This window comes from Nocardioides sp. Arc9.136, assembly GCF_030506255.1.
Taxonomy (GTDB): Bacteria; Actinomycetota; Actinomycetes; order Propionibacteriales; family Nocardioidaceae; genus Nocardioides.
This window is the reverse complement of sequence record NZ_CP113431.1, coordinates 282,170-338,395: the sequence shown is the minus strand read 5'-3', so window position 1 is coordinate 338,395 and position 56,226 is coordinate 282,170. Positions and strand designations below refer to the sequence as shown.

The 56,226-nt window shown below is 73.1% G+C and carries 54 protein-coding genes and 1 tRNA gene (2 of these 55 only partly in view); 23 read left to right on the top strand and 32 right to left on the bottom strand.

Annotated elements, in window-relative coordinates:
- The 3 genes from OSR43_RS01625 to OSR43_RS01615 all read right to left on the bottom strand — a co-directional run.
- Positions 1-80 carry the 5' end (the start) of a recombinase family protein gene (locus OSR43_RS01625; protein ID WP_302269204.1) on the bottom strand. 1,534 nt of this gene lie to the left of the window's left edge, so the window shows 80 of its 1,614 coding nt (coding positions 1-80); the start codon lies at positions 78-80; its stop codon lies beyond the left edge, outside the window.
- On the bottom strand, positions 80-223 hold the full coding sequence (locus OSR43_RS01620) for a hypothetical protein (RefSeq protein ID WP_302269203.1): 144 nt from the start codon (positions 221-223) through the stop codon (positions 80-82). Before OSR43_RS01620 ends, OSR43_RS01625 begins: the two co-directional genes overlap by 1 nt.
- Positions 224-539: 316 nt before the next feature.
- Positions 540-773 (bottom strand): hypothetical protein, encoded by a 234-nt coding sequence (locus OSR43_RS01615; RefSeq protein WP_302269202.1) that lies wholly within the window; start codon positions 771-773, stop codon positions 540-542.
- 198 nt (positions 774-971) lie between these two features.
- Here OSR43_RS01615 and OSR43_RS01610 point away from each other — a divergent pair, with 198 nt between their 5' ends.
- The gene (locus tag OSR43_RS01610; protein ID WP_302269201.1) at positions 972-1,604 is read left to right on the top strand and encodes a hypothetical protein; all 633 of its coding nucleotides are present in this window, start codon (positions 972-974) and stop codon (positions 1,602-1,604) included.
- Between the two features lie 518 nt (positions 1,605-2,122).
- Here OSR43_RS01610 and OSR43_RS01605 read toward each other — a convergent pair.
- From OSR43_RS01605 to ssd, 7 genes are all read right to left on the bottom strand, one after another.
- Entirely contained in the window at positions 2,123-3,967 is a 1,845-nt protein-coding gene (locus OSR43_RS01605) for a bifunctional DNA primase/polymerase (protein WP_302269200.1), read from the bottom strand.
- A gap of 161 nt (positions 3,968-4,128) precedes the next feature.
- Positions 4,129-4,434, bottom strand: a complete 306-nt coding sequence (locus OSR43_RS01600; RefSeq protein WP_302269199.1) for a hypothetical protein — start codon at positions 4,432-4,434, stop codon at positions 4,129-4,131.
- Positions 4,435-5,032: 598 nt separating this feature from the next.
- The gene (locus OSR43_RS01595; protein ID WP_302269198.1) at positions 5,033-6,025 is read right to left on the bottom strand and encodes a hypothetical protein; all 993 of its coding nucleotides are present in this window, start codon (positions 6,023-6,025) and stop codon (positions 5,033-5,035) included.
- Between the two features lie 663 nt (positions 6,026-6,688).
- Positions 6,689-7,165, bottom strand: a complete 477-nt coding sequence (locus OSR43_RS01590) for a hypothetical protein (protein WP_302269197.1) — start codon at positions 7,163-7,165, stop codon at positions 6,689-6,691.
- Between the two features lie 172 nt (positions 7,166-7,337).
- Positions 7,338-7,706, bottom strand: coding sequence for a hypothetical protein (locus OSR43_RS01585; RefSeq protein ID WP_302269195.1), 369 nt, complete (start codon positions 7,704-7,706; stop codon positions 7,338-7,340).
- Positions 7,707-7,710: 4 nt separating this feature from the next.
- Positions 7,711-8,820, bottom strand: a complete 1,110-nt coding sequence (locus tag OSR43_RS01580; protein ID WP_302269194.1) for a TadA family conjugal transfer-associated ATPase — start codon at positions 8,818-8,820, stop codon at positions 7,711-7,713.
- A gap of 47 nt (positions 8,821-8,867) precedes the next feature.
- The gene (ssd, locus tag OSR43_RS01575; RefSeq protein WP_302269193.1) at positions 8,868-9,941 is read right to left on the bottom strand and encodes a septum site-determining protein Ssd; all 1,074 of its coding nucleotides are present in this window, start codon (positions 9,939-9,941) and stop codon (positions 8,868-8,870) included.
- A gap of 124 nt (positions 9,942-10,065) precedes the next feature.
- Between ssd and OSR43_RS01570 the strand changes: the two genes are divergently transcribed.
- Entirely contained in the window at positions 10,066-10,863 is a 798-nt protein-coding gene (locus tag OSR43_RS01570; RefSeq protein WP_302269192.1) for an HAD family phosphatase, read from the top strand.
- Positions 10,864-11,125: 262 nt separating this feature from the next.
- On the opposite strand, the gene OSR43_RS01565 is transcribed toward OSR43_RS01570, so the two are convergent.
- Positions 11,126-11,857, bottom strand: a complete 732-nt coding sequence (locus OSR43_RS01565; protein ID WP_302269191.1) for an oxidoreductase — start codon at positions 11,855-11,857, stop codon at positions 11,126-11,128.
- 35 nt (positions 11,858-11,892) lie between these two features.
- On the opposite strand from OSR43_RS01565, the gene OSR43_RS01560 reads away from it, so the two are divergent.
- Genes OSR43_RS01560 through OSR43_RS01540 form a run of 5 tightly spaced genes read left to right on the top strand, consistent with a single transcriptional unit; the run spans position 11,893 to position 16,593 of the window.
- Positions 11,893-12,741 carry a class I SAM-dependent methyltransferase gene (locus tag OSR43_RS01560; RefSeq protein WP_302269190.1) on the top strand — a complete coding sequence of 283 codons (849 nt, stop codon included), beginning with the start codon at positions 11,893-11,895 and terminating at the stop codon, positions 12,739-12,741.
- Positions 12,742-12,754: 13 nt separating this feature from the next.
- The gene (locus tag OSR43_RS01555) at positions 12,755-13,870 is read left to right on the top strand and encodes a sensor histidine kinase (protein WP_302269189.1); all 1,116 of its coding nucleotides are present in this window, start codon (positions 12,755-12,757) and stop codon (positions 13,868-13,870) included.
- A gap of 10 nt (positions 13,871-13,880) precedes the next feature.
- A complete protein-coding gene (locus tag OSR43_RS01550) occupies positions 13,881-14,639 on the top strand; it encodes a LytTR family DNA-binding domain-containing protein (RefSeq protein WP_302269188.1) in 759 nt (252 codons plus the stop codon).
- On the top strand, positions 14,636-15,070 hold the full coding sequence (locus tag OSR43_RS01545; RefSeq protein WP_302269187.1) for a hypothetical protein: 435 nt from the start codon (positions 14,636-14,638) through the stop codon (positions 15,068-15,070). The genes OSR43_RS01550 and OSR43_RS01545 overlap by 4 nt, the downstream gene beginning before the upstream one ends.
- Positions 15,067-16,593 carry a cation acetate symporter gene (locus OSR43_RS01540; protein ID WP_302269186.1) on the top strand — a complete coding sequence of 509 codons (1,527 nt, stop codon included), beginning with the start codon at positions 15,067-15,069 and terminating at the stop codon, positions 16,591-16,593. The genes OSR43_RS01545 and OSR43_RS01540 overlap by 4 nt, the downstream gene beginning before the upstream one ends.
- A gap of 173 nt (positions 16,594-16,766) precedes the next feature.
- Here the strand turns inward: OSR43_RS01540 and OSR43_RS01535 are convergent, their stop codons facing one another.
- From OSR43_RS01535 to OSR43_RS01505, 7 genes are read right to left on the bottom strand one after another with little or no spacing between them, the layout of a single operon-like run.
- The gene (locus OSR43_RS01535; protein ID WP_302269185.1) at positions 16,767-17,456 is read right to left on the bottom strand and encodes a sirohydrochlorin chelatase; all 690 of its coding nucleotides are present in this window, start codon (positions 17,454-17,456) and stop codon (positions 16,767-16,769) included.
- The gene (locus tag OSR43_RS01530) at positions 17,453-18,568 is read right to left on the bottom strand and encodes a uroporphyrinogen-III synthase (protein WP_302269184.1); all 1,116 of its coding nucleotides are present in this window, start codon (positions 18,566-18,568) and stop codon (positions 17,453-17,455) included. The genes OSR43_RS01535 and OSR43_RS01530 overlap by 4 nt, the downstream gene beginning before the upstream one ends.
- A gap of 35 nt (positions 18,569-18,603) precedes the next feature.
- Positions 18,604-18,954 (bottom strand): nitrite reductase small subunit NirD, encoded by a 351-nt coding sequence (nirD, locus tag OSR43_RS01525; protein WP_302269183.1) that lies wholly within the window; start codon positions 18,952-18,954, stop codon positions 18,604-18,606.
- On the bottom strand, positions 18,951-21,473 hold the full coding sequence (gene nirB, locus OSR43_RS01520; protein WP_302269182.1) for a nitrite reductase large subunit NirB: 2,523 nt from the start codon (positions 21,471-21,473) through the stop codon (positions 18,951-18,953). The genes nirD and nirB overlap by 4 nt, the downstream gene beginning before the upstream one ends.
- Entirely contained in the window at positions 21,470-22,897 is a 1,428-nt protein-coding gene (locus tag OSR43_RS01515; RefSeq protein WP_302269180.1) for an FAD-dependent oxidoreductase, read from the bottom strand. Before OSR43_RS01515 ends, nirB begins: the two co-directional genes overlap by 4 nt.
- Entirely contained in the window at positions 22,894-24,951 is a 2,058-nt protein-coding gene (locus OSR43_RS01510) for a molybdopterin oxidoreductase family protein (protein ID WP_302269179.1), read from the bottom strand. The genes OSR43_RS01515 and OSR43_RS01510 overlap by 4 nt, the downstream gene beginning before the upstream one ends.
- Positions 24,948-26,498: an MFS transporter gene (locus OSR43_RS01505; RefSeq protein WP_302269178.1), complete on the bottom strand. Its 1,551-nt coding sequence runs from the start codon at positions 26,496-26,498 to the stop codon at positions 24,948-24,950. The genes OSR43_RS01510 and OSR43_RS01505 overlap by 4 nt, the downstream gene beginning before the upstream one ends.
- Positions 26,499-26,778: 280 nt before the next feature.
- On the opposite strand from OSR43_RS01505, the gene OSR43_RS01500 reads away from it, so the two are divergent.
- The 5 genes from OSR43_RS01500 (at position 26,779) to OSR43_RS01480 (ending at position 32,808) form a co-directional block, all read left to right on the top strand.
- Positions 26,779-27,168: a DUF485 domain-containing protein gene (locus tag OSR43_RS01500; protein WP_302269176.1), complete on the top strand. Its 390-nt coding sequence runs from the start codon at positions 26,779-26,781 to the stop codon at positions 27,166-27,168.
- Complete coding sequence (locus tag OSR43_RS01495) at positions 27,168-28,802, top strand: cation acetate symporter (RefSeq protein ID WP_302269175.1); 1,635 nt, start codon at positions 27,168-27,170, stop codon at positions 28,800-28,802. Before OSR43_RS01500 ends, OSR43_RS01495 begins: the two co-directional genes overlap by 1 nt.
- 111 nt (positions 28,803-28,913) lie before the next feature.
- Positions 28,914-30,899 (top strand): acetate--CoA ligase, encoded by a 1,986-nt coding sequence (gene acs / locus OSR43_RS01490; protein ID WP_302269174.1) that lies wholly within the window; start codon positions 28,914-28,916, stop codon positions 30,897-30,899.
- A gap of 131 nt (positions 30,900-31,030) precedes the next feature.
- The gene (nhaA, locus tag OSR43_RS01485) at positions 31,031-32,326 is read left to right on the top strand and encodes a Na+/H+ antiporter NhaA (RefSeq protein WP_302269173.1); all 1,296 of its coding nucleotides are present in this window, start codon (positions 31,031-31,033) and stop codon (positions 32,324-32,326) included.
- 71 nt (positions 32,327-32,397) lie between these two features.
- Complete coding sequence (locus OSR43_RS01480) at positions 32,398-32,808, top strand: phage holin family protein (RefSeq protein ID WP_302269172.1); 411 nt, start codon at positions 32,398-32,400, stop codon at positions 32,806-32,808.
- Positions 32,809-32,928: 120 nt separating this feature from the next.
- On the opposite strand, the gene OSR43_RS01475 is transcribed toward OSR43_RS01480, so the two are convergent.
- From OSR43_RS01475 to nth, 3 genes are read right to left on the bottom strand one after another with little or no spacing between them, the layout of a single operon-like run.
- Positions 32,929-34,104: a MarP family serine protease gene (locus OSR43_RS01475; protein WP_302269171.1), complete on the bottom strand. Its 1,176-nt coding sequence runs from the start codon at positions 34,102-34,104 to the stop codon at positions 32,929-32,931.
- A complete protein-coding gene (locus tag OSR43_RS01470; RefSeq protein ID WP_302269170.1) occupies positions 34,101-34,829 on the bottom strand; it encodes a CoA pyrophosphatase in 729 nt (242 codons plus the stop codon). The genes OSR43_RS01475 and OSR43_RS01470 overlap by 4 nt, the downstream gene beginning before the upstream one ends.
- On the bottom strand, positions 34,826-35,530 hold the full coding sequence (gene nth / locus OSR43_RS01465; protein WP_302269169.1) for an endonuclease III: 705 nt from the start codon (positions 35,528-35,530) through the stop codon (positions 34,826-34,828). Before nth ends, OSR43_RS01470 begins: the two co-directional genes overlap by 4 nt.
- Positions 35,531-35,693: 163 nt before the next feature.
- Between nth and OSR43_RS01460 the strand changes: the two genes are divergently transcribed.
- Positions 35,694-36,371 carry a Crp/Fnr family transcriptional regulator gene (locus tag OSR43_RS01460; protein WP_300950859.1) on the top strand — a complete coding sequence of 226 codons (678 nt, stop codon included), beginning with the start codon at positions 35,694-35,696 and terminating at the stop codon, positions 36,369-36,371.
- Between the two features lie 58 nt (positions 36,372-36,429).
- On the opposite strand, the gene OSR43_RS01455 is transcribed toward OSR43_RS01460, so the two are convergent.
- Genes OSR43_RS01455 through OSR43_RS01440 form a run of 4 tightly spaced genes read right to left on the bottom strand, consistent with a single transcriptional unit; the run spans position 36,430 to position 38,731 of the window.
- Positions 36,430-37,233 carry an MBL fold metallo-hydrolase gene (locus tag OSR43_RS01455; RefSeq protein ID WP_367891508.1) on the bottom strand — a complete coding sequence of 268 codons (804 nt, stop codon included), beginning with the start codon at positions 37,231-37,233 and terminating at the stop codon, positions 36,430-36,432.
- Complete coding sequence (locus OSR43_RS01450; RefSeq protein WP_302269167.1) at positions 37,230-38,099, bottom strand: NUDIX hydrolase; 870 nt, start codon at positions 38,097-38,099, stop codon at positions 37,230-37,232. The genes OSR43_RS01455 and OSR43_RS01450 overlap by 4 nt, the downstream gene beginning before the upstream one ends.
- On the bottom strand, positions 38,096-38,569 hold the full coding sequence (locus OSR43_RS01445) for a RidA family protein (protein WP_302269166.1): 474 nt from the start codon (positions 38,567-38,569) through the stop codon (positions 38,096-38,098). Before OSR43_RS01445 ends, OSR43_RS01450 begins: the two co-directional genes overlap by 4 nt.
- A 3-nt stretch (positions 38,570-38,572) precedes the next feature.
- Entirely contained in the window at positions 38,573-38,731 is a 159-nt protein-coding gene (locus tag OSR43_RS01440) for a hypothetical protein (RefSeq protein ID WP_302269165.1), read from the bottom strand.
- 98 nt (positions 38,732-38,829) lie between these two features.
- Here OSR43_RS01440 and OSR43_RS01435 point away from each other — a divergent pair, with 98 nt between their 5' ends.
- From OSR43_RS01435 to OSR43_RS01420, 4 genes are all read left to right on the top strand, one after another.
- Positions 38,830-40,017, top strand: coding sequence for a sensor histidine kinase (locus OSR43_RS01435; RefSeq protein ID WP_302269164.1), 1,188 nt, complete (start codon positions 38,830-38,832; stop codon positions 40,015-40,017).
- A complete protein-coding gene (locus OSR43_RS01430; protein WP_302269162.1) occupies positions 40,014-40,709 on the top strand; it encodes a response regulator transcription factor in 696 nt (231 codons plus the stop codon). Before OSR43_RS01435 ends, OSR43_RS01430 begins: the two co-directional genes overlap by 4 nt.
- Positions 40,710-40,774: 65 nt before the next feature.
- Positions 40,775-41,545: an ABC transporter ATP-binding protein gene (locus OSR43_RS01425; RefSeq protein WP_302269161.1), complete on the top strand. Its 771-nt coding sequence runs from the start codon at positions 40,775-40,777 to the stop codon at positions 41,543-41,545.
- Positions 41,542-43,941 carry an ABC transporter permease gene (locus tag OSR43_RS01420; RefSeq protein WP_302269160.1) on the top strand — a complete coding sequence of 800 codons (2,400 nt, stop codon included), beginning with the start codon at positions 41,542-41,544 and terminating at the stop codon, positions 43,939-43,941. The genes OSR43_RS01425 and OSR43_RS01420 overlap by 4 nt, the downstream gene beginning before the upstream one ends.
- A gap of 4 nt (positions 43,942-43,945) precedes the next feature.
- On the opposite strand, the gene OSR43_RS01415 is transcribed toward OSR43_RS01420, so the two are convergent.
- Together OSR43_RS01415 and OSR43_RS01410 are read right to left on the bottom strand one after the other, a co-directional pair.
- On the bottom strand, positions 43,946-44,545 hold the full coding sequence (locus OSR43_RS01415; RefSeq protein ID WP_302269158.1) for a YdeI family protein: 600 nt from the start codon (positions 44,543-44,545) through the stop codon (positions 43,946-43,948).
- A gap of 3 nt (positions 44,546-44,548) precedes the next feature.
- Complete coding sequence (locus OSR43_RS01410) at positions 44,549-45,886, bottom strand: Nramp family divalent metal transporter (RefSeq protein WP_302269157.1); 1,338 nt, start codon at positions 45,884-45,886, stop codon at positions 44,549-44,551.
- 47 nt (positions 45,887-45,933) lie between these two features.
- Between OSR43_RS01410 and OSR43_RS01405 the strand changes: the two genes are divergently transcribed.
- Positions 45,934-46,935 carry an ArsA-related P-loop ATPase gene (locus tag OSR43_RS01405; RefSeq protein WP_302269156.1) on the top strand — a complete coding sequence of 334 codons (1,002 nt, stop codon included), beginning with the start codon at positions 45,934-45,936 and terminating at the stop codon, positions 46,933-46,935.
- Positions 46,932-48,098: an ArsA-related P-loop ATPase gene (locus OSR43_RS01400; protein ID WP_302269155.1), complete on the top strand. Its 1,167-nt coding sequence runs from the start codon at positions 46,932-46,934 to the stop codon at positions 48,096-48,098. Before OSR43_RS01405 ends, OSR43_RS01400 begins: the two co-directional genes overlap by 4 nt.
- 118 nt (positions 48,099-48,216) lie before the next feature.
- On the opposite strand, the gene OSR43_RS01395 is transcribed toward OSR43_RS01400, so the two are convergent.
- Positions 48,217-48,519, bottom strand: a complete 303-nt coding sequence (locus tag OSR43_RS01395) for a WhiB family transcriptional regulator (RefSeq protein ID WP_364866847.1) — start codon at positions 48,517-48,519, stop codon at positions 48,217-48,219.
- Positions 48,520-48,711: 192 nt separating this feature from the next.
- On the opposite strand from OSR43_RS01395, the gene OSR43_RS01390 reads away from it, so the two are divergent.
- Positions 48,712-50,847 (top strand): transglycosylase domain-containing protein, encoded by a 2,136-nt coding sequence (locus OSR43_RS01390; protein ID WP_302269153.1) that lies wholly within the window; start codon positions 48,712-48,714, stop codon positions 50,845-50,847.
- 16 nt (positions 50,848-50,863) lie between these two features.
- Here the strand turns inward: OSR43_RS01390 and OSR43_RS01385 are convergent, their stop codons facing one another.
- Complete coding sequence (locus OSR43_RS01385; RefSeq protein ID WP_302269152.1) at positions 50,864-51,322, bottom strand: GatB/YqeY domain-containing protein; 459 nt, start codon at positions 51,320-51,322, stop codon at positions 50,864-50,866.
- A 26-nt stretch (positions 51,323-51,348) separates the two neighbouring features.
- Between OSR43_RS01385 and OSR43_RS01380 the strand changes: the two genes are divergently transcribed.
- The 3 genes from OSR43_RS01380 to OSR43_RS01370 all read left to right on the top strand — a co-directional run bounded on the left by OSR43_RS01380 (position 51,349) and on the right by OSR43_RS01370 (position 53,484).
- Complete coding sequence (locus tag OSR43_RS01380) at positions 51,349-52,302, top strand: metallophosphoesterase (protein WP_302269151.1); 954 nt, start codon at positions 51,349-51,351, stop codon at positions 52,300-52,302.
- A 114-nt stretch (positions 52,303-52,416) separates the two neighbouring features.
- Positions 52,417-52,490, top strand: a tRNA-Pro gene (locus OSR43_RS01375).
- Between the two features lie 85 nt (positions 52,491-52,575).
- Entirely contained in the window at positions 52,576-53,484 is a 909-nt protein-coding gene (locus OSR43_RS01370; protein WP_302269150.1) for a hypothetical protein, read from the top strand.
- Positions 53,485-53,575: 91 nt separating this feature from the next.
- Here OSR43_RS01370 and OSR43_RS01365 read toward each other — a convergent pair whose 3' ends face one another.
- The 3 genes in view from OSR43_RS01365 to OSR43_RS01355 are tightly spaced (at most 40 nt apart) and all read right to left on the bottom strand, a layout consistent with a single transcriptional unit that may run on beyond the window.
- The gene (locus tag OSR43_RS01365) at positions 53,576-54,616 is read right to left on the bottom strand and encodes an aspartate-semialdehyde dehydrogenase (protein ID WP_302269149.1); all 1,041 of its coding nucleotides are present in this window, start codon (positions 54,614-54,616) and stop codon (positions 53,576-53,578) included.
- On the bottom strand, positions 54,613-55,887 hold the full coding sequence (locus OSR43_RS01360) for an aspartate kinase (protein WP_302269147.1): 1,275 nt from the start codon (positions 55,885-55,887) through the stop codon (positions 54,613-54,615). The genes OSR43_RS01365 and OSR43_RS01360 overlap by 4 nt, the downstream gene beginning before the upstream one ends.
- A 40-nt stretch (positions 55,888-55,927) precedes the next feature.
- On the bottom strand, positions 55,928-56,226 hold the end of the coding sequence (locus OSR43_RS01355) for a DUF5063 domain-containing protein (protein ID WP_302269145.1). The gene runs 448 nt beyond the window's last position; only the last 299 of its 747 coding nucleotides appear in the window; the start codon falls outside the window, past its right edge; the stop codon is at positions 55,928-55,930.

Sequence of the window (56,226 nt, the reverse complement as noted above, 5' to 3'; positions counted from 1 at the left end):
CAGCGCCGCTCCTGCTCCCCCAGGCTGGTGCCGTCGACCTGGTCCGCGGTCGAGACCCGGCAGTAGATCGCTGCGCGCATCACTCGCCACGCTCGAACATGTCTGCGGCGAGGTTGGCGACATGCGCCGCCCAGTCGTCCGAGCGCTCGACCAGCAGCACCTCGGGGGCGACCCATTCCAGCCACTTCTCGCCGAGCAACTTCGCCGCTTCCGGGGCGGCCATGAGAATTGCGCCTGTGACTGGCTGCAATACCTCTACACGTTGGCCCCTGATATTCGCCCGCGCCAGTTGTCCTCGGAGGCGCTGGTTGTGACCCTGTGCGAAATGGCCAGGAACTTTCTTCCCGCAACCACATGTGCAATTGCCGGGACGCAAGTCGACCGTTGTTCTTGACTCGCTGTCAAGCCAATAAGGGTCCCGGTCCGGAACGCCGTTCGCGGGCCATTCCCGGCGCGGCGAGCGCTCAGAAGCGTCGGAACTGGGGGGTGTCATGGGTGGCTCCTTGCTGGCCGGGCCCCATGGGGCCCGGCCGTGGTTGTCAGGAAAGAAGCAGGCCAGCGGCGGTGGCGGGGCTGTCGACGGCCGCCGCGGCCACGCCGTCGAGGAACGCGTGGTCCTCGTCGCCGAATGCGTCGTAGAGCGCCAAACGCAGGCCGTCCGCGCCGTCCGTGGCGTCGCGGAGCGCTGCGAGCGCGGCGGCCGCATCGTCCTGCGTCTCGGCGTCGATCAGGCCGTCGAAGGCGGCGTTGAAAGCGATCTGCTTGGCGTCCATGACGTGGCTCCTTCGGAAGAAAAAAACTCAATCAAATCATCCAAAATCGCCATTTCACAATTATTCGTCTTATCCTTTGGACGCCCCTTTTTGGTTACCCGTCCGGGGCGCCTGGGTGCCCCGGGTGACCCGATATTCGGACCGCCGCAGAAATGCAGAAACGCCGTTTTCCGACGACCCGTGCGGCATGATGCGCGGGTGAGCACCGCGCCGACGCCCGCCCCTCGGGATGACGATCAGGATGACGGCGGCCAGGGCGGTCCACCCCCCGCCGCTCAGCCGCTGCTGCCTGGAGGGACGCGAATCGCCGCAGCCGTCCTCTCTCTCGGCGGCCTTGGCGCTGGCGGCGCTGCCGTGTTCGAGACAGACAACGAGATTGGCTCGACCGCTCTCCTCGCCGTAGGTCTGTTCCTCGGTATCGTGGCTGCGATCGGCCGGATCCCCAGGATCAAACTCGGCGACAACGAGATTGATCCATCCGTCGTCTATGCGGCAGGCGCCCACTACGGAGCCGATGCCGTCGCTGACGCTGCGGCTGCAGCCGCCCTCGAAACGAGCGATCCGAAAGCGGTGGCGGCTGCTGCCCGCGAAACCGAGGAAGCCGTGCATGTGCGATCGCTCTACTTGCGGCCGCGCACCCAGCTCGAAAAAGGGTCGTACGAAGCAGACTTGATGAAGGCGATAGCCCGGGCGAACGGCGAGCTCATCAATCGCTCCTGGATGAGGGCGGCCGCTCGCAAGGGAGCGGCCGAGGCGAGCGACGGCAACGGCAACGGCAACGGCAACGGCAACGGCAACGGACTGGACCTTGGGCCGGTTAATCACGGTTGACCCAGGGTCGGGGTCGGGGTCGACTGACCGCCTCTCGACGGCCCACCCGACTGCCGGGTCTCTGCCGCTCGACGCGACCGCCGCTTCTGTTCCAGATACCGCGCCCGGTAGCCGGGATCGAACAACTGCCGCGCCGCCGTGTAGTGCGGAGTGCACAGACCCAGCGCCTGCTTCGGCCTGGCGCACGCCTCCACGGCGCAGACTCGGACCGGCGTCCGGACCGGCGGCAGCGCCACGATCTCGTCCCAGTGTTCCTCAAGCCACGACATCGAGTGCCTCCCTCGCGTGCGCGTTTCGTGTGACGCGCTTGTTCTCCGCGCCCCTGCGGGCGGGCGCGCTCTTTCCCGGGTGCGCCCCTGCACCCGCCCGCCCCGTTGCGCGACGCCCGTGGTGGGGCGTGGGGCACACGCCATACGTGGCGGCGTGGCGGCCCTCCGGGGCCGCCGCCACACCCGCCACGTATGTGGCGCATGTGGCGGCCACGTGGCGGCCACATCCGCCACGTGTGATGGTGGTGATCATTGCTGCACCCCCTTTTCAGATCCGTCGAGCGTCATGCCCGGAATGGCCGGCTCGTTCAGGAAGTGCTTGCGCGGTGCGCCGCCGTGGCCAGCGCTGTCGACCCGGATCTCGCCTGCTTCTCTCATCTCGTTCAAGACCCGCTCCAGAGCGTCCTTCCCCGCGATCTTGGCTTCCCGCAGGGCACGCGTGGATGCCCCGGGGTTGGCGCGCAGGAACGAGACGACATCGGTCCGAATCCCGGCGTCCTTGCCGGGGTTCGGCCCCCGGCTTGCCCTGGCACTGATCGAAGCCGCCTCCTCCGTTGTCAGGTGGGAGAACCCGAGCCGGATGCGGCTGTCGGAGGTGTCGACGTTGACGTCCCACACCGCGTTGCGCCCGAACTCCCCCAGCCGGTCCTTGGTGGAGGTAATCCGCACTCGGCCGCTGCTCACCTTCGAGAACGGCTGGACCGCCTCGACGTAGTAGGCAGCGTCGGCCTTAGCCAGCTTGGCGCCAGAACCTCGGGCGTAGCGGGTGTTGCTGACGCTCTTGGTCATGTGATCGAGCACCACCACCGACGCGTTCACGGAGTGCGCCAGTGGCAACAGGCCCCTGACGACGAACTTCGTTACGTCGGTTGCGGAGTCTTCGTTTAGGTCCGCGATCGCCAGGTGCGCTGCCGCACCGTCGACCCCCACGAAGGTGGCTCGCCGGTCGCCAACTACATCCCGCAGCGTCTCTGCCTCTCGGAGCAGGTTCCGGCCCGCCGGGGGCAGGTAGGTGAGGTGGCTCGCCAGCAGGTCTGGCGATGCGCCAAGCGCCTGCAACTTCGCAAACACGTCGCGCGGTCCGGCCTCCTCGTCCAGCAGGACCACGTTGTTGCCAAGCCGCATCTCCTCCAGAGCCCACTGGAGCATCAGGATCGACTTGCCGCTCTCGGGCTCTCCCGCGAGCCAGTGCAGCGCACCGCGATACAACATCTGCCCAGATCCGAAGCGCTGCGCTGGAGGGGGAGGCGACCGGAACCACTGCGCGAGGTCGAGCGGTTCCCACGCCCCCGCGTCTACCGGTGTTGCAGCGGGACCAGAGCGGGGGCTCGCCGCACCCGCATCGAAGCCGGACTTGATGGTCTTGCGCGACGATGCCTCGTCCAGGCCAGCCGTAAGCGCCGCGTCGAGCAGAGCCGTCTGGACCTCGTCCGGGTGCAGGGCGCCTCCGGCGGCCAACTGCCCAAGGTTGAACGCCGCCCCGTTCAACGTCTCGTTGCGTGTGCCCTCTCGCGCATTCCGCACCGACCGCACCTCATCACGGAGAGCAACCTCCGCGTAGCCGGGGGCGGCAGGCGCTGCGACCCGCTCGGCTACGCGAGCTGGTTCGGGGGTCAGCGCGTCAACGAGCCAATCAGGCATCGGGGCGACGGGCGCATCGAGGTCGTCCGGCTCGTACTTCGCTCCGGACTCGTGGACCGACCCGGGGCCGACGACGTAGCCGTTGCCTGCACGGACGTCACATCCCGACAGCGGGCCCCGACCGTTGCCGAACTGCAGGCCGTCCGGCACGCGGAAGTAGAAGTGCTTGCCTTTGCCGGTTCGGACGACGAGCGTCTTTGGCACCTCGTGTCCGGCCTGCGTCGCGAAGCGCTCGAACGCCCCGGGTTCGTCCTCGTCGACCACGAGCAGCCCAGAGCGTCCGCAGTGAACGCCGATGTTGCGGTCGCTGGCGGCGAACCACTTCGTGATCTTGGCCGAGTCGCGGCTCGCTGCGTTGGTCCAGGAGGCGCTGATCGCGGGCGTCTTACCTCCTGGCGTGAGCGGGAAGACGTGGCAGCCCCGTCCGGCGAGCCACTCTCCCCACTCCTGCACCGTCCCGGGACCGCGGGACGGGCCACTCCTGACCTTCGCGGCACCGCGTCGGGGTTGGGCCCCGGTGGATGGCCCGCCGGTTCCCGACGCGGGCTTGCCCCGCGAAGGTGTGTTGAGGGTTGTCGGGCGATCATCTGACAACTCGAAGGTGAGTGGCTCCGTCACGGGAGACCACCGGCCTCAGTCTCGCGGCCGTCGAAGGTCCCGACTAGGAACAACACCTTGATGCCGTCCCGTCGAACGAGGACGACGACGGAGTCACCAGGGTCGCCGCATACGCCACCGGTCTCATTGTCGAACTCGCCCGGGACGTACTTGCGGATGCGCTTGGTGAAGCGCGGGTGCTGGCGGAACCACTCTGCGTCGAGACCGCCAACGACGTCACGGACCTCGGTGTAGGTGCGCTCCCTGATCGCGTCGGCGAACGGGTCGTCCTCGGCGAAGTCGTAGGGGTCGAAGTCGCTCATCGTGCACTCCGGTTCACCAGACCACGGCGAGGAGACAAGGAAGGGAACCCCTCGCCGTGATCTCGGCTTGCATCGCGGGCGACATCGTGAGCACCCGCCTCCCCGCCAGTCGGCATGCCTGGCTCTGGGAAGTCGAAGAGAAGGCGCAGTAGGCGCTGGTGGTCCGAGCGAGAGAGTTCGCTCGGGATCAGGTGGACGCGGAGTTCCGGGATGGCAGAGTGCAAGGGTCAACCTCGAATGAGATTGACCCTTCGCTCACCCGACCGGGGTCATCGGATGGTCCGGGTCAGACTAATTGGCGGTCTGGAATCAGCCTTGAATGTCTTCAGGCTCCGTCCAGAAGCGGTTGCATCGCACTGCCCATTTATCCGCCGTCTGACTTCGCGACCGGTCTAGGTGCGGCCGCTGCGCCCAGTCAAGCACGGCAGGATTCAGCCGTGCAAGTGCCGCACTTTGGGACTGGAGGGTGGTGTCCCCGCCCCCCGGGACGCTGCAAGACCCCCGACCGGAGCCACCAGGTCGGGGGTCTTGTGAAGTGTCGACTCTGCCAGGAATCGCCACACTAGGAGACCACGCACCTCGCCGGATGCGCAATCCCCTACAAAGCGTCCAGTACGCCCTGGAGTAAGTGTCGAGCCTCCTGACGGAAAGCATCACGATTGGTGTCTCGCCAATCACTGTCAGCATTGTGCAGACGCTTCAACTCAGGAAGTATTTCGAATGCGACATCCTGAAGCAACTTCAATCCTTCCTCGTCGTCCGACAACGGCTCGTCATTCAAGTCGTAATCGTACTCAGTGTCACCGCGGTAGATCGAGAAAGCACCCGATGAGGTAACTTCAAGCGACACCCGCAGCGACAGCGACTCGGAGGAAACGATGATCTTTGCTGGTCCGAACTTGTTGAGCGCACCAGCGAGGAGTGCGAGCAATTCCGGACGATCAAGTTCGACGCCGCGGGTCATGCTAGTCGCCCGGAACGAGACGTCCTGGTTCGCCATCGAACGAACCCATAGGATTTCGAGATCATCGTTCAACTCGGGGTCATGCGTCGCCCGGTACAGGACCCAGCGGAAGAAGTCGTCATCACCGAATGACAGATCGTTGTCGTCGCGCTGGAGCGTGGCGGACTTGTCGACTGACCGGACTAGATCCTCCACGGCCGGAAGTACCTGCGCCCTCAGCCGGCCGTCGTTCCGTTCACCGAGGAGGCCGACGAGCTCGCCGTCCTGGCTGCTCGGCGCGAACGTCACGTCCGCCGCACGGAGCAGGCTGACAGCCGTCGAGTCTCCTTGCATGCCGATGACTTGCTCAAGCCTCTTGTCCCGCTCGTCCCAGTAGAGGCGCGCGCGCAACTGCTTCGGGTACGGATCGGGGTCGAAGACAGGTTCTGGCCGTCCGCCACTGGGACGCTCTCTCGTGACCCGCCCGATAAGAGGGTCAGTCCCGTCCTTCACCGACCCCCAGCCGCGGCTACCAGGTTTGCCGCGATACAGATCTTTCCCGATGGCATCCTGCAACGCCTCTAGCGTTGCAGTCGTGTGGATGCGGACGGGCGTGACCGAGATCTGGCCCGACGTTGTGGTGGCCATGACGCTCCGATATCTAGTCGCCGAGTTCGACGTTCTTTACGCAGGCGTCTAGGTGTACCAGGCGGCGCGCCAGCCGTCCTTGCTTCCCAACAACTTCCAGACGCCACCGCACCGAGCAACGGACGGGAAGCCCGGGACGAGCCGGCTCCCACTCAACGCGAGTCAGAGCTATCAGGCCCGACTCACCTAGATCCGGCAGGGTGTGCTTGAAGCCGTACGCCTCAGGGATGAACTGGACCGTTTCCAACGAGAGATCTTCGGTGAGGTAGAACGCCCCCTCCGGAACCACCCTGAGAGCCAGATAGGTGTGATCCCTCGACAACCTACGAAGGACCAGCCAAGAGAAGATCGAGGGCTCGGAGGCGCACACTTGGTGGCTGACCACCCGGCGCCGACGCTCGTCTCCAGCCCGGATTTCGAATGTGGGCTGGTCGACTACCTTGTCTCCGACCGCCCACACGAGGGTGAGCCGGGGCCATCGCCACAACTTTTGACTTGCTAGTCCAGATACCAGCAAGGCCGCAAGGACGGTTATTCCTTCGCCGACCAGGAAAGGAGGGTCGAATCCGACTTCACCCTTTAGCCAGCGGACTGAGAAGTAGGCCGCTAGCGCAGCGGCCGTGCGGAGGAGAGCGTCGACGGGGCCGAACCAAGTCGGCATCCTCAGCCCTCGCGGCGGAAGCCGAAAGCAAGCCCGAGATCCCCCACTACCTCAGGGAGAGTTCCCTCCCGCAGGACACGGAGTTCGCCATCGCGATTGACACTGAACTCTTTTTTCGATTTCGGCATTCGGACGGTCACTCCGACCAGTACCAACTCGTGATCGAGCAGCAAGCGCTGGCTCGCCCGGTCATCTCTCTCATTGAGGAGCCGACGAAGGAGCGAGGAAAACTCCTGGTCGATATCTTCGCTCAACTCGCTGAATTCGGAGTCCCGGATGTCGACCTCGGCGATCCGGTAGCCGGTTGATACCAGCGCGGCTGCGAGCCTGAGCAGGCCCGCGGTGCCAAGGACGGCTGGCTTTCTACCAATGCTCGGGTCGGCGTAGTCCCAAGGTCGTGTGTGAGCGCGACGGTCGACGGCATCGAGCGAGTCGCCACTCAGGCCGTGGGCCTGAACAACGAGTTGCTTGGCCGCCATTCCAGTCATCATGCCACCCGCTTCGCGAGTTCGACACGGTCTCTCGGATTCACCTGCGTTGACACCGTGCCTCGTTGGACGATCCAGAGTAGGACGACGCGCCGACATTACGGCGCGTCGCGAAGGGACACACCGAGGGTCCTGAACCAGGGCCCTCGGTGTGCCGTCTACCTCAGTCGCGCGGTGAGGCGACCCACCCACCTGTCTGCGCGTCGCGCTCCGACTTCTCGCTCTTGCCGAAGGAGACATCGCCAGTCGGGCGGGAGCCAGCGGAGCCGGACATCCCGTCCCAGGCCTCGTTCAGTTCTTCGTCGGTCGCCTTTGGCATCGACCCGAGCGGGAGCCCTTGGCGGCCCAGCAAGCCAGCCACCTCGCTCATGGCCTCTCCCGGCCGCATCCAGTTGTCACGGATGCGACCTAACAGTTGGTGCGCCTCCCGCTGCTGAGCCGTGTTGCCTTCCAACAGCGGTCGCGCCAGGTAGACGACTCGTGCGTCGACTCCCTGGTGCTCCCAGTCGCGTAGTTCCTGCTCGAACCACACGTCGTTAACCGAACCCGCCTCTCCATCCAGTCCGATGTGGTGGACGTCCTGGCCGTCGAAAGAACTGAACCGATCCTTCGTCTTCGCTTTCTTCATCTCTGTCTCCGTTGCTCGCTGTAGTGGCCGTCTTTGCTGACTTCCGAACGCTCGCGGGACCGGCCCGGGGCTCGGGCCCGCCCGCCTGCCGCCAGGTCCTCCGATGGCCCCTCCCACGTCTCCGGCGGACCATCCCGTCGCACAGCGTCACGCCGCGACCTCCAGACGGAAGCCCAGGTCGAACCCGGTGGTTACCCCTCCAACCGACGACCTCGCCCCCGCGCACCTCGCCGACCACGATCCGGTCCGGGCGCATCCGCAGCGCCTGGCGCACCAGGGTGCGGAGGGCGACCTCACCGGCCCCCTCGAGGTTGGCCGGCCGTGCCTCGAGCCCGACGACGTGGGGGTGGTCGGGTCGCAGCTCGGAGGAGTCCTCGACGACCACCAGGCGCTCGGTGGGGTCGACCAGGGCGAGGAGCGCCGCGAGCAGGGTGGTCTTGCCGGTCCCGGTGCCGCCGGTGACCAGGAAGGCGAGCCGGGCGTCGACGACGGCCCGCACCAGCCGGGCCGACTCGCTGGTGAGCGTCCCGGCGGCGACGAGCTCGTCGAGGGTGAAGGTGCGCGCGTGCGGCACGCGCAGCGAGACGGTGGTGCCCGGCCGGGCCACCGGGGCCAGCACGGCGTGCAGGCGCGTGCCGTCGCCCAGCCGCAGGTCGACGTGGGGCACGGCGTCGTCCAGGCGCCGTCCGCCGAGGCCGGCCAGGCGCTGCGCCAGCCGCCGCACCGCCGCGTCGTCGGGGAAGCGCACGTCGGTCCGCTCCAGGCCGTCGCCGCGGTCGACGTACACCGCGTCGGGGCCGTTGACGAGGACGTCGGTCACGCCGGGCAGGCGCAGCAGCGGCTCGAGCGGTCCGGCGCCCAGGACGTCGCGGCGCAGCGCGTCGTGGACCGCCAGCACCGTCGCGTCGCCGACGGGCCGACCGGCGGCCCGGAGGGCCTCGGCCACCCGGTGCGGAGTGAGGTCGCCGGGCGTCCGGGCGAGCCGCTCGCGCACCGCGTCGACGACGTCCGCTCCCACCCCCTCCGCCGCGGGACGGACAGCGTCCCCGGGCAGGACCGCCCGGCTCACGCCGCCACCCCGAGGACGGCCAGCCGGGCGAGGACCGCCTCGGCGGCACGGCCGAGGTGGCAGCGCGGTGAGCGCACCGGTCCCAGGCCGAGGTCGATCGACTCCGCGAGGCCGCGCTGGTCGGCCATCGCGGCCACGACGGGGGCTCCGCAGACGCGCGCGACCTCGCCCGGCTCGAGGCCCCGGCCGCGGACGACCAGCCGCACCCGGTCCCGGTCGGGCAGCCGGGCGCACAGCCGCGCCGCCGAGGACACCCCGGCCACGGTGGGGCGGACCACGAGGAGCACCTGGTCGCAGCGCGCGAGCACCTCGTCACCAGCCGACCCCGTCATGGCGTCGACCGAGCGCGGCAGGTCGACGACGACGGTGTCGTGGCCCCGCCGGGCCGCGGAGAGGACCTCGCGGAGGGCGCCGGGCTGCAGCGGGTCGGTCGAGCCGGCGTACCAGCCGAGCGCCCCCAGCCCGCCCCGCCGGGGCAGCGCCTCGCGCAGCGCACGCCCGCCGAGCCGGCCGCTCGTGCGGCACAGGGCGTCCCAGCGGAAGCCCTCGCACCCCTCCAGCCCGAGCACCCGGTCGACCCCCGGCCCCAGCGGGTCGGCGTCGACGACCACGGCCCGGCCCGTCCTCGCCGCCACCTGCCCGAGGGCGCAGGCGAACGTCGTGGCGCCGGCGCCCCCGGACCCGCCGACCGTCCCGAGCACGAGACCCGGCGCGGGTCCGCCCTCCCCGAGGTCGGTCAGCGCCTCGGTGAGCCGGGCCTCCGCCCCGGGCAGGCCGAGCACCGACTCGACGCCCAGCGCGACCGCGTCGCGGTAGACGTCCTCGCCCGGCGGGCCCCAGGTGACCAGGTGGACGCCGGGGCGGCGCGCCGGTCCGAGGTGGGCGAGGTCGCCGGCGACGTCGGCGCCGACCAGCACCAGCGGTGGGGCGGTCCAGCGGCGCAGCGCGGCGACCGCGTCGGGCGCGACCTCGGCCTCGATGCCGGCCGCGGCGGCGAGGCGACGCAGGTCGTCGAGCAGGGCGGGGTCGCTGGTGACCAGCAGCGGGGCGGGGGTCTGGGGTGCAGGCATGTCCGGAACCGTTCCCGGGGGCGCCGACGCCCCCGGCTCGGCCGGCGAGGCGTTGTGGACAACCCCACTCCGCGGGTTGCTGTGGACGCCTGCCGGGCTGCACCCCGCGCCCTACGATGGCGGCATGTCCCGCCCGACCGCGGCCTTCTTCGACCTCGACAAGACCATCATCGCCAAGTCGAGCACGCTGGCCTTCAGCAAGCCCTTCCAGGCGGGCGGCCTGATCTCCCGGCGGGCGGTCCTGCGCTCGGCGTACGCGCAGTTCGTCTACCTCGTCGGCGGCGCCGACCACGACCAGATGGAGAAGCTGCGGCTGTTCCTCTCCCAGCTCGTCGGCGGCTGGGACGTCGCGACGGTCCGCGAGATCGTCGGCGACACCCTGCACCACGTGGTCGACCCGCTGGTCTACGACGAGGCCGTCTCGCTCATCGAGGAGCACCGTCTCGCCGGGCGCGACGTCGTCATCGTGTCGACCTCCGGCAGCGAGGTCGTCGAGCCGATCGGCGAGATGCTCGGCGCGGACCACGTCGTCGCCACGCGCCTGGAGATCGTCGAGGGCCGCTACACCGGCGAGATCGAGTACTACGCCTACGCCGAGGAGAAGGCGAACGCGGTCCGCCAGCTCGCCGAGGAGCGCGGCTACGACCTCGACGAGTGCTTCGCCTACAGCGACTCGATCACCGACGTCCCGATGCTCGAGGCGGTCGGGCACCCCTACGCGGTCAACCCCGACCGTGACCTGCGCAAGGTGGCGACGACGAACGGCTGGCCGGTGCTGGTCTTCGTCAAGCCGGTCGCGCTGCGCAGCCGGGTGCCGCTGCCCCCGGCCGGCCCCACCATCGCCGCGCTCGCCGTCGGTGGGATCGCCGCCGTCGGCGGCGTCCTGTGGGCCAGCGCCCGCCGACGACGCGAAGGCGCCTGAGCGGCCTGCTCACCCACTCCGGGCCCCGGAAGTCAAGGGTTGATCGTCCTCGCGGACCGGCGTACAACGGAGAGCAGAACTCCACAGACGTACACGGGGACCGAGGTACCCACGCGGCGATCCACCCTTTTTCAGGGCGCTGGCACTCGGAAGACTTCCGCGGCAGCAGTAGAGATGCACGCCTGGTAGCCATGGTCAACGTGTCAGCGGTGGCACTCGAGTCGAAGTCAGGGCCCGGGTGCCACCTGCATGTCCGGGGTCCTCAGCCGGACGTGCCGTCGCGCAGGGGGCTGGCGTCGGCGCCCGCGGCGTACGCCTCCGGCGCGTAGAGCAGCCAGGAGTGCACGCCGTTGCGGGTGCCGCCGGCGTACCCGCGCAGGTTCGACTCGTATGCCGCGCGGTTGGCGAGGTGCCCGGCCTCCGGGACGACGAGCGACTTCTCGTCGACCCCGCGGGCGACCAGCACGAGGCGCTCGACGGCCCGGGCCACGATGCCGTTGTGCGAGGGGAACGGCGAGGTGGAGACCAGGTCGGCGTGCACGACCGCGGCGACCAGGAGGGCCGGGGCCGAGGTGGTGCTGGTCAGCAGCGAGGCGATGTCGCGCAGGCGCGCGGCCGACTCGGCGTCGCGCGGGCGGCCGAGCTCGTCGTCGGCGAGCGTGCCGCGGGCGGCCAGCGCGTGCAGGCGGGCGAAGGCCTGCAGCGGGGCGCGGGAGAGCAGCGGGGTGAGGCCGAGGAGCTCGGTGGAGACGCGCACCGCGTCCTGCGCGATCGGGTCGGCGTCGCCCGCGCGGACCTCCTCGATGGTCGAGGCCGACCCCTCGAGAACGGCGCTCGCGTGCGCCCCGCGCAGGAGCGACTCGGCGGTCGTCTCCGGCGAGGTCTTGCGCAGCCCGCGGTCGCGGAGCATGACGTCGATGCCGTCGCGGACGGCGGCGTACGCGGAGGGCACGCCCTCGAGGGACACCAGCCAGGCGAGGGGATCGGCGGTCACGGCGAGAAGGGTACGCAGCCGGTAGCCTCGGCCCGATGGCAGACCAGTCCCCCGCGAACGGTCCCGGGCGCTCCTTCGGCGGCGTCGCGGACGCCTACGACCGCGGCCGGCCGTCGTACCCGCGCGAGGCCGCCGCGTGGCTTGCCGGCACCGACGGGTGCACCGTGCTGGAGGTCGGCGCCGGCACCGGCAAGCTGACCAAGGTCCTGGCCGACCTCGGCCACGACGTGCACGCCACCGAGCCCGACCCGGCCCTGCTCGAGCTGCTCAAGCGCGACCTGCCCGACGTGCCGGTCACCGGTGCGCCCGCCGAGGACCTGCCGCTGCCGGACGCCTCGATCGACGTGGTGGTCTGCGCCCAGGCGTTCCACTGGTTCGACCACGAGCGGGCGCTGCCGGAGATCGCGCGCGTGCTGCGCCCCGGCGGCCGGCTCGCGCTGGTGTGGAACGTCCCCGACACGCGGATCCCCTGGGTGCGGCGGCTCGGGGAGCTGCTCGGCACCCAGGAGCAGCAGGAGGACCCGGCCGGCGCCGTGGTGACCTCGCCGCTCTTCGGGTTCGTCGACGAGGCGACGTTCAAGCACTGGCAGGTCGTCGACCGGCACTCGATCCGCGACCTCGCGCTGTCCCGGTCGAACGTCGCGACCCTCCCGGAGGCCGAGCGCGAGGCCAGGCTCGCCGAGGTGGTGGCGTTCTACGACGACTTCGGGCGCGGCATGGACGGCATGCAGCTGCCGTACCTGGCCCGCTGCTTCCGCGCGACCGTCGTCCGCGAGGAGACCGCCGGTGCCGCGGAGGAGGAGCCGGAGGGCGAGCGCGACCCGATGACCGACACCATCTCGGACGGCACCGACACCGACATGCTGCTCATCGACTTCCGCTGAGCGGGGCGACACCGTGGTCCGTGCCTGGCGCCGCACCCACCTCGGCAGCGAGACCGACCGGGCGACGTTCCGCGCCCTGCACTCGGCCTCGCTGGCCAGCCCGGCGCTGCGCGAGGGCCTGACCGCGGACTCGGCCGAGCGGAGCATCCGGCACCTGCGCGCCCTGCTGGGCACCCCCGCGCTGGCGATCACCGACACCGCCGGCCTGCTCGCCTGGGACGGCACCGGCCAGCACCACGGCCCGCAGGTGCCCGCGCTGGTCGCCGCCACGCTCGAGCGCGGCGGCACCCGCGGCTTCGACCGCACCGACCTCGCCTGCCGGGAGCAGGGCTGCCCGGTGCGGACGGCGGTGGTCTCCACGCTGGTGGTCGAGGAGCGCGTCGTCGGCACGCTGCAGGCGTTCGCGCCGTACCCCACCGCCGGCCTGGCCCGCGCCACCGACGAGGTCGCGCAGTGGGTCTCCGGCCAGCTCGAGCTCGCCGAGCTCGACGCGTCGCGGACCCGGCTGGTCGAGGCGGAGGTGCGGGCGCTGCGCGCCCAGATCAGCCCGCACTTCATCTACAACTCCCTCGGGGCCATCGCGAGCTTCGTGCGCACCGACCCCGACCGGGCGCGCGAGCTGCTGCTGGAGTTCGCCGACTTCACCCGCTACTCCTTCCGCCGGCACGGGGAGTTCACGACCCTGGCCGAGGAGCTGCGGTCGGTCGAGCGGTACCTCCTGCTCGAGCAGGCCCGGTTCGGCGACCGGCTCCAGGTGACCCTCGGGATCGCCCCCGAGGTGCTGCCGGTCGCCGTACCCTTCCTCTGCGTCCAGCCGCTCGTCGAGAACGCCGTGCGGCACGGCCTGGAGTCGGCCGAGGGCGTCGGGCACATCCGGATCACCGCGCACGACCGTGGGCAGGCGTGCGTCATCGAGGTGGAGGACGACGGCGTGGGCGAGGACCCGGAGCGAGTACGGCGCGCGCTGGCCGGTGACGCGGCGCTGGACTCCGTCGGGCTGGGGAACGTCGACGCGCGGCTGCGCAACGCGTTCGGCGACGACTACGGGCTGGTCGTCGAGACCGCGCCCGGTGCCGGCACCCGCGTGGTCGTGCGGGTGCCGAAGTTCGCACCCGGGGTGCACCCGTGAGGGGCCGGCCGTGAGGGCCCTGGTCGTCGACGACGAGCGGCCGGCGCTCGACGAGCTCTCCTGGCTCCTGGCCCGGGACGACCGGGTCCGCGAGGTGCTGACCAGCGACTCGGCGACGGAGGGCCTGCGGATGCTGCAGGAGGTCGACGTCGACGTCGTCTTCCTCGACGTGCAGATGCCGGGGCTGACCGGGCTGGAGCTGGCCCAGGTGCTCAGCCGGTTCCGGACGCCGCCGGCGATCGTCTTCGTCACCGCCCACGAGGAGCACGCGGTCGAGGCCTTCGACGTCCGGGCGGTCGACTACGTCCTCAAGCCGGTGCGGGCGGACCGGCTCGCGGAGGCGGTACGCCGCGTGGTCGAGGCGACGGCCGGCGGGCGCCAGGCGGTCCCGGAGCAGGCGCCGGCGCGCGACGACGTGCAGGTGGCGGTCGAGCGGGGCGGGGTCACCCGCTTCGTCGACCGGGTCGCGATCAGCCACGTCGAGGCGCAGGGCGACTACGCGCGGCTGCACGTGGCCGACGGCGCCGAGGGGGCGTCGGGCGGCTCCTACCTCGTGCGCACCCCGCTCTCCCAGCTCGAGGAGGAGTGGGCGGCGGCGGGGTTCGTGCGCATCCACCGCTCGCTGCTCGTCTCCCTCGCGCACGTGGCCGAGCTGCGGATGGAGGCCGGCCGCTGCTCGGTCGTGGTCACCGGCGGCACCGAGCTCGGCGTCAGCCGGCGGCACACCCGCCAGCTGCGCGACCTGCTGCTGCGCCGGTCGGGGGCATGAGCGGCCACCCGCCCGAGCGCCCGGCCCGGCCGGAGCGGGTGCGGGTCGAGCGGGTGCGGCCCGAGCGGGTCCGGGTCGAGCGGGTGCGCGTGACCGGCCCGCCCCGCCGGCGCACCCCTGCCGCGCGGACGCGCGACATCGACGCCGAGACCCGGCTGGGCGAGGTCTACATGGGCTCGTTGCTGCGCGAGCAGCTGTGGTTGGCGGTGCGGGTGCTGGCGGTGCTCGCGGTGACGCTCGGGTCGCTGCCGCTGGCCTTCCACCTCTGGCCGGGGCTGACCGGCGTCCACCTGCTCGGGGCGCCGCTGCCGTGGCTGCTGCTCGGCGTGGCGGCGTACCCGCTCCTGGTGGTGCTGGGCTGGCGCTACGTGCGTCGCGCGGAGCGCAACGAGCAGGACTTCCTGGACCTGATGAGCGAGGTCGAGGGGTGACCAGCGTCCCGGGCGTCGTCGCGATCGCCCTGGTCGCCGTCGCCACCCTCGCGATCGGGACGTGGGGCCTGCGCTTCTCGCGCACCACCAGCGACTTCCTCGTCGCCTCCCGCTCGGTCGGTCCGCGGCTCAACGCCAGCGCGATCGGCGGGGAGTACCTCTCGGCCGCGTCCTTCCTCGGCGTCGCCGGTCTCGTGCTGACCTTCGGCGCGGACATGCTGTGGTACCCGATCGGGTGGACCGCCGGGTACCTCGTCCTGCTCGTCCTGGTGGCCGCCCCGCTCCGCCGCTCGGGGGCCTACACGCTGCCGGACTTCGCCGAGGCGCGGTTCGGGTCGACCGGTGTGCGCTCGGTGTGCTCGGTGCTGGTGGTGGCGATCGGGCTGCTCTACCTCTACCCGCAGTTCCAGGGGGCGGGCCTGACCCTGCGCTCGGCGGTGGGCGCGCCGACGTGGGTCGGGCCGGTCATCGTCGGCGCCGTCGTGCTGGCCAACGTCACCTCCGGCGGGATGCGCAGCATCACCTTCGTGCAGGCCTTCCAGTACTGGCTGAAGCTCTGGGCGCTCCTGCTGCCCGCCGCCGTCCTCGCCGTCGTCTGGCTCTCCGACGGGCGGCCCGGCGCCTCGCCCGCGCTGACGGGGTCCTCGGCGGTGGGCGACTGGTCCTCCCCGCTGGCCTCCGGGGGCGGCCAGGGGCTCTACGTGACGTACTCCCTCATCCTCGCGACGTTCCTCGGCACCATGGGCCTGCCGCACGTGGTCGTCCGCTTCTACACCAACCCCGACGGCCGCGCCGCCCGCCGCACGACGCTCGTCGTGCTGGCCCTGCTCGGCGTCTTCTACCTCCTCCCGCCGGTGTACGGCGCGCTCGGGCGGGCCTACGCCGCGGAGCTGGCCGCCTCCGGCCGCTCCGACGTGCTGGTGCTGGAGCTGCCGCGGCTGATGGTCCCGGGGCTGCTCGGGGAGGTGCTGACCGGCCTGGTGACGGCCGGCGCGTTCGCGGCGTTCCTCTCGACGTCCTCGGGGCTCTCGATCGCGGTCGCCGGCGTGCTCTCGCAGGACGTCACGGGCCGGCCGTTCCGCGGCCGGCGGCTTGCCGGCGTGACGGCGTTCCGCCTCGGCGCGGTCCTGGCGGTCGTCGTCCCGATGCTGATGGCGCTCGCCGCCCCGCACGTCGGCGTGGCCCGGGCCGTGGGGCTGGCGTTCGCGGTCGCCGCCTCAACGTTCTGCCCGTTGCTGCTGCTCGGCATCTGGTGGCGCCGGCTCACCGACGCCGGCGCCGTCGCGGGCCTGGCCGTGGGCGGGCTCGGCTCCGGCGCGGCCGTGCTGCTGACCCTGACCACGGCCGCCCCCGCCGGCTGGCCGTCGGTGCTCCTCGAGCAGCCCGCCGCCTGGTCGGTGCCGCTCGCCGTCGCCACGATGGTCGGCGTCTCGCTGGCCACCCGCTCCCGCGTGCCCGCCCACACGGGCCGGTTCATGGTGCGGCTGCACACCCCCGAGGCGCTCGACCTGGACCGCGGGTAGTGGTGCGGCGGCTTGGTGGTGGGAAAGGCAGGGAAGCTTCAACATCCCAAGTGAACTTGGGATGTTGAAGCCTCCCTGCCATCGCAACACCCGCGGAGCGTCAGAGAAGGCCGCGGAGTGGTGCGGGAGTCCCCGGTGAACCGGTGACTCCTGCAAGGCGAGGCGCTCACCGCTCAGGCCGCGCGTCGCTCCCAGTGCCGGGCGGCGACGAGGGCGCGGGCGCGGGCGACGACGAGGTCCACGACGAGCGGGTGCGGGCCGACGACGTCGGCGACGACGGCGGCTCCGGCGGCGAGGCAGTCGTCCCGCAGGCGGCGGTCGAAGTAGCCGGTCGCGAGCAGGTACGGCGCCACCGCGTCCCCCGGCCGCACCACGTCGGCCGGGCGGGGGCCGAGGCCGCTGAGGGTGGCCCAGCGGACCGGTGCGCCCCAGGCCCGGCCGAGGAGGTCGGCGGACCGGTCGAGGTCGCGGACGGCGAGCGGGTCGGTCGAGCCGGCCGCCACCATCACCACCGGGGAGCCCGGGGCGGCCCCGGCGGAGACGAGCCGGGAGACCATGGCGGAGGCCAGCAGCGGGTGCGGGCCGAGCTGGCGGCCGAGCCGGAGCGCGGAGCCGCGCACCATCGCGGGCAGGTCGGAGCGCACGTGCATCCCGGTCGAGAGCAGCAGCGGCACGACCACGCCCGGCTCCCCTCGCCGGCCGGCGTCGGCCGCGACGTCGGCGAGGAGCGGCTCCGCCAGCTCGACGTACGCCGCCACGCCGGGCAGGCCGAGCCGCTCGGCCGCCGCCGTGGTCAGCGCCCGGGCGACCTCGTTCCCGGCGGCCGTGCGCGTGCCGTGGGCGACCGTGACCAGGAGGGTCACGGCGTGACCGCCAGCCGGTAGCCGCGCTTGACCACCGTCTGCACGATCCGGGTGCCCAGCGCGGCCCGCAGCCGGGCGACCGCCATCTCGACGGCGTGCTCGGAGCCGGCGGTGCCCGAGGGCAGCGCGGCGAGCAGCTCGCGCCGCGAGACCACGTGGCCGGGGTTGACCAGGAGCGCCTGGAGCAGCGCGAAGGGCGCCGGGGAGAGCCGGACCTCGGCGCCGTCGAGCAGCACCTCGTCGCCGTGCAGGAGCAGGGTGTGGCCGGCGACCTCGATGCTGACCCCGGCGCTGCGCGAGGGCAGCTCGGTCTCGAGCTGCTTGACCATCGCGGCCAGCCGGTTCCGCTCGGGGTGGATGGTGGGGACGCCCCACAGCTCGAAGGCCGCGGCGGTGACCGGTCCGACGCAGGAGGCGACCACGTCGGCCTGGAAGGCCGCGACGACGTCGTCGCGGCGACCGGTCGGGCCGGCCGCCTCCATCAGGGCGGCGACGGCGGGCGCGGAGGTGAAGGTGACCGCGTGGAGCGCCCGGTCGGCGACCAGGTCGATCATGCCGAACAGCGGCTCGAGGTCCTCGGCGGACTCGACGCGGTAGACGGTGACGACGGTGACGTCCGCGCCCTGCCGGCGCAGCGCGTGGGCCACCATGGAGAGCGACTGGCCGTGCTCCTGCACGACGATCCGCAGCCCCTCCAGCGAGCGGCCCCGCAGGTGCTCGAGCACGTCCTCGAAGCACTCCGAGGCCGGCGCCCACAGCTCGCGCAGCCCGCGCCGGCGCAGCGCGCCAACCGACTTCGGCCCCCGCGCCAGGATCTCGGCGCGGCCGATGGCGGCGACCAGCGCGTCGCCGAGCCCCCAGGAGTCCGCGGCCTCGAACCACGTCCGCATCCCGATGCCGGTGGTCGCCAGGAACATGTCCACCGGCCGCGCCAGGACCTCCTCGGTCGCCGCGCGCAGCGAGGCGTCGTCGACCTGGTTGGGCTCCAGCGACAGCGCGGGCGCCCACACCACCTCGGCCCCGCGCCGTTCGAGCAGGCCGATCTGGTCCTCGACCTTGCGGGCGGCGGTGACGCCGATGCGGTAGCCGGCCAGCGGGAGCGGTTCGCCCACGGTCCCTCCCTCCTCCTCGGCCCCGTCCGGTCCGTTCACCGGCGGGCCGGACCCACCAGGACCGTCCCGTCGCGGACGGCGACGTCGTACGTCGGTACCCGGACCGCCGCGTCGTCGAGGCACTGCCCGGTGCGCAGGTCGAAGGCCTGCTTGTGCATCGGCGAGGCGACGAACGGGACCTCCCCGCGCGTGCCGACGATGCCACGGGCCAGCACCGAGGCCCGCGAGAAGGGATCGTAGTTGTCCAGGGCGAACACCTCGTCGTCCCAGGTCCGGAAGACCGCCACCGCCCGCCCCTCGACCAGGGCGCAGACCCCGCCCTCCCGCGGGACCCGGTCGAGCCCGCACACCACCGTGTACGCCGTGGTGGGGACGCCCGCGCTCACCGCGGCGCCCCGACCGGGATCGTCGCGCCGAGGGTGACCGGGCCGGTCGGCTCCGCCGGGACCTCCTGGTCGCGCTCGGCGCGGAACGCGATGTGCGGGTCGGGCACGTCCGGGGCGTTGACGAAGGACACGAAGCGCGCGAGCTTGTCGGGGTCCTCCAGGGTGCCCCGCCACTCGTCCTGGTAGCCGTCGACGTGCCGGGCCATCGCCGCCTCGAGCTCCGAGCCGAGCCCGAGCGCGTCGTCGACCACGACCTCGCGGACCCGCTCGAGCCCGCCGTCGAGGGAGTCGATCCACGGGGCGGTGCGCTGCAGCCGGTCGGCGGTCCGGACGTAGTACATGAGGAACCGGTCGAGGTAGCGCACGAGCGTCCCGTCGTCGAGGTCCCCGGCCAGCAGCCGGGCGTGGGCGGGGGTGGCGCCGCCGTTCCCGCCGACGTAGAGGTTCCAGCCCTTCTCGGTGGCGATGATCCCGAAGTCCTTCGCGCGCGCCTCCGCGCACTCGCGGGCGCAGCCGCTGACGCCGCCCTTGAGCTTGTGCGGCGAGCGCAGCCCGCGGTAGCGCAGCTCCAGGTCGATCGCCATCCGGACCGAGTCCTGCACGCCGTACCGGCACCAGGTCGAGCCGACGCACGACTTCACCGTGCGCAGCGACTTGCCGTAGGCGTGGCCGGACTCGAAGCCGGCGTCGACCAGCCGCGACCAGATCGCCGGCAGCTCCTCCATCCGCGCGCCGAACAGGTCGATGCGCTGGCCGCCGGTGATCTTGGTGTAGAGCCCGAAGTCCCGGGCGACCTCGCCGATCACGATCAGCCCCTCGGGGGTGATCTCGCCGCCGGGGATCCGCGGGACGACCGAGTAGGTGCCGTTGCGCTGGATGTTGGCCAGGTAGGCGTCGTTGGTGTCCTGCAGCGCCGCGCTCCCCTCGTCGAGCACGTGGTGGCCGAGCTGGGAGGCGAGGATCGAGGCGACGGTGGGCTTGCAGACGTCGCAGCCGCGGCCGGTGCCGTGGCCGGCGACGACCTGGTCGAAGCCGGTGTACCCGTGGACGGCGACCACGTCGAAGAGCTCCTGGCGGGTCATCGCGAAGTGCTCGCACAGGCTGCGGTCGACCGTGCGGCCCTGCGCGGCGTAGTACTCCTCGATCACCTTCTTGACCAGCGGCTTGCACGAGCCGCAGGTGGCGCCGGCGCGCGTCGTGCCCTCGCAGGCGGCGGCCGCGACGATGTCGGCCTTGCTCACGTCGTTGCAGGAGCAGACCTGCGCGTCGTCGGGCAGGCTCACCTCGGCGCCGCCCCGGGAGGCCGGGAGGATCAGCTCCTCGGGGTTCTCGGGCAGCTCGATGCCGGAGCTGACCATCGGGCGGAGCACGCCGTACGCCGACGCGTCACCGACCAGGATCCCGCCGAGGAGCCGGCGACCGTCCTCGGAGACGACCAGCTTCTTGTAGACCCCGGCCACGGCGTCGGCCAGGACCAGCTCCAGCGCACCGGCGGTGGTCGCGAACGCGTCGCCGAAAGACGCCACGTCCACGCCCATCAGCTTGAGCTTGGTGGACATGTCGGCACCGGTGAACTCCCCCGGCCCGCCGAGCAGCGCGTCGACGACGACCTCGGCCATCGCGTAGCCCGGCGCGACCAGGCCGTACATCCGTCCCGCCGGCGCCGCGCACTCCCCGACCGCCCACACGTGCGGGTCGGAGGTGCGGCACCGCTCGTCGACCAGCACGCCCCCGCGCTCGGCCAGGTCCAGCCCGGCGGCCCGGGCCAGGGCGTCCCGCGGGCGGATGCCCGCGGAGAACACCACGACGTCGGCCTCCACGCGGCCGCCGGCCTCGCCGAGGTCGAGCCCCGCGGCACGGCCGTCGCGCTCGAGGACCGCCTTCGTCGCGACCCCGGTGTGCAGCCGCAGCCCCAGCCCCTCGACGTGGCGGGCCAGCGTCGCGCCGCCGGCGTCGTCGACCTGGACCGGCATCAGCCGGGGCGCCATCTCGACCACGTGGGTCTCCAGGCCGAGGCCGTGCAGCGCGTTGGCGGCCTCCAGCCCGAGCAGGCCACCCCCGACGACGGCACCCGTCCGCGCACCGGCGGCCGCGTCGCGGATCGCCTCGAGGTCCTCGATCGTGCGGTAGACGAAGCAGCCGGGCAGGTCGTGGCCGGGCACCGGCGGCACGAACGGCGCGGCGCCGGTCGCGAGCACGAGCTCGTCGTAGGCGACGGCGGTGCCGTCGGAGAGGCGCACGGTCCGCCCGGCCGGGTCGACCTCCACGACCGACGTGCCGAGCAGCAGCCGCACCCGCGGGTCGTCGTACTCCCCGGCCGGCAGGAACGACAGTGCGTCGGCGCCGACCTCGAAGAACGAGGTGAGCGCGACGCGGTCGTACGCGGGGCGCGGCTCCTCGCCGACCACCACGACGTCGTGGGTCTCGGTGAGGCCGCGCTCGATCGCCGCCTGCACGAAGCGGTGGCCGACCATGCCGTGGCCGACGACCACGAGGGTCTTGCGGAGGTGGGGGCTCATCGGGGGGTTCCTTCCATGCTGCTGAGGGACGGTCGTGCTGCGAGCAGGTCGCGGACGCTGGCGGCGCAGCCGCCGCAACCGGTGGTGGCGCGGGTGGTGGCGGTGACGTCGGCCAGCGAGGAGCAGGCGCGGACGCGCCCGGCGGTGACGCCGGCGCACGCGCAGACCTCGGCGTCGTCGGGCAGGGCCGCGGCGGCGCTCGGCGCGCCGGCCGCGGGCCGCTCGGGCAGGAGCAGGTCGGCCGGCTCGGTGGGGCCGAGGACGGTGCCGCGGTCGAAGTGCTGGGTGACCAGGCCGACGCGGGAGAGGTCGCCGACGAGGGTCGCGGCCACGATCCGCCCGTCGCGCACGACCAGCTTGCGGTGGGAGCCGACGACGGGGTTGGTCACCTCGACCACCTCGCCCTCGGCCCGCTCCGGCTCGCCCAGCACGGCGACGTCGAGGTCGGTGGCGCGCAGCCGGGCGACGACCCGCGACCCCTCGTAGGACCGGTCCTCGCCGCGCAGGTGCCGGGCCAGCACCTCGGCCTGCTCCCAGGCGGGAGCGACGAACCCCGTCGTGCGGTCGCCGCGCTGGGCGCAGTCGCCGATCGCGTGGACCTGCTCGTCGCTGGTGCACAGGCGGTCGTCCACGACCACCCCGCGACGTACGGCGAGGCCGGCCCGGCGGGCGAGCGCGGTGCTCGGCCGGCCGCCGGCGGTGAGCACGACCAGGTCGAGGTCCTCCAGCGCGTAGCCGTTGTCCAGGCTCAGCCGGCACGTGTCGCCCGTGGGGGTCAGCCGGACCGCGCGCGCACCGGTGCAGACGGTGGTGCCGAGGCGGCGCAGCCCGCGGGCCAGCACGGACCCGGCGGCCGGGCCGACCTGGCTGCGCAGCAGGTGCTCGCCGCCCTCGACCACCTCGGTGACCAGCCCGCGGACGCTCAGGGCTCGAGCCACCTGCAGGCCGAGCAGGCCGCCACCGACGACGACGGCGCGGCGCGCCGCCGGGACGGCCGCGTCGAGCCGGCGGCAGTCCTCGAGGCTCCGGAAGGCGTGCACCCGGTCGTCGAGGCGACCGTCGACCCGGACCAGGCCGCGGATCGGCGGCAGCGTCGGCACGCTGCCGGTGGCGAGCACGAGCCGGTCGTAGCCCACCCGGGTCCGGTCGGCCAGCTCCACCTCGCGCTCGGCCCGGTGCACCTCGACGACCCGGGTGCCCGTGCGCAGGTCCACCTCGTCGGGCAGCGGCAGCGCGAGCGACGCCGGGTCGTGGGTGCCCTCCAGCACGGCCGAGAGCAGGATCCGGTTGTACGGCGCGTGCGGCTCGTCGCCGAGCAGCACCACGTCGTGGGCGCCGCCGCCCGCGAGGTCGCCGGCCAGCCGGACCGCCGCCATCCCGGCGCCGACGACGACCACCCGCTCGAGGGTCCGCCCGCGGCTCATGCGCGCACCGCCGCCGCACAGGCCTTGAACTCCGGCATCCGCGAGGAGGGGTCGAGCGCGTCGTTGGTGAGCCGGTTCGCCCCGACCCAGTGGAACGGCACGAACACCGTGTCGGCGCGGATCGTGGCGACCACCCGCGCCGGCGCCGTGAGCTCCCCGCGCCGGGTGGTCACGACGACCGGCTCGCCGTCGCGCGCGCCGATCCGGTCGGCCAGCATCGGGTGCAGCTCCACGAAGGGCCCGTCGTCGGGCAGGTCGCGGACGCGGCGGGTCTGCGCGCCGGACTGGTACTGCGCGAGGACCCGCCCCGTCGTCAGGTGGAGGGGGTACGCCGCGTCCGGCTGCTCCGCGGCGCCGGCGTGGTCGACCACCACGAACCGCGCCCGACCGTCGGGCGTGGCGAAGCGGTCCGCGAACAGCCGCGGGGTCCCGGGGTGGTCGGCGTCCGGGCAGGGCCAGAACACCCCGTGCTCGGCCCGGATCCGCTCGTGGGTGATGCCGGCGTAGTCCGCGCGACCGCCGGCCGAGGCCCGGCCGAGCTCGGCGAACACCTCGGCCGGGTCGGCGGAGAACGGCACCGGCGACCCGAGCCGCCCGGCCAGGTCGGCCATCAGCTCGAGGTCGGTGCGCACGCCCGCGGGCGGCGAGACCGCGCGCTCGCGCAGCACCACCCGGCCCTCGAGGTTCGTCATGGTGCCGGTCTCCTCGGCCCACTGGGTCACGGGCAGCACGACGTCTGCCAGCGACGCGGTCTCGGAAAGAACGATGTCGGCGACGACGAGCAGGTCGAGGGCGGCGAGCCGCTCGGTGACGTGGGTGGCGTGGGGCGCGGAGACCACGATGTTGCTGCCCAGCACCAGCAGCGCCCGGGCGCCCTCGTCGGTGCCGAGGGAGTCCAGCAGCTCGTACGCCGACCGGCCGGGGCCCGGCAGCGAGTCCGGGTCGACGCCCCACACCCCGGCGACGTGGGCCCGGGCGGCGGGGTCGTCGATCATCCGGTAGCCCGGGAGCTGGTCGGCCTTCTGGCCGTGCTCGCGACCGCCCTGGCCGTTGCCCTGGCCGGTGAGGCAGCCGTAGCCGGCGCCGACCTTTCCCGGCATCCCGAGGGCGAGCGCCACGTTGAGCCAGGCGAGCACCGTGGCGGTGCCCTGGCTGTGCTGCTCTGCCCCGCGGGCGGTCAGCACCACCACGCGCGGGGAGCCGGCCAGCAGGTCGGCCAGCGCGCGCAGCTCCGCGGCGGGCACGCCGGTGACCCGCTCGACCCGCTCGGGCCACCAGCCGACGACCGACCTGCGGACCGCGTCGAACCCGGTCGTCCGCGTGGCGACGTACTCCTCGTCGACGGCGCCGGCCGCGTCGAGCAGGTGCAGCACGCCGAGGGCCAGCGGCAGGTCCGTGCCCGGCACCGGCTGGAGGACGAGGTCGGCCCGCTCGGCGGTCGGCGTGCGTCGCGGGTCGACCACCACGACGCGCCCGCCCCGCTCGCGGAGCCGGTCGAGGTGCCGCGCCGCCGGGGGCATCGTCTCGGCGAGGTTCGAGCCGACCAGCACGACGACGTCGGCCCGCTCCACGTCGGCCAGCGGGAACGGCAGCCCCCGGTCGATCCCGAGGGCCTGGTTGCCCGCGGAGGCGGCCGAGCTCATGCACCAGCGGCCGTTGTAGTCGACCTGGCTGGTGCCGAGCGCGACGCGCGCCAGCTTGCCGAGCTGGTAGGCCTTCTCGTTGGTCAGCCCGCCGCCGCCGAAGACCGCCACGGCGTCGCGGCCGTGCGCGGACTGCACCGCCCGGAGCCGCTCGGCGACGAGGTCGAGCGCCTCGTCCCAGCCGGCCGCCCGCAGCTCACCGGTCGCGGCGTCGCGCACCAGCGGCGTGGTCAGCCGCTCCCGGTGCCCGCGCAGCCCGGTCGCGGTCCAGCCCTTCCGGCACAGCGCGCCCTCGTTGACGGGGAACTCCGGCCAGGGCCGCACCTCCAGCGTGCGGCCGACCCGTTCGAGGGTCATGCCGCACTGCAGGCTGCAGTAGGGGCAGTGGGTCCGCGTCGAGCCCGTGGTCACTCAGATCGCCGTCCGGACCGCGCCGGCCTCCCCCGCGCGACGGCGCAGAAGACGACGTGCACGACGGCGGCACAGACGACGTAGAACGCCGTGAAGACGACGAACGCACCCTTGGTCGCCGACATCGGGTCCTCGACCCACGGCGAGCTGAACGCCAGCGGGACCAGGAAGCCGCCGACCGCGCCGACGGCCCCGATGACGCCGATCGCCGCGGAGGCCTGCTTCGTCGCGGCGTCGACCGCAGCGGTCCGCTCGGGCGTGCCCGCCGTCGTCGCGCGCTCGGCCTCGGTGCGCCAGATCGCCGGGATCATCTTGTACGTCGAGCCGTTGCCGATGCCGGTCGCGGCGAAGACGCAGAGGAAGAAGGCGAGGAACCACGGGAACCAGGAGCGGTTGTCGGTCGCGATCGCCGGGTCCTGCGTCGGGTTCGGCGTGAGCTGGGTCAGCGTCCACAGCACCGCCAGCGTGCCCACGATCATCGCGGCGAAGGCGCCGAGGGTGACCTTCGCACCGCCGACCCGGTCGGCCAGCCAGCCGCCCAGCGGCCGGGTCGCGGAGCCGACCAGGGCGCCGAGGAAGGCGTAGTAGGCGAAGTAGACGCCGGTGCCGAGGGCGCCGGGCCCGGGGACCCAGAAGTTGAGCTTGATCAGGAGCGGCATCGCCGCCGAGTAGCCGATGAACGAGCCGAACGTGCCGATGTAGAGGAACGCCATCACCCAGGTGTGGCGGTGCCGCACGACGCGCAGCTGCTCGCGCGGCCGGGAGACCGCGGTCCCGAGGTTGTCCATCCAGCGCCACGCCGCGAACGTCGCCACCACCGCCAGCCCGGCGTAGACCCAGGCGGCCCGCTCCAGGTGGACGCCGCCGTCGGAGGCCTGCACCAGCCCGAAGATCCCCGCGCCGCCGACGAGGACGGGCAGGAGGAGCTGGACCAGCGAGACACCGAGGTTGCCGCCGGCCGCGTTCAGGCCGAGCGCGGCGCCCTTCTGGGCGGCGGGGTAGAAGAAGTTGATGTTGGCCATCGAGGAGGCGAAGTTGCCGCCGCCGAAGCCGGCCGTCGCGGCGATCAGGCAGAAGGCCCAGAACGGCGTGGTCGGCTCCTGCACGGCGTAGGTGAACAGCAGCGTCGGCACCAGCAGCATCGCCGCGCTCACCATCGTCCAGTTCCGCCCGCCGAACCGCGGCACCGCGAAGGTGTAGGGCAGCCGCAGCAGCGAGCCGACCAGGTTCGGCAGCGCCACCAGCAGGAAGAGCTGCTGGGCGGTGAAGTCGAAGCCGGCCGAGACCAGGAACGCCGAGCTGACGCTCCAGATCAGCCACACCGAGAAGCCCAGGTGCTCGGCGAAGATCGACCAGGCCAGGTTGCGGCGGGCCACCGCGCGACCGGTCTGCTCCCAGAACGTCGCGTCCTCGGGCCGCCAGTCCTCGATCCACCGGCCGGTACGGCGCGCGGGTGCGGACGGCGCGGACGGTGCGGGAGGGGCGGGCGGCGCGGCGGCCGGCGTCGCGGCGGCAGCGACCTCGGTCGCGGGTGCGGTCGTCGTCATGGCTCCCAACCTCGGCGCCGGAGATGACCTCCGGCGCCGCCCGCTGGTTCGCCGACGTCAACTTGTCCTCACGGCCTCACGGACCTCACCGCCTCACGAGCCCGGCCGCGAGCCACCCGTGATCCCGGCCCCGACCCGGCGACCGTTCGTCGCGCGCGACCGACCGCTCACCGACGAGCGCTCGCCGCTGGGCGACGTACCCGCGCGGAGGCCTGCCGTCGCCCGCGCGCCCGCTCCTACGGTGACGCCGATCACACCTGTCCACGAGAGGGGCCATTCGGTGACCACACCGCCCGAGGTGCCGGAGCAGGCGGGCCGGCACGACCCGGTCTACGACCAGCTCTCCGCCGCACCGGAGTTCCACGAGCTGCGCAAGCGCTACCGGGGCTTCGTCCTGCCCGCCACGGCCGCGTTCCTGGCCTGGTACCTGCTCTACATCCTGATGTCGAACTACGCCGGTGGCTTCATGGACACCAAGGTCGTCGGCAACATCAACGTCGCGCTGGTCTTCGGCCTGCTGCAGTTCGTGACGACGTTCGGCCTGGCGTTCCTCTACGCCCGCTACTCCGAGAGCAAGCTCGACCCGCTGGCCCGCCAGCTCGACGAGCAGTACGTCGCCGAGCGCGGCGCCCACTCCCCGCGCCGCCACCACGAGGGAGGGGCCCACTGATGGACGACCAGGTGCTCACCACGATCCTGTTCCTCGCCGTCGTCGCGCTGACGGTCGGCATCACCTTCTGGGCCAGCCGGCAGACGTCCGGGACGGCCGACTTCTACGCCGGCGGCCGGTCGTTCTCGCCGGTGCAGAACGGGCTCGCGATCGGCGGCGACTACATGTCGGCGGCGTCGTTCCTCGGCATCTCGGGCGCGATCGCGCTGTCGGGCTACGACGGGTTCCTCTACTCGATCGGCTTCCTCGTGGCCTGGCTGGTCGCGCTGCTGCTCGTGGCCGAGATGCTGCGCAACTCCGGTCGCTACACGATGGCCGACCAGCTGGCGTTCCGCATGAAGCAGCGCCCGGTGCGGATGGCCGCGGCGACCTCGACGGTCGTGGTGTCGATCTTCTACCTGCTCGCGCAGATGGTCGGCGCCGGCGCGCTCGTCGCGCTGCTGCTCGGCGTCGACGACCAGGCGGTCAAGAACATCGTCATCTTCGGCGTCGGCGCGCTGATGATCTTCTACGTCACCGTCGGCGGCATGAAGGGCACCACCTGGGTGCAGATCGTCAAGGCCGTCCTGCTGATGACCGGCTCCGCGCTGATCGTCGTGCTGGTGCTCGCGAAGTTCGACTTCAACCTCTCCGAGCTGCTCGGCGCGGCGGCCAGCAACTCCGGGCAGGGCTCGGCGTTCCTCGAGCCGGGCCTGAAGTACGGCGCCACCGCGACCAGCAAGATCGACTTCATCAGCCTCGGCATCGCGCTGGTGCTCGGCACCGCCGGCCTGCCGCACATCCTCATCCGCTTCTACACCGTCCCGACCTCCCGGGACGCCCGGAAGTCGGTCCTGTGGGCGATCGGGCTGATCGGCGTCTTCTACCTCTTCACGCTGGTGCTCGGCTTCGGCGCTGCCGCGCTCCTCGACATCCCGGGCCTGCGGGAGTCCGGTGAGCTCGACGCGTCCGGCAACCTGGCCGCCCCCTTGCTGGCCGAGTCCGTCGGTGGCGGGGCCGGGTCGACCGGAGGCGCCATCCTGCTGGCACTGATCGCGGCCGTGGCGTTCGCGACGATCCTCGCGGTGGTCGCCGGCCTGACCCTGACCTCGTCGGCGTCGGTGGCCCACGACATCTACAACTCCGTGATCAAGAAGGGCACCGCGACCGAGGACCAGGAGATCAAGGTGACCCGCTTCGCGGCCGCCGGCATCGGCCTGGTCTCGATCCTGCTGGCCATCCCCGCGCAGAGCCTGAACATCGCGTTCCTCGTGGCGCTGGCCTTCGCGGTCGCCGCCTCGGCGAACCTGCCGACGATCATCTACAACATGTTCTGGCGCCGCTTCAACACCCGCGGCGCGCTGTGGAGCATCTACGGCGGCCTGATCTCGGCCGTCGGGCTGGTGATCTTCTCCCCGGTGGTCTCCGGCAAGGGGCTCGACCCGACCGGCAAGAACCTCTCGCTGCTGCCGACCAGCATCGACATCTCCTGGTTCCCGCTGGAGAACCCCGGCATCGTCTCGATCCCGCTCGGCTTCTTCTTCGGCTGGCTCGGGACGGTGACCAGCCGGGAGCCGGCGGCCGAGGACCGCTACACCGAGCTCGAGGTCCGTGCGCTCACCGGCGCCGGCGCCGAGCAGGCCGTCCAGCACTGAGGCCCACCCCCGGTCGTGTGCCCCGGGACGCGCCGCACCGCGTTCCGGGGCACACGACCCTTCACTACTGTGGCGAGGGCCACCCCTCGTCGGACGATCAGGAGCCCTGAAGTGAGCGAAGAGACCCTGTCCAACCTCCTCAAGGAGGACCGTCGGTTCGAGCCGCCGGCCGACCTCGCGGCCCAGGCCAACCTGGGGGAGGAGGCGTACGCGCGAGCGGCCGCGGACCGGGAGGCCTTCTGGGCCGAGCAGGCCGAGCGGCTCGACTGGACCCAGACGTGGGACCAAGTCCTCGACTGGACCGACCCGCCGTTCGCCAAGTGGTACGTCGGCGGCCGGCTGAACGCGGCGTACAACTGCGTCGACCGGCACGTCGAGGCCGGCCGCGGCGACAAGGTGGCCATCCACTGGGTCGGCGAGCCGGTCGAGGACAAGCGCTCGATCACCTACGCCGAGCTGCAGGCCGAGGTGAGCCAGGCCGCGAACGCCCTGACCGACCTCGGCGTCGGCCCCGGCGACCGCGTCGCGATCTACATGCCGATGATCCCCGAGGCCGTCGTGACCATGCTGGCCTGCGCCCGCATCGGCGCCCCGCACACGGTGGTCTTCGGCGGGTTCTCCTCCGACGCGCTCGCCTCCCGGCTGACCGACTGCCAGGCGAAGGTCGTGGTCACCGCCGACGGCGGTTACCGCCGCGGCGCGCCCTCCGCGCTCAAGCCGGCCGTCGACGAGGCCCGCGCGAAGGCCGCCGACCGCGACGGTCACACGGTCGAGAAGGTCCTGGTCGTCCAGCGCACCGGCCAGGAGGTCGAGTGGGACGACGCCGTCGACGTCTGGTGGCACGACTCGGTCGCGCAGGCCCCGACCGAGCACCAGTGGGAGGCCTTCGACTCCGAGCACCCGCTCTACGTCATGTACACCTCCGGGACCACCGGCAAGCCCAAGGGCATCCTGCACACCACCGGCGGCTACCTCACCGGCTGCGCCTACACGCACTGGGCGGTCTTCGACCTCAAGCCGGAGACCGACGTCTACTGGTGCACCGCCGACATCGGCTGGGTGACCGGCCACTCCTACATCGTCTACGGCCCGCTCGCGAACGGCGCGACGCAGGTGCTCTACGAGGGCACCCCCGACTCCCCGGAGAGGGGCCGCTGGTGGCAGATCATCGAGGAGTACGGCGTCACGATCTTCTACACCGCGCCGACCGCGATCCGGTCGTTCATGAAGCAGGGCCGCGAGATCCCCGACGCCCGCGACATGTCGAGCCTGCGGATCCTCGGCTCGGTCGGTGAGCCGATCAACCCCGAGGCCTACGTCTGGTACCGCGAGGTCGTCGGCGCCGGCCGTACCCCCGTCGTCGACACCTGGTGGCAGACCGAGACCGGCTCGATCATGATCAGCCCGCTCCCCGGCGTGACCCACGGCAAGCCCGGGTCGGCGATGATCCCGATCCCCGGCGTCGCCGCCGACGTCGTCACCGAGGAGGGCGAGTCGGTCCCGAACGGATCCGGCGGCTACCTCGTCCTGACCGAGCCGTGGCCCTCGATGCTGCGCACCATCTGGGGCGACGACCAGCGGTTCAAGGACACCTACTGGTCGCGGTACGCCGAGCAGGGCTGGTACTTCGCCGGCGACGGCGCCAAGAAGGACACCGACGGCGACCTGTGGGTCCTCGGCCGGGTCGACGACGTCATGAACGTCTCGGGCCACCGGCTCTCCACCACCGAGATCGAGTCCGCGCTCGTCTCCCACCCCAAGGTCGCCGAGGCGGCGGTCGTCGGCGCCAAGGACGAGGACACCGGCCAGGCGGTCTGCGCGTTCGTCATCCTGCGCGACGAGGCCGGCGACGGCGGCGAGGACATCGTCGAGGAGCTGCGCAACCACGTCCGCAAGGAGATCGGCGCGATCGCCAAGCCGCGCCAGGTGATGATCGTCCCCGAGCTGCCCAAGACCCGCTCGGGCAAGATCATGCGGCGCCTCCTGCGCGACGTCGCCGAGCAGCGCGAGGTCGGGGACGTCACGACGCTCGCCGACTCGACGGTGATGGACCTGATCTCGGGCAAGCTCAGCTCCGGCAAGGCCGCCGACGACTGACCCGTGAGGGCCGTCCGGGGGTGGGCCCCGGGCGGCCCACGGGGGCCGGACGTCACGGAACGGACGGTAGGCTCCGAGCAGGGTGTGCCGGGAAGTCTGGTCGGCGTCCGTTCCGCGACCCCTGGAGCCCCATGACCACCCCGACGCCCTCCCCCCAGCGCGGCCGCCTCTTCGTCCGCCCCTCACTGCTCGAGAACACCCGCATCGCCGAGGTGCTCCGCTCGGAGACCACCGGCGGCATGCTGCTGATCGCCGGCGCGCTCGTCGCGATCGTGTGGGCCAACACCCCCTGGGCCGACGTGTACGAGGCGGCGCGCGACTTCCGCGTCGGGCCGGAGGCCCTGCACCTCGACCTGACCATCGGCACCTGGGCCGCCGACGGCCTGCTGGCGATCTTCTTCTTCGTCGCGGGCCTCGAGCTCAAGCGCGAGTTCGTCGCCGGCGACCTCCGCGACCCGCGCCGCGCGGCCGTGCCCGTCGCGGCCGCGGTCGGCGGCATGGCCCTGCCGGCCGTCGTGTACGTCGGGTGGAACCTCCTCCACGACGGCGAGCTGGCCGGCTGGGCGATCCCCACCGCCACCGACATCGCCTTCGCCGTGGCGATCCTCGCGGTGATCAGCACCCACCTGCCCGCGGGGCTGCGCACCTTCCTGCTGACCCTGGCCGTGGTCGACGACCTGCTGGCCATCACGATCATCGCGCTCTTCTACACCGACGAGCTGCGCCTGCCGTTCCTCGCACTGGCGCTGGTGCCGCTCGCCGCGTTCGCGTTCCTCGTCCAGAAGCGGGTCCGGTCCGGCTTCCTGCTCGTGCCGCTCGCCCTGGTCACCTGGGTGCTGGTGCACGAGTCCGGCGTGCACGCGACGGTCGCCGGCGTGCTGCTCGGCTTCACCGTCCCCGTGCTGCGCCGCGACGGGGGCGACGGCCCCGGGATGGCCGAGCACCTCGAGCACGTCGTACGACCGCTCTCGGCCGGGTTCGCCGTGCCCGTCTTCGCGTTCTTCGCCGCCGGCGTCACCGTCGGCGGAGTCGACGGCTTCCTCGAGGCCCTCCGGGACCCCGTCGCGCTCGGCATCGTGCTGGGCCTGGTGGTCGGCAAGACCGTCGGCATCGCCGGCTCCACCTGGCTGCTGGCCACCTTCACCCGCGCCGACCTCGACGAGGAGCTGTCCTGGGTCGACGTGATCGGCATGGCGATGCTGGCCGGCATCGGCTTCACCGTCTCGCTGCTGATCGGCGAGCTGGCGTTCGGCCAGGGCACCCAGGACGACCACGTCAAGGTCGGGGTGCTGGTCGGCTCGCTGCTGGCCACCGTGCTGGCGGCGCTGGTGCTGCGCGCGCGCAACCGGGTCTACCGGCGGATCTGCGAGGCCGAGGAGCGCGACGCCGACGCCGACGGGGTACCGGACGTCTACCAGCAGGACTGACGACGACTGATCCCCGCCCAGAGGGGTTCTGTAGGGTCAGGGCCACATCTCGACGCAAGGGGAACGAACGAATGTCGCATCCGGTCAGGCCGCCGCAGGACGGCGACCCCACCATCGGTCGTCTCGTCGCCGACGCGAGCCGCGACATCTCGACGCTGGTCTCCAAGGAGATCCAGCTCGCGAAGTCCGAGCTCAAGGTCAGCGTCAAGGCCGGCGGCATCGGCGTCGGGCTGTTCGCCGCCGCGGGCTTCGTCGCGGTGCTGGCGATCATCATGCTCTCGGTCGCGATCGCCTACTTCATCCACTGGGACGACAAGGGCCTCGAGCTGCACTGGGCGTTCCTGATCGTCTTCGGCTTCTACCTGCTCCTCGCCGGCCTGCTCGGCTTCGTCGGCCTGAAGAAGGTCAAGCAGGTGCGTGCCCCCGAGAAGGCCATCGAGCAGGGCCGCGAGATCCCCCGCGCGCTCAAGGGCCAGGCCTGAGCCGCTGACCGGGCTGACAGTTTCCCCGGGGAACCGGGGAAACCGGCACATCTCGGCCGATGCTTCCCCTGAGAAGCGCCGGAATCCCCGGGGAACCGGGGATTCCTGCAGCCCGCCGGCTCAGCCCGCGCAGTCGCCGGTCGACACGGCCTCGGTGTTGGTGACGCCGATGCGGCGGGCGTCGGCCACCTGCTCGGCGGTCAGCGCGTAGCCGGTGTCCTTGTCGGTCACCGAGGCCGCGAACACCACGCCGACGACGTCGCCGCGCGAGGAGACGATCGGGCCGCCGGAGTTGCCGGGGCGCACCAGCCCGCGCAGCGAGAAGACCTCGCGGATCACGGTGCCGTCGCCGTAGATGTTGGGCGAGCGCAGCCGCTGCTCGGCACGGATCCGGCCCGGGTTGACGTTGTAGGGCCCGTCCTGGGGGTAGCCCAGGATCGCCACCCCGTCCCTGGGCTGGGCGTCCTCGTCGAAGTCCAGCACCGGCAGCCCGCCGTCGTCGAGCGCCAGCACCGCCACGTCGAGCTCGCTGTTGTAGTAGACGACCTGCGCCGAGACGGTGTCCTCGCCGAGCTCGACCGCCGGCTCCGCGACCCCGGCCACCACGTGGGCGTTGGTCATCAGCCGGTCGTCGGCGTAGAGGAACCCCGAGCCCTCGATCCCGCGGCCGCACCCGTTCGTCCCGCGGATCTTCAGCACGCTGGGCTGGGCGGCCTCGACGTCGGGGTCGCGCAGCAGCCGCTTCGGGCCGGGGCCCACCTCGACGATCCGCTCCGGCGCGAACGGCTCGAGGTAGCGGGGGAAGAACGTCGTCCCGACCACGTTGTTGAACGTGTCGAGCACGTTCCCGGCCGAGCCGGGCAGCGCCCCGTCGACCTTCGCGAGCACCGTCGACCCGCGGACCAGCGGGGTGACCCCGGAGATGGCCGACCCGGAGATCGCGACGCCGAGCGCCCAGGCCACCAGCAGCACGGCCGCCGCGCTGAGCGCCGCGCCGCCGACCGCGTCGATGGCCCGCACCGGCTGCCAGGTGATCCGGTCGCGGATCCGCGCGCCGGCGTACTGCAGGACCGCCTGGCCCAGCGAGGCGGTCAGGATCACGATGAACAGCGCGCCCAGCGACACGACGAGCGAGGGCGCCGCGTCACCGAGGGCGACCGGGGCCAGCCACACGCCGGCCAGACCGCCGAGGAGCAGCCCCGTGGTCGCGAACGCGCCGGTGACGAAGCCCTGCCAGTAGCCGGAGAGCGCGTACGCGAGCACCAGCAGGACCAGCAGCCAGTCCAGCGCGTTCACCGATCGGGCTCCTCGATGTCCAGCATGCCCGCGCGGGCGTTCCGCTGGGTGCGGGAGTCACCTTGCAGCATGTACGCCGGCAGGTCGCGGACCCGCGAGGTGTCCCACGCGCGCGTCCAGCCCAGGTAGTCGAAGAGCCGCGCGATGATCCCGCCGGTGAAGCCCCACAGGATGACGTCGCGCTCGGGGCCGATCAGGAAGCCCGGGCTCGTGTAGCCCACCGGGTGACGCACGGTCACGCGGTTCTCGGGGTCGACGAGGTCCTCGATCGCGGCGTGGTGGATCGCGTGCACCTCGGCCCGGCTCACCACCGAGACCTGCGCGGGCTCGCGCCACCAGCCGACCACCGGGGTGACCGCGAAGTTGCTCGGCGGCAGCCACAGCTGCGGCAGGCACCCCACGACGTCGACCGAGCCCGGCACGACGCCGACCTCCTCCTCGGCCTCCCGCAGCGCCGCCTCGACGACCGACTCCCCCGGGTCGATCGAGCCGCCGGGGAAGGAGACCTGGCCGGGGTGGCTGCGCATGTCGTGCGCGCGCTCGGTCAGCAGCACCTCGCCGCCGCGCGGACCCTCGCTGAAGAGCATCAGCACCGCACCCTCGCGGGCGTCGGAGTCCTCCGGCGGGACGAAGCGGGTCAGGTGGGTGACCTCGATGGTGGAGACGGCCTGCTCGACCGGCCGCATCCAGTCCGGCAGGCCCGGCACCGGCCGGTCGGCGCTCACGCGGGGCCCTGGGTCTTGACCAGGGCGGCCGCTGCCTCGGGGTCGGTCGGGCCCGCGCCGTACGCCGGGCACCAGCGCGCGACCGGGCAGGCGCCGCACGCCGGCTTCTTGGCGTGGCAGACCCGCCGGCCGTGCCAGATCAGGTGGTGGGACAGCATCGTCCAGTCGCGCTTGGGGAAGAGCGCCCCCACGGCGTGCTCGACCTTGACCGGGTCGGTCTCCTCGGTCCACCCGAAGCGGCGCACCAGGCGGCCGAAGTGGGTGTCGACGGTGATGCCCGGGATGTCGAAGGCGTTGCCCAGCACGACGTTGGCGGTCTTGCGGCCGACGCCGGGGAGCTTGACCAGGTCGTCCAGCCGCGGCGGCACCTCGCCGCCGTGGTCGGCCACGAGCGCCGCGCTCAGCTTCAGCAGCGACTCGGTCTTGGCGCGGAAGAAGCCCAGCGGGCCGACCAGCTGCTCGAGGTGGGCCCGGTCGGCGGCGGCCATCGCGCGGGCGTCGGGGTACGCCGCGAACAGCGCCGGCCGCGCCGCGTTGACCCGCCGGTCCGTGGTCTGCGCGCTGAGCACCGTGACGACCAGCAGCTCGAAGGGGTTGGCGAAGTCCAGCTCGCACCGGGCGTCGGGATAGGTCTCCGCGAGGACCCGGTCGATCTTGCGGGCGCGCCGGACCAGCGCGGTCGGCGACTCCTCGGCTGGCACGGCGACAAGGGTACGGACCGCCACCGACAGCGCGCCCGGAGCACCGGCAACCGCCCATCCTCGCGGGCGACCCGCCGTGCCGATGGTGCTTGTGAGGAACGGCACTGAGTAGGATTCCCGAGGACGCGACCCATGCCCGGTGGATCGCCGAGGAGGAGGACCCGTGGACAACGACGTACTTCGTCAGGCGCCGCTGTTCAGCGCGCTGGACGACGAGGCGGCGACGGCGCTGCGGGCGTCGATGTCGGAGAGCCGGCTGCGCCGCGGGGACGTGCTGTTCCACGAGGGCGACTCCGGTGACAAGCTCTACATCGTCCTCGACGGCAAGGTGAAGCTCGGCCGCACCTCCTCCGACGGCCGCGAGAACCTGCTGGCGATCCTCGGCCCCGGCCAGATGTTCGGCGAGCTCTCGCTCTTCGACCCGGGTCCGCGCTCGGCGACCGTCACCGCGGTGACCGACGCCTCGTTCGCCTCGCTCTCCCACGAGGACCTCCTGCGCTGGCTCGAGGGGCGCCCCGTGGTCGCCCGCGGCCTGCTCACCCAGCTCGCCGGCCGGCTGCGCAAGGCCAACGACGTCGTGGCCGACCTCGTCTTCTCCGACGTCCCCGGCCGCGTCGCCAAGGCCCTGCTCGACCTCGCCGACCGCTTCGGCCGCACCGCCGACGACGGGGTGCACGTCCACCACGACCTCACGCAGGAGGAGCTCGCCCAGCTGGTCGGCGCCTCCCGCGAGACGGTCAACAAGGCGCTGGCCGACTTCGCCTCCCGCGGCTGGCTCCGCCTCGAGCCGCGCTCGGTGGTCATCATGGACGTCGAGCGCCTGTCCCGCCGCGCCCGTTGAGCCGGGCCTGACCCTCGGGTCAGGACCCCTGACCGTCGAGCCGCCCCGACTCGGCTGGTCAGCGGGCGGCGAGGTGGGCGAGCTGGGCGCGGACCGAGAGCTCCGCGGCGCCCCACAGGACCGGGTCGACGTCGGCGTACACGACCTCGACCACCCGCCGCGGCAGCTCCTCGAGCGACACGTCCGCCAGTCCGGCGACGGCCGCCTCGACCTGCGCGAGCCGGTCACGCCGGTGGCCGATGTAGAAGTCCAGGGCCCCGAGCGCGTCCTCGATGACCGGGCCGTGACCGGGCCAGATCGTCCGCGCCTCGGCCCGCTCGGCCAGGGCGTGCAGCCGGTCGAGGCTGTCGAGGTAGGCGCCGAGCCGGCCGTCGGGGTGGGCGACGACGGTGGTGCCGCGACCGAGCACGGTGTCCCCGGTGAGCAGGGCACCCTCCGCGGGCAGCAGGAACGACAGCGAGTCGGCGGTGTGGCCCGGGGTCGCGACGACGTGGACCTCGAGGCCGTCGACCTCCACCACGTCGCCGTCGGCGAGGCCCTCGGACCCGAGCCGGTACGCCGGGTCGAGCGCGCGGACCCCGCAGCCCATCCGCTCGGCGAACTCCCGGGCCGCCTCGGAGTGGTCGAGGTGGTGGTGGGTCAGCAGCACCGCGCCCACCTCGCCGGCCGTCTCCGCGACCGCGTCGAGGTGCTCCAGGATCGAGGGGCCGGGGTCGACCACGATCGAGCGCCGCGCGCCCGGCTCGCGCAGCACCCAGGTGTTGGTGCCGTCCAGCGTCATCAGGTCGGGGTTGGGCGCGAGCACGCACGACCCGCGCTCGCCGAAGGACCCCCCGGCCCAGCCGGTGGCGGAGCCGCTCACGGGCGGCGGCGCTGGGCCACCAGGGGCCGCAGCCGGTCGGGCATGGACAGCGTCCAGGCGTCCCCGAGCGGCTCGACCGACGGGGTGAACATGGCCACCGCCCGCTGCTCGGCCTCGGCCAGCACCTCCGCGGTCGTGCCGTGGGTGCCCACCTCCAGGCACGTGAGGTACGTCGGCGGCAGCATCGCCAGCTCGCCACCGTCCGCCTGGTCGGCCGCGACGGCCGCCGGCAGCCAGGTGACCGAGGAGGACTCGGTCGAGACGTCGCGCGTGCGCTGCCCCTCGGGCAGGAGCGCCACGAAGAACCAGGTCCGGTAGCGCTTGGGCTCGAAGACCGGCGTGAGCCACCCGTCCCAGGTGCCGAGCAGGTCGGTGCGGAGCACCAGCCCGCGGCGGTTGAGGAAGTCGGTCATCGCGAGCTCGCGCGACTCCAGGGCGACCCGGTCGGCCTCCCAGTCCTCGCCGGTCGTGTCGGCGACCACCGTCTCCGCGGACTCCCCGGCGAGGAGCACGCCGGACTCCTCGAAGGTCTCGCGCACCGCCGCGCACACCAGCGCCCGCGCCAGCTCCTCGTCGGTGCCGAGCCGCCGGGCCCAGTCGGCCGCGTCCGGGCCGGCCCAGGCGACTGAGGCGTCGAAGTCGCGCTGGTCCACGCCGCCGCCGGGGAAGACCGCCATGCCGCCGGCGAAGTCCATCGACACCTGCCTGCGCAGAAGGTAGACCTCCGGTCCCGCGGCCGAGTCGCGCATCAGGACCACGGTCGCCGCGTCGCGCGGCTGCACCGGGACGCGCGTGCCGTCGTCGTACTCCCGGGCGACGTCGAGCAGGTGCTCGGGCAGCGGGACCGGCGGCAGCGGGATCCTCATGCGCCCGGACGGACCGCGACGACGACCTCGACCTCGACCGGCGCGTCCAGCGGCAGCACCGGCACGCCGACCGCGGACCGGGCGTGGACGCCGGCGTCGCCGAAGGCGTTGCCGAAGAGCTCCGAGGCGCCGTTCGCGACCCCCGGCTGGCCGGTGAAGTCGGGCGTGGAGGCGATGAAGGCGGTCACCTTGACGACGCGCTCGACGTTCGCCAGGTCACCGACCTGCGCCTTGATCGCGGCGATCGCGTTGAGGGCGCACTGCTGGGCGCAGGCGTAGGCCTCCTCGGCGCTGACCTCCCCGCCGACCTTGCCGGTCACCAGCAGCTCGCCCTGGCGCATCGGCAGCTGGCCCGAGGTGAAGACCTGGTCGCCGGAGCGGACGGCCGGGACGTACGCCGCCACCGGCGCCGCGACCTCCGGCACCTCCAGCCCCAGCTCGGCGAGCCGCTCCTCGGGGGTCGCGCCCACGGCTCAGCCCTCGACCGGGCGCTTGAAGTAGCCGACGAGGTTCTCCGGGCTCATCCCCGGCGCGACCTGCACGAGCTCCCAGCCATCGGCCCCGAAGTTGTCGAGGATCTGCTTGGCGGCGTGCGTCAGGATCGGCGCGGTCAGGTACTCCCACTTGGTCATGGGCCGCACCCTACTCGCGGCGCGGTGGGCCGCCGTCGCTCGCGAGTCATCCCCTGGTCGGACGCGCCGACCAGGGCCGCACGCCTAGGGTCGCGCTCGTGAGCACGTCCCTGCCCGACCAGCGGCCGCCGCGCCGTCTGGGTCCGCGGGGGCGTCGCTGGTTCGACCGGCTGCTCGTGCTCGGCCTCCTGGCCCCGCTGGCGCTGGCGGCCTTCGGCGGCGACCTGGCGTTCCTCCTGCTCAGTGCCGCCGCGATCGTCCCGCTGCTGTGGCGGCGCAGCCACCCGGTCGCCGTCTTCTGGGCCGTCACCGCGGTCCACGTGCTGCAGGTCCTCGCGGTCGACGAGCCGGTCCTCGGCCAGGTCGCGTGGCCGGTGGCGGTCTACTCCGTCGCGCGCCACGCCCCGGCTCGGCACGGCTGGGCCGCGCTGGCGGTGAGCGCGCTCGCCGCGGTGACCGCCTCGCTGGACTGGGGCGGCACCGGCACCAACGCGCAGTGGTCGACCGTCGTCGCCAACACGATGTTCCTGGGCGCCATCGCCGCGACGGCGTGGGCGCTCGGGACGCTGGGCCGCACGCGCCAGGCGTACGTCGACGCGCTGGTCGAGCGCAGCGCGCGGGTCGAGCGGGAGGCCGCCCAGCAGGTGGCGCTCGCGGCCGCGGACGAGCGCGCGCGGATCGCCCGGGAGATGCACGACGTCGTGGCCCACGGGTTGTCGGTGATCGTGGTGCAGGCCGACGGCGCCCGGTACGCCGCGCGGACCGACCCGGAGGTCGCCGCCCGCACGCTGGAGACGGTCGCCTCGACCGGCCGGGAGGCGCTGACGGAGATGCGCCGGATGCTCGGCCTGCTGCGCGCCGAGGACGACGGCGGCACCCCCGCCCTGCGGCCGCAGCCGGGGCTGGCCGACCTGGACGCCCTGGTGGCCGAGGCACGGACCGCCGGGGCCCGCGTCGAGGCCCGGCTCCCCGACCCCGCGGCCGTGGTGCCCGACGGCGTCGGCCTCACGGCGTACCGCGTGGTCCAGGAGGCGCTCACCAACGTCCGCAAGCACGCCGGCCCCGACGTCGCCGTCCGGATCGAGGTCGCGGTCACCGGCAGCGCGGGCGGGCGGGCCGTCGAGGTGCTCGTGGAGGACGACGGCCGCGGCGCGGCGGCCGCCGACGACGGCCGCGGGCTGGGCCTGCTCGGCATGCGCGAGCGGGTCGGCGCGCACGGCGGCTCGGTCGAGGCGCACGCGCGGACCGGCGGCGGCTTCTCGGTCTCTGCGAGGATCCCCGCGTGACGGCGGCGGAGCGGATCCGGGTCTTCCTGGTCGACGACCAGCAGATGGTGCGCGGCGGCTTCCGGATGCTCGTGGACAGCCAGCCCGACCTCGAGGTCGTCGGTGAGGCCGGCGACGGTGCCGAGGCGCTCGAGCGGCTGGCGGTCACCCGCGCCGACGTGGTGCTCATGGACGTGCGGATGCCCCGGCTGGACGGTGTGGAGGCCACCCGCCGCCTCGCGGAGCGCCCCGACGCGCCGCGCGTGCTGGTGCTCACGACGTTCGACCTCGACGAGTACGCCTTCGCCGCGATCCGCGCCGGCGCCGCGGCGTTCCTGCTCAAGGACGCCGCCCCCGAGGACCTGCTCGGCGCGATCCGCACCGTCCACGCCGGCGACTCGGTGGTCGCTCCGAGCACCACCCGACGGCTGCTCGAGCAGTTCGCGGCCGTCGTGCCCGACCCGCACGCGGAGCCCCGCCCGGGTCAGGGGGAGGCGCGGGACGACCGGCTCGCGCCGCTCACCGAGCGCGAGCGCGAGGTGCTGACGCTGGTCGGGCGGGGGCTGAGCAACACCGAGATCGCCGCGGAGCTGGTCGTGGCGGAGACGACCGTCAAGACCCACGTCGGTCGGTTGCTGGCCAAGACCGGCTCGCGGGACCGGGTGCAGCTGGTCGTCCTGGCGTACGAGACCGGGCTCGCGCGTACGACCTGAGTCGTACGCCGGGTCCCGCCCCGGGACTGACGACCCCGACCCCCTCCGGCGGCGAGGCTCGTGCCATGACCACGAGCACCCATCCCCCGACCGCCCCGGACCGGGTCGCGCTGGCCGCCAGCGCACGCGGCCTGACCCGCGTCCACGGCCGCGGCGACGCCGCCGTCCACGCCCTGCGCGGCGTCGACCTGGACCTGCCGGCCGGCCGGTTCACCGCCGTCATGGGCCCCTCGGGCTCCGGCAAGTCGACCCTCATGCACTGCCTGGCCGGCCTGGACGCCCCCACCTCCGGGACCGTCGAGGTGGCCGGGCGGGCGCTCGAGGCGCTGGACGACACCGCCCTGACGCTGTTCCGCCGCGACCACGTCGGGTTCGTCTTCCAGGCCTTCAACCTGCTCCCGATGCTCACCGCCGGGCAGAACATCGCGCTGCCCCTCGAGCTGGCCGGCCGCCGGCTGACCGGGGCGGCGCGCGAGCGGCACGACCTCGTCGTCGACGTGCTCGGCCTGCACGACCGCCTGGGCCACCGGCCCGCCGAGCTCTCCGGCGGCCAGCAGCAGCGGGTCGCCATCGCCCGCGCGCTGGTCACCGAGCCCGCCATCGTCTTCGCCGACGAGCCCACCGGGAACCTCGACAGCGCCGCCTCCGCGGAGGTGCTGGACTTCCTGCGCCGCTCGGTGCGTGAGCTCGGCCAGACCGTCGTGGTGGTGACCCACGAGCTCGACGCGGCGGCGTACGCCGACGACGTGGTCGTGATCGCCGACGGCGCGATCCGCGCCCACCTCGTCGAGCCGTCGGCCGACGAGCTCGTCGCCACCCTGCGGGGCGAGCGATGAGGACCGTGCTCCTGGCCTCGATGCGCACCCACGCGCGGCGCTACGTCGCCGCCGCGGTCGCGGTCGTCATCGGCGTCTCGTTCGTCGTGGTGACCAGCGCGTTGTCGGCCGCCACCAAGGACGGCCTGGTCGCCGGCGTCGGCCTGCCCTACCGGGGGTCCGACGCCGTGGTCTCCCAGATCGCCGCCGAGGACGCCGCGCTGGTGGTGCGCCGTGCCGCGGCGACCGGTGACAGCGCGGCCGTGCTCGGCTTCGTGACCCAGCCGGTGACCGCCGACGGCCGGGTCGTCGGCCAGCGCGTCGACCTCGCCCCGATCGCCGACGACGAGGCGCTGCGCTGGCAGGACCTGCGGGAGGGCCGCTGGCCCGCCGGGAGCGGCGAGGCGGTCGCCGACCTCAACGACGCCAAGTCCAACGGGCTCGCGATCGGCGACCGGGTCCGCGTGGGCGCCGGCAGCCGCGCGCTCGAGGCGGAGGTCGTCGGTCTCGTCGACAGCCCCTCGGCGTCGGCCGGCGCAGCGCTCTACCTCCCCTGGGCCGACCTCGAGCCCTGGACGTCGAGCCTTTACGTCGACGGCGTGGCGTACGCCGGAGACGGCGCCCGGGCGGCCGCGCGCGGCACCTCGGCCACCGTGCAGCCGACCGACGAGTTCGTGCAGGAGCGGCAGGCCGAGATCACCCAGGAGGTGGACGTGATCGCGATCGTGCTGCTGGTGTTCGCGGCCATCGCGCTGTTCGTCTCGGTGCTGGTCATCGCCAACACCTTCTCCATCCTCTTCGCCCAGCGGCAGCGCGACCTCGCGCTCCTGCGCTGCGTCGGCGCGACCCGCCGCCAGCTCCTGCGCTCGGTCCGCCTCGAGGCCGCGGCGCTCGGCGTGCTGTCGGCCGGCCTCGGTCTCGTCGTCGGCACGCTGCTGGGCCGGGCCCTCGTCGCGGTCGCCCGGGGACGGCTCCCCGACGGCACGATGGGCGAGGCCACCGTCTCGCCGCAGTGGTACGCCGGGGCGTTCGCCGTCGGCCTGCTCGTCACCGTGGTCGCCGCCTGGCTCCCGACGCGCGCGGTCGTCCGGGTCAGCCCGCTGACCGCGCTGCGCCCCGACACCGGCGTCGACCTCCGCACCGGCGCCGGCCGGTTCCGCACCGCGGCGGGCGTGGTGGCCGTCGTGGCCGGCGCCGCCCTCCTGCTCGTCGCGATCGCCGGTCACTCCGTGGGCGTCATGGTCGCCGGCGGCACCCTCGCCTTCACCGGCGTGCTGGTGCTGGGCCCGCTCGTCGTGCCCGCCCTCGTCCGGCTCGCCGGCGCACCCCTGCGCGGCACCACCGCCCGGCTCGCCACCGGCAACGCCGTGCGCAACCCCCGCCGTACCGCTGCCACGACCGCCTCGCTGCTCGTCGGCGTCACGCTCACCACCGCGGTGCTGACCGGCCTCGCCAGCTCGCGCAGCGCGGTCGCCGACGACATGGACACCTCCCACCCCGTCGACCTGACGCTGACCTCGCCCACCGACCCGCTCGCCGGCACCCTGCTGCCCGACGTCCGCGCGACGCTCGGGGTCCGCGAGGCGGTCGCGCTGGAGGGCGTCGTGGCGGAGGTCGAGGGCGTCGGCCGCCTCCCCGTCGTCGACCCCGGCCCCGCCGCCGGGGTGATCCGCGACGACACCGTCACCCGGCCCCGCGCCGGCGTGATCACGCTGCCCTACGACGTGCTGCCCGGCGGGGACGTCCCGCGCCGCGTGGACGTCACCGTCGACGGCCGCACCGAGCGGCTCCGGGTCAGCACCGGGAGCGGCTGGGGCGAGGCCGGCCTGGTCTCCTCCGCCACGCTCGCCTCCCTCGGCGGGGACCCGCTGCCGCGGGCGGTGTGGGCCCGCGCGGACGACGGGGCCGACGTGGAGGACCTCACCGGCGACCTCGGGGCCCTGGCGACCAACGCCGGCGCCGACCTCTTCGACGGCCTGGCCGAGCGGGCCTGGGTGGAGCTGCAGCTCGACGTCCTCACCGGTGCCGTGGTCGCGCTGCTCGGGATCGCGGTGGCGATCGCCCTGATCGGCATCGGCAACACGCTCGGGCTCTCGGTGCTGGAGCGGGCACGGGAGAACGCGCTGCTCCGCGCGCTCGGGCTGACCCGGCGCCAGCTGCGCCGGATGCTCGCCGCGGAGGCGGTGCTGCTCTCGGTGGTGGCCACGGTGCTCGGCACCGTGATCGGCGTGGTCTTCGCCTGGGTCGCGGTGCGGACGATGGTCGACGTGGCCGTCGACGACGCCGCCGTGGTGCTGCCCTGGGGCCAGCTGCTGGTGGTGGTCCTCGTCGCGGCCGCCGCCGGGCTGCTCGCGGGCGTCCTGCCCTCGCGCCGGGCCGCGCGGGTCGCCCCCGCGGCCGGCCTCGCGCTGGACTAGCCGGTCAGGGCCTGGCCCGCTGGGGGTAGATCGTCTCCTGGCGGGCCAGCATCGCGACGTACTCCGCGATCTTGCGCTCACGGGTCTCGGCGCGCTTGACCGCCCCGAGGCGGTGGACCAGCGCGTACCGGTTGCTCTTGGTCAGCACGTCGAACATCGCCTGGGCCTGCGGGTCGGCGGCGACGGCCGCCAGCAGGTCCGCGGGGACCTCGGCGGTCGAGGGCGGTGCGTACGCCGCCTCCCAGCGCCCGTCGGCCTGCGCCGCCTCCACCGCGGCCCGGCCGGCGGCCGCCATCCGCCCCTCCGCCTCGAGCCGGGCGATGACCCCGACGTTCACCTGCGACCACCGGCTGCTCGGGGTGCGGCGGGTCATCCGCTGCAGCGACGACGCGGCGTCGCGGCTGCGCGCCTGGCCGTCGATCCAGCCGAAGCAGAGCGCCTCGTCGAGCGCGTCGGCGCGGGTCAGCGAGGTGACCTCGCCGCCCTTCTTGGTCAGCACCAGCCAGACGCCGGGGGAATCGGCGTGGTGCTGCTCCAGCCACGCCCGCCACGCGGCGGCGTCGGGGACGAGCAGCTCCTCGAGCTCCTGCTTCGGCGTGGCCACGGGTCAACCCTCCAGGAAGGGGACGTACGGCGCCAGCACGCCGCGCAGCTCGTTGGCCCCGAGCAGCAGGAACAGCACCGCGCAGACGACCAGGCCAGTGTTGGAGAGCCACCCGTTGCGCCACTGCTGCGGCACGTCGGAGTGCGGGAGGGCGCCGGGCCGACGCTTGTTGAGCAGCACGAGCAGCGTGATCGCCAGGAACGGCATGAACAACGCGCCCAGCGCGCCGTAGGCGAGGATCAGCCCCACCGGCTCGTCGAGGAGCAGCAGGAGCATCGGCGGGAACGTGAGCCACAGCAGGTAGCCCTTGAACAGCCGCCCGCCGGTGCGGGTGTCGGGGTGGCCCGAGGGCAGGTCGCGCAGGTTCCCGACGAAGTCGGCGAACATCAGGCTGACCCCGCTCCACACGCCGATGAGCGAGGAGAACGACGAGGCCCAGAACCCGACGAGGAAGACCGTGCCGAACACCTCGCCGTACCGGTCGGCCAGCACGTCGGAGAGCTGCACGAGCGCCTGGTCGCCGGTCTCGAGCGCGATCCCGGCGGAGTACAGCAGCTCCGCGCCGACCACCAGCATCGACACCACGAAGATCCCGGTGACGACGTACGCCACGCCGTTGTCGATCCGCATCACCCGCATGAAGCGCGGGGTGTGCCAGCCCTTCTCGCGCAGCCAGTAGCCGTAGGCGGCCAGCGTGATCGTGCCTCCGACACCGCCGGCGATGCCCAGCACGTTCACCACCGAGTCGTCGGGGAAGACCGGCCGCAGCCCGAGCAGCACCTCCCCGAGGTTGGGCAGGGTCAGCACCGCTGCCCCGACGACGGTCACGAACATGACGCCCACCAGCGCCGCCGTGATCTTCTCGAACGCCGCGTAGCTGCCGAACCACACCAGCGCCAGGCCGACCAGGCCGAACGCGACCGCGGTCCACCGCAGCGGCAGGTCGGGGAAGAGCGCCACGACCGGCAGCGCCGTCGACGACATCGCGGTGGCGCCGTACACCAGGCCCCAGACCAGGATGTACGGCGCGAAGTACCACGTCGTCCAGCGCCCCAGGCTGCGCCAGCCCTCGAAGATCGTCCGCTGCGTGGCAAGGGAGTAGCGGCCCGCTCCCTCGACCAGCACCACCTTGATCACCGCGCCCAGCACGGCCACCCACAGCAGCGTGTAGCCGAACTTGGCGCCGGCGACCAGCGTCGCCACCAGGTCCGCGGCACCGACGCCGGTCGCGGCGACGACCAGGCCGGGGCCGACGACCTTCCACCGGGGCACGGCGTCGGGCCCGTCGGGGCCGCCGGGCCCGTCGTGCGGGCCGTCGGCAGGGGCTTCGGCGGAGGTCATCGCCGCATCATCACCCGTGCTGCCGGCCGCTGGCTACGCTCGCCCCCATGACCGACTGGCCGCGGGTGCAGCTGCACGTGGTGACCGGGAAGGGCGGCACCGGCAAGTCGACCGTCGCGGCCGCCCTCGCCCTCGCGCTCGCCTCCTCCGGGCGCAACGTGCTGCTGTGCGAGGTCGAGGGGCGCCAGGGCATCGCCCGGATGTTCGACGTCGACCCGCTGCCGTACGCCGAGCGCCGGATCGCCACGGGCCTTCCCGACGCCACCGGAGCGCTCCCCGGCGTGGTGCACGCCCTCCACATCGACCCGGAGGCGGCGCTGCTGGAGTACCTCTCGATGTACTACAAGCTCGGCCGGGCCGGCCGGGCGCTCGACCGGTTCGGGGTCATCGAGTTCGCGACCACCATCGCCCCCGGCGTCCGCGACGTGCTGCTGACCGGCAAGGTCTTCGAAGCGGTGCAGCGCAACAGCCGCAACAAGGGCGCCACGCAGTACGACGCGGTCGTGCTCGACGCCCCGCCGACCGGCCGGATCGTGCAGTTCCTCAACGTCAGCGACGAGCTCGCCGGGCTGGCCAAGGTCGGCCCGGTCAAGAACCAGGCCGACACGATGATGACCCTCTTCCGGTCGCCGCGGACCGCGGTGCACCTGGTGACCGTGCTGGAGGAGATGCCGGTGCAGGAGACCGTCGACGGGATCGCCGAGCTGGAGGCCGCGCAGCTGCCGGTCGGCGGCGTCGTGGTCAACCTGGTCCGCCCGCGCGACCTCGACGCCGAGGACCTCGCCGCCGCCCGGGCCGGCACGCTGGACCGCGGCCGGGTCGCCGCGGACCTGGCCACCGCCGGGCTCGCCGCCACCGACGACCTCGTCGACGGGCTGCTCGCCGAAGCCCACGACCACGCCGAGCGCCGCGCCCTCGAGGACAGCCAGCGGGCGGTGGTGGCCGAGCTGGACCGGCCCTCCTACGAGCTGCCGCGCCTGCCGGGCGGGGTCGACCTCGGCGGGCTCTACGAGCTGGCCGGCGAGCTGCGCGCCCAGGGGCTGGCGTGAGCGCGCGCACGCGGGTCGGGCCGCTGAGCAGCCGCGCCGCCGGCGCGCTGGACGTCGACGCGCTCCTCGACGACCGCGGGACCGGGATCATCGTGTGCTGCGGCTCCGGCGGCGTCGGCAAGACCACCACCTCCGCGGCGCTGGCCCTGCGCGCGGCCGAGCGCGGCCGGAAGGTCGTCGTGCTGACCATCGACCCCGCGCGCCGCCTCGCGCAGTCGATGGGCATCGAGATGCTCGACAACACGCCGCGGCCGGTCGCCGGGGTCGACCCCGCGGCGGGTGGCCGGCTCGACGCGATGATGCTGGACATGAAGCGGACCTTCGACGAGGTCGTGCTCAGCCAGGCGACGCCGGAGAAGGCCCGGCAGATCCTGGAGAACCCCTTCTACATCGCGCTGTCGAGCTCGTTCGCGGGCACGCAGGAGTACATGGCGATGGAGAAGCTCGGTCAGATCCACGCCGACGCCCGGCAGTCGGGGACCTACGACCTGGTCGTCGTCGACACCCCGCCCTCGCGCTCCGCGCTGGACTTCCTCGACGCCCCCGAGCGGCTCTCGAGCTTCCTCGACGGTCGGTTCATCCGGCTGATGCTGGCCCCCGCGCGCGGGCCGGCGAAGCTGATGACCGCCGGGTTCGGGCTGATCACCAACGCGCTCACCAAGATCCTCGGCGGACAGGTGCTGCGCGACCTGCAGACCTTCGTCGCCGCGCTGGACACCGTCTTCGGCGGGTTCCGGGCCCGCGCGCAGAAGACCTACGCGCTGCTGCAGGCCGAGGAGACGGCCTTCCTCGTGGTGGCCGCGCCGGAGCCGGACGCGCTGCGCGAGGCGGCGTACTTCGTCGAGCGCCTCGGCGAGGACCGGATGCCCCTGGCCGGGCTTGTCGTCAACCGGGCCAGCCCCGCGCCCCAGGGCACGGTGTCGGCCGACGAGGCGATGGCCGCTGCGGCGCGGCTGCGCGCGGTGGACCCGACGTCGCTGACCGCGGGACTGCTGCGGCTGCACGCCGACCGCACCCGGATGGTCGAGCGCGAGGCGGTGCTGCGCGAGCGGTTCGCCGCGGCGCACCCGCACGTCGCCACGGCCGTCGTGCCCGCCCTGCCCGGCGACGTGCACGACCTCGACGGGCTGCGCCGGGTCGCCGGGCTGCTCGCGGGCGGCTGAGCGGCTGCCGGATTCCCCGGCCCCCCGGGGAAACCGGCACACCTCAGGGGTTGCATCCCCTGAGAAGCGCCGGGATCCCCTGAGAAGTCAGGGCCCGGCGCCGCGCGCGCCGTACTCCTCAGACGGAGGCGGTGCGGGCGGCCGGCACGGTGGCCGACTGCTCGCGGGCGGTCTCCAGCACCGAGCGCCACGAGGCGTTCGGGCGGCGGCGCAGCAGGGCCCGGCGCTCGCGCTCGGTCATGCCACCCCAGACGCCCCACTCGATCTGGTTGTCGAGCGCCTCCGCGAGGCACTCGGTGCGCACGGGGCACCCGGCGCACAGCTGCTTGGCCTTGTTCTGCTCGGCTCCGCGCACGAACAGCTGGTCCGGCTGCGCCGACCTGCAGGCAGCGCGCGGCGTCCAGTCCTCAACCCACATGATGTCCCCACATCTGTTCCGAGATAGGTGCGCGTCCCCATGACGCCTACCTGGGATGTCCCCTCGGCCTCCAAGGTAAAGCCCACGGGCGGAACCGGTACAGACACGTTCAGCCCAAGTGGCATAGTCCGAAATGACTAGTGCTCCGATGTCAGGCGCGCCTGGGGTGTTCGCGTGCTCGCGTAGCCTGGTGCCATGAGCGAGCAGCGCCCCGAGCACCTGACCCCGGCCAAGGTCGCCTCCCACCTCGGCGTCATGCTCGCCGTCGCGGCCGTCCTGGGCGTGGTGGTCGCCGGGCTGGCGATCCCGTTCGCCGGCGTGGTCGGCATCGGGGCCAAGAACGTCGCCGAGACCATGGACCAGCTGCCCGCGGAGCTGGAGACCGAGGCGCTCGCCCAGCGGACCCAGGTCCTCGACGAGGACGGCGAGACCATCGCCACGCTCTACGACCAGAACCGCGTCAACGTCCAGCTCGCCGACGTGTCGCGGACGATGGTCAAGGCGATCGTCGCGATCGAGGACTACCGCTTCTACCAGCACGGCGCCCTGGACCTGAAGGGCACGCTGCGCGCGTTCATCACCAACCAGGCCAACTCCGGCGTCGTGCAGGGTGGCTCGTCGATCACCCAGCAGCTGGTCAAGCTCACCCTCGTCGACCAGGCGAAGACCAAGAAGGAGCGCCAGGAGGCGACCGACGACAGCTACGCGCGCAAGCTGCGCGAGCTGCGGTACGCCGTCGCGCTGGAGCAGCGCCACAGCAAGGACTGGATCCTGGAGCGCTACCTCAACACCGCCTACTTCGGCGACGGCGCCTTCGGCATCCAGGCCGCCGCGCGCCACTACTTCGGCGTCAACGCCTCGGACCTGGACCTCAAGCAGTCCTCGCTGCTCGCCGGCCTGGTGAAGAACCCCACCGGCTACGACCCCACCAACTCCCCCGACCGCGCCCTCGAGCGGCGCAACGTGGTGCTGGACCGGATGGCCCAGCTCGGCATCGTCAAGGAGAAGCGGGTCGACAAGATCAAGAAGCAGAAGCTCGGCCTGGACACCCAGACCACGCCCAACGGCTGCGTCAACGCCCGGGCGCCGTTCTTCTGCGACTACCTGCTCAACTACCTGCTCAAGGACCCCTCGCTCGGCAAGAACGCCAAGCAGCGCCGGGAGCTGATCTTCTCCGGCGGGCTCACGATCCGCACCACCATCGACCTGCAGGCGCAGGCGGCGGCCGACGAGTCGGTCACCAGCGCGGTCTACCCCGAGTCCCAGGCGATCGGCGGTCTCGCCATGGTCGAGCCGGGCACGGGCAAGGTCCGCGCGATCGCCCAGTCCCGGCCGATGGGCGCCGACCGGTCCCAGGGGCAGACGTACCTGAACTACGTCGTCAACAACAAGTACGGCGGCTCCTCGGGCTTCCAGCCCGGCTCGACGTTCAAGGTCTTCGTGCTCGCCGCGGCGATCGAGCAGGGCCTGCCCACCAACACCGGCTTCAACTCCCCCGAGCAGATGGAGATCCCGGAGTCGGCCTACGAGGACTGCGACGGCGAGCCCTACGGGTACGGCACCTGGTCGGTCGGCAACTCGACGACGTCGGGCTACAAGGACATGTACACCGGCACCCGCGAGTCGGTGAACACCTTCTTCGCCCAGCTCGAGCAGCGCACCGGCATCTGCGAGCCCTACGAGCTCGCCAAGGCCATGGGCGTCGACCTGACCAACCCCGAGGGCAAGGGCGACGGCCTGCCGGAGCGGGTCCCGACGTTCGTGCTGGGCATCCCCGACGCCAGCCCGCTGGAGATGGCCGAGGCCTACGCGACCTTCGCGGCGCGGGGTCTGCACTGCGACGCCCACCCGGTCACCGCCATCGAGGACGCCCGCGGCAACGTGCTCAAGGAGTACGAGCCGGAGTGCCAGCAGGTGATGGAGGAGACCACCGCCGACGCGGTCAACGACATCCTCCGCGGCGTCATCGAGGGCGGCTTCGCCTCCGCCCAGGCCCTCGGCCGCGACGCCGCCGGCAAGACCGGCACGACGCAGAACGGCCAGGCCGTGTGGTTCGTGGGCTACACCCCGAACATGGCCGCCGCCGCGATGATCGCCGGCGCGAACGAGTCGGGCACGCCGCTGAGCCTCGAGGGCGTCAGCACCGGCCCGACGACGATCTACGGCGCCTCCGGCTCGACGTACGCGGCACCGGTCTGGGGCGGCGCGATGCGCGGGATCCTCGACGAGCTGCCGGTCGAGTCGTTCGTCCCGCCGTCGTCGACGACGACCTACTCCACCAGCGACGACTTCGGGGACGACGACTTCGGGGACGACGACTTCGACGAGTGACCCGGCGGGTACGCCGTCAGCCGAGCTGGCGGCGTACCTCCGCGGCGACCGCGGCACCGTCGGCGCGGCCCTTGACCTGCGGCTGCACGACGCCCATGACCTTGCCCATGGCCTTCATCCCCTCGCCGGCGGCGCCGGTGGACTCCACCGCCTCGGTGACGATCCGCGAGATCTCCTCCACCGAGAGCTGCTCGGGCAGGTAGTCGGCCAGGACCTTCGCCTCGGCGCGCTCCTTGGCGGCCATGTCGGTGCGCCCACCGTCGTCGAAGGCGATGGCGGCCTCGCGGCGCTTCTTCGCCTCGCTGGAGAGCACCCCGACGACCTCCTCGTCGCTCAGCTCGCGCTGCACCTTGCCGGCCACCTCGGCGTTGGTGACGGCCGTGAGCACCATCCGCAGGGTGGAGGAGCGCAGCTCGTCACGCGCCTTCATCGCGGTGGTCAGGTCGGTGCGCAGGCGGTCCTTGAGCTGGCTCATGGGGTCATTGTGGCAGCCTTGCGCAGATGAGCCCGCTCCCTGCCGCAGCCCGCTCGCTGGCCGCCGTGACGGGGGCGGGCGCGCTCCTCGGCGCCGGCCTGGCGACGTACGCCGCGTGCGAGGCGCGGGCCTACGTCCTGCGGCGGGTGGAGGTGCCGCTGCTGCCGCCGGGGCACCGCCCGCTGCGGGTGCTCCACCTCAGCGACCTGCACGTGACGCCGGGGCAGCGCCGCAAGCTGGAGTGGATCGCGGGCCTCGCTGACCTGCGCCCCGACCTCGTGGTGGACACCGGCGACAACCTGGCGCACCGCGACAGCGTGGGCCCGCTGCTCGACGCGCTCGCCCCGCTGCTCGCCGTGCCGGGCGTCTTCGTGATGGGCTCCAACGACTACTTCGAGCCGACGATGCGCAACCCCGTGCGCTACCTGCTGCCCGACGACGGTCGCCGCCACACCGACACCCCCCAGCTGCCCTGGCGGGACCTCGCCGGCGCCTTCACCGGCGCGGGCTGGCTGGACCTGACCAACCGCACCGGCACGCTGGCCGTGGGTGGCACGACGTTCGGCTTCGCCGGCGTCGACGACCCGCACCTGGGCTACGACCGCCTCGACGACGTCACGGGGGTGGCGGGCGCCGACCGGCACGCCGACGTCCGCCTCGGCGTCGCGCACGCGCCGTACCTGCGGGTCCTGGACGCCTTCGCGACCGACGACTGCGACGCCGTCCTCGCCGGGCACACCCACGGCGGCCAGGTGTGCCTGCCGGGCGGGCGCGCCCTCACCACGAACTGCGACCTCGAGCCGGCCCGCGCCCGGGGCCTGCACCGCCACCCCGCGGACTCCCGGCCCGGCGACCCCGGCTCGGCCTGGCTGCACGTGAGCGCGGGCCTGGGCACCAGCCCCTACGTCCGGTTCCGCGTCGCCTGCCGCCCGGAGGCCACCCTGCTCACGCTGGTGCCGCAGGGGGCCCCTCGCCGCTGACGTGGCGGTGACCTGGGGGCGACGTGGCGGCCACCACCGGCCCGATTGGGGCCGGCCGGCGGTGCTCCGGTATGCTCCGGTGCTCGTGAGCCCGGTGATCCCGGACTCGCGGATCGGGCTGTGGCGCAGCTTGGTAGCGCGCCTCGTTCGGGACGAGGAGGCCGCAGGTTCAAATCCTGTCAGCCCGACAGCAGAGGGCCCGGAACCCAGGAACACCTGGGATCCGGGTCCTTCGCCGTTCCCCGGCCCTCGCCGCGTGACAGACTGGCGGGCATGACTGAGGACCGCGACAAGGACGCTCCGAGCCTGGAGCCGCCCCGCCTGTTCGGTCGCAAGCGCCGGCAGAAGGACGAGCGGCCCGCCGAGGTGGTGCCCCCGCAGGTCGAGGACCGTGCGGACGCCGAGCCGACGCTGGTCGACGTGCCCGTCGTCGAGCCGGACCAGACGCCCACCGCAGCGGTGCCGCCCGTGGCGGCGCCGGCGCCCGTCGTGGAGCCCGAGCCGGCCCCGGAGCCGGCCCCGGAGCCGGCCCCGGAGCCGGTCATGGAGCCGGTCATGGAGCCGGTCGTGGAGCCGGTCGTGGAGCCCCCGGCCGCCCCGCCGGTCCGGGAGCCCGTCGCGCAGCCCGTGCGGGAGCCCGTCGCGCGGCGGGTGCCGGTCTCGACACCCGCGAGCCCGCCGCCGCCCGCCGAGCCCGCCCCGCCGCTCTTCGTCGAGCAGGCCCTCCGTGAGCCGGCCGACCACGCCCCGGCCGAGCAGGAGCCCGAGCAGCCCGCCGCGCCGCGCGAGCCCTGGGAGCCGTTCGTCACCGGCATGGCCGCCGCCTGCCTCGTCGGGGCGCTCGTCGGCCTCGGCACCGTCGCGCTGACCTGGGCCGGCCTGCGGGCCTGCGAGGTCGCGCAGGGCACCAGCTCCTGCGGCAACCCCGGCTTCCTGCTCCTCCTCGCGATCCTGGTGGCGATGGTGCTGGCGGGCTCCGCCCTGCTCAAGGCGTTCCGCGTGGCCGACCCCGGCTCCACCAGCTTCCTCGCGGTCGGCCTGCTCACCGTCCTCGTCCTGCTGTTCCTCATCGAGGTGCTCTTCAGCTGGACGATGGTCATCGTGATCCCGCTGCTCGCCGTGGGCTGTTTCGCGCTCTCCCACTGGGTCACCACGACCTTCGTCGAGACCGACGCCGACTGAGTCGCGCGCGAGCCGGTCCCGGCCGGGACGCCGCCACGACGACGAACGCCTCCGACCCGAGGGTCGGAGGCGTTCGTGCTGTCGGAGGCCGTCAGCGGGCGGCGACGACCAGCTCGGCGATCTGGACGGTGTTGAGGGCCGCACCCTTGCGCAGGTTGTCGTTGGAGATGAACAGCGCGAGCCCGCGGTCGCCGTCGACGCCTGGGTCCTGCCGGAGGCGACCGACGTACGACGGGTCCTTGCCGGCCGCCTGGAGCGGCGTCGGGATGTCGGCGAGCTCGACACCGGGCGCACCGGCGAGCAGCTCACGGGCGCGCTCGACCGTCATGGCCCGCTCGAACTCCACGTTCAGCGCCAGCGAGTGCCCGGTGAAGACCGGCACGCGCACGCAGATGCCCGAGACCCGGAGGTCGGGGATGCCGAGGATCTTGCGCGACTCGTTGCGCAGCTTCTGCTCCTCGTCGGTCTCGTGCGAGCCGTCGTCGACGAGCGAGCCGGCCATCGGCAGGACGTTGTAGGCGATCGGCCGCGCGTACTTCTGCGGCTCGGGGAACGCGACGGCCTCGCCGTCGTAGGCGAGCTCGCGGGCCTTCTCGCCGGCCGCCAGCACCTGGGTGGCCAGCTCCTCGACCCCGGCGACGCCGGAGCCGGAGACGGCCTGGTAGGTCGAGGCGATCATCCGGACCAGCCCGGCCTCGTCGTGCAGCGGCTTGAGGACCGGCATCGCGGCCATCGTGGTGCAGTTCGGGTTGGCGATGATGCCCCGGCCGGCGTCGAGCACCGGCTGCATCGCGTCGGGGTTGACCTCCGAGACGACCAGCGGGATGTCGGGGTCCTTGCGGAACGCCGAGGAGTTGTCGACGACGACCACGCCGGCCTCAGCGAAGGCCGGGGCGAGCGCGCGCGAGGTGGTCGCGCCCGCGGAGAACAGGGCGATGTCGAGCCCGGACGGGTCGGCGGTGGAGGCGTCCTCCACGGTCACCTCGCGGCCGGCGAACGGCAGGACCGTCCCCGCCGAGCGGGCCGAGGCGAAGAAGCGGACCTCGTCGGCCGGGAAGCCCCGCTCCTCGAGGATCTGGCGCATGGCGACGCCGACCTGGCCGGTGGCGCCGACGATCCCGATCGCGGTCATCGGCCGGTACCGCCGTACACGACGGCCTCGACCTCGTCGGCGTCGAGGTCGAACGCCGTGTGCGTGGCGCGCACGGCCTCGTCGACCTGCGCCTCGTCGACGATCACCGAGATCCGGATCTCCGAGGTGGAGATCATCTCGATGTTCACCCCGGCCGAGGCGAGGGAGGCGAAGAACTTCGCGGTGATGCCCGGGTGCGAGCGCATCCCGGCGCCGATCAGCGAGACCTTGCCGATCTGGTCGTCGTAGAGCAGCTTCTCGTACCCGACCTCGTCCTGGATCCGCGCCAGCGCACCCATGGCGGCCTGGCCGTCGGTGCGGGGCAGGGTGAAGGAGATGTCGGTGAGGCCGGTGGCGGCCGCCGAGACGTTCTGCACGACCATGTCGATGTTGACCTCGGTCGCGGCCAGCGTCTCGAAGATCCGAGCCGCCTCGCCCACCTTGTCGGGCACGCCGACCACGGTGATCTTGGCCTCGCTGCGGTCGTGCGCGACGCCGGAGATGATCGCCTGCTCCATGGGCTCTTCTCCCTCTCGGGGCTCGGGGATGATCCAGGTCCCCTCCTTCTGGGAGAAGGAGGACCGGACGTGGACCGGCATGTTGTAGCGGCGGGCGTACTCGACGCACCGCAGGTGGAGGATCTTCGCGCCGGACGCCGCCATCTCGAGCATCTCCTCGGTGGAGACCCGGTCGAGCTTGCGCGCCGCGGGGACGATCCGCGGGTCGGCGGTGAAGACACCGTCGACGTCGCTGTAGATCTCGCACACGTCGGCCCCGAGGGCGGCGGCCAGCGCGACGGCAGTGGTGTCGGAGGCGCCGCGACCCAGGGTGGTGATGTCCTTGGTGTCCTGCGAGACGCCCTGGAAGCCCGCGACGATCGCGATCGCCCCGTCGCGGATCGCGGCCTCGATCCGGCCGGGCGTGATGTCGATGATCTTGGCCTTGCCGTGGGCGGAGTCGGTGATCACGCCGGCCTGGGAGCCGGTGAACGACTGCGCCTTGTGGCCCAGCTGGGCGATGGCCATCGCGACGAGCGCCATCGAGATCCGCTCGCCGGCGGTCAGCAGCATGTCCAGCTCACGCGGCGGCGGCAGCGGCGAGACCTGCTCGGCGAGGTCGCGCAGCTCGTCGGTGGTGTCCCCCATAGCGGAGACCACGACGACCACGTCGTGGCCGGCCTTGCGGGTGTTGACGATGCGCTGGGCGACCCGCTTGATGCCGGCGGCGTCGGCGACCGACGATCCGCCGTACTTCTGCACGACAATGCCCACGACGACGTCCTCGGGAGTAGGGGGAAAGGCGCGGCCGAGTCTACCGAGCGGTGCGGACGCCCCCGCCGAGCATCTCATCGGCCGCCGCCAGCACGTCGTCCTCGCCGGGCACCTCGTGGTCGAGGCGGTCGTGGGAGACCACCGAGAGCAGCGCGTTGAGCGCCGCACCGGCCAGGTTCCCCCAGGAGGAGACGTAGGAGAACTGCCACCACCACAGCGCCTCCTCGGAGTTGCCCTGGCGAAAGTGCCGCAGGCCGGTCTCGAGGTCGCTGGCGATGCTGGTGAGGTCGTCGGAGAGCTGGCTCTCGACGACCTCGGGGTCGTAGGGGTCGAAGACCA

Bases quoted from the DNA above. Each gene is read 5' to 3' on its own strand.
- OSR43_RS01590 (WP_302269197.1), bottom strand. From the start codon at position 7,165: ATGGCGGCCAAGCAACTCGTTGTTCAGGCCCACGGCCTGAGTGGCGAC.
- nhaA (WP_302269173.1), top strand. From the start codon at position 31,031: ATGACCACCCCGACGCCCTCCCCCCAGCGCGGCCGCCTCTTCGTCCGC.
- OSR43_RS01545 (WP_302269187.1), top strand. From the start codon at position 14,636: ATGAGCGGCCACCCGCCCGAGCGCCCGGCCCGGCCGGAGCGGGTGCGG.
- OSR43_RS01515 (WP_302269180.1), bottom strand. From the start codon at position 22,897: ATGAGCCGCGGGCGGACCCTCGAGCGGGTGGTCGTCGTCGGCGCCGGG.
- OSR43_RS01600 (WP_302269199.1), bottom strand. From the start codon at position 4,434: ATGAGCGACTTCGACCCCTACGACTTCGCCGAGGACGACCCGTTCGCC.
- OSR43_RS01370 (WP_302269150.1), top strand. From the start codon at position 52,576: ATGACTGAGGACCGCGACAAGGACGCTCCGAGCCTGGAGCCGCCCCGC.
- OSR43_RS01410 (WP_302269157.1), bottom strand. From the start codon at position 45,886: ATGACCTCCGCCGAAGCCCCTGCCGACGGCCCGCACGACGGGCCCGGC.
- OSR43_RS01365 (WP_302269149.1), bottom strand. From the start codon at position 54,616: ATGACCGCGATCGGGATCGTCGGCGCCACCGGCCAGGTCGGCGTCGCC.
- ssd (WP_302269193.1), bottom strand. From the start codon at position 9,941: ATGCCTGCACCCCAGACCCCCGCCCCGCTGCTGGTCACCAGCGACCCC.
- OSR43_RS01425 (WP_302269161.1), top strand. From the start codon at position 40,775: ATGACCACGAGCACCCATCCCCCGACCGCCCCGGACCGGGTCGCGCTG.
- OSR43_RS01390 (WP_302269153.1), top strand. From the start codon at position 48,712: ATGAGCGAGCAGCGCCCCGAGCACCTGACCCCGGCCAAGGTCGCCTCC.
- OSR43_RS01380 (WP_302269151.1), top strand. From the start codon at position 51,349: ATGAGCCCGCTCCCTGCCGCAGCCCGCTCGCTGGCCGCCGTGACGGGG.
- nirB (WP_302269182.1), bottom strand. From the start codon at position 21,473: ATGAGCCCCCACCTCCGCAAGACCCTCGTGGTCGTCGGCCACGGCATG.
- OSR43_RS01595 (WP_302269198.1), bottom strand. From the start codon at position 6,025: ATGGCCACCACAACGTCGGGCCAGATCTCGGTCACGCCCGTCCGCATC.
- OSR43_RS01570 (WP_302269192.1), top strand. From the start codon at position 10,066: ATGTCCCGCCCGACCGCGGCCTTCTTCGACCTCGACAAGACCATCATC.
- OSR43_RS01420 (WP_302269160.1), top strand. From the start codon at position 41,542: ATGAGGACCGTGCTCCTGGCCTCGATGCGCACCCACGCGCGGCGCTAC.
- OSR43_RS01495 (WP_302269175.1), top strand. From the start codon at position 27,168: ATGGACGACCAGGTGCTCACCACGATCCTGTTCCTCGCCGTCGTCGCG.
- OSR43_RS01450 (WP_302269167.1), bottom strand. From the start codon at position 38,099: ATGAGGATCCCGCTGCCGCCGGTCCCGCTGCCCGAGCACCTGCTCGAC.
- OSR43_RS01385 (WP_302269152.1), bottom strand. From the start codon at position 51,322: ATGAGCCAGCTCAAGGACCGCCTGCGCACCGACCTGACCACCGCGATG.
- OSR43_RS01505 (WP_302269178.1), bottom strand. From the start codon at position 26,498: ATGACGACGACCGCACCCGCGACCGAGGTCGCTGCCGCCGCGACGCCG.
- OSR43_RS01560 (WP_302269190.1), top strand. From the start codon at position 11,893: ATGGCAGACCAGTCCCCCGCGAACGGTCCCGGGCGCTCCTTCGGCGGC.
- OSR43_RS01440 (WP_302269165.1), bottom strand. From the start codon at position 38,731: ATGACCAAGTGGGAGTACCTGACCGCGCCGATCCTGACGCACGCCGCC.
- OSR43_RS01405 (WP_302269156.1), top strand. From the start codon at position 45,934: ATGACCGACTGGCCGCGGGTGCAGCTGCACGTGGTGACCGGGAAGGGC.
- OSR43_RS01615 (WP_302269202.1), bottom strand. From the start codon at position 773: ATGGACGCCAAGCAGATCGCTTTCAACGCCGCCTTCGACGGCCTGATC.
- OSR43_RS01620 (WP_302269203.1), bottom strand. From the start codon at position 223: ATGGCCGCCCCGGAAGCGGCGAAGTTGCTCGGCGAGAAGTGGCTGGAA.
- OSR43_RS01480 (WP_302269172.1), top strand. From the start codon at position 32,398: ATGTCGCATCCGGTCAGGCCGCCGCAGGACGGCGACCCCACCATCGGT.